Source organism: Luteibacter sp. NPDC104163 (assembly GCF_055584245.1).
Window position 1 is genome coordinate 247,514 of the sequence record NZ_JBVJMK010000003.1, and the last position, 56,423, is coordinate 303,936.

The 56,423-nt window shown below is 64.7% G+C and carries 57 protein-coding genes (2 of these 57 running past the window's edge); 28 read left to right on the forward strand and 29 right to left on the reverse strand.

Annotated features, from left to right (window positions below; genetic code table 11):
- From ACZ6YI_RS05975 to ACZ6YI_RS06070, 20 genes are all read left to right on the forward strand, one after another.
- Window positions 1-1,219, forward strand: the 3' portion of a protein-coding gene (locus ACZ6YI_RS05975; protein WP_465777844.1) for a VirB4 family type IV secretion/conjugal transfer ATPase. 1,247 nt of this gene lie to the left of the window's left edge; 1,219 of the gene's 2,466 nt are visible here — the last part of the coding sequence; its start codon lies beyond the left edge, outside the window; it ends in the stop codon at window positions 1,217-1,219.
- A 32-nt stretch (window positions 1,220-1,251) separates the two neighbouring features.
- Entirely contained in the window at window positions 1,252-2,034 is a 783-nt protein-coding gene (locus ACZ6YI_RS05980; protein WP_465777845.1) for a hypothetical protein, read from the forward strand.
- 79 nt (window positions 2,035-2,113) lie between these two features.
- The gene (locus ACZ6YI_RS05985) at window positions 2,114-3,205 is read left to right on the forward strand and encodes a TrbL/VirB6 family protein (RefSeq protein ID WP_465777846.1); all 1,092 of its coding nucleotides are present in this window, start codon (window positions 2,114-2,116) and stop codon (window positions 3,203-3,205) included.
- A 26-nt stretch (window positions 3,206-3,231) separates the two neighbouring features.
- Window positions 3,232-3,693: a DUF4189 domain-containing protein gene (locus ACZ6YI_RS05990; protein WP_465777917.1), complete on the forward strand. Its 462-nt coding sequence runs from the start codon at window positions 3,232-3,234 to the stop codon at window positions 3,691-3,693.
- A 7-nt stretch (window positions 3,694-3,700) separates the two neighbouring features.
- On the forward strand, window positions 3,701-4,183 hold the full coding sequence (locus ACZ6YI_RS05995) for a DUF4189 domain-containing protein (RefSeq protein ID WP_465777847.1): 483 nt from the start codon (window positions 3,701-3,703) through the stop codon (window positions 4,181-4,183).
- A 111-nt stretch (window positions 4,184-4,294) separates the two neighbouring features.
- A complete protein-coding gene (locus ACZ6YI_RS06000) occupies window positions 4,295-4,768 on the forward strand; it encodes a DUF4189 domain-containing protein (protein WP_465777918.1) in 474 nt (157 codons plus the stop codon).
- Entirely contained in the window at window positions 4,769-5,254 is a 486-nt protein-coding gene (locus ACZ6YI_RS06005; RefSeq protein WP_465777848.1) for a DUF4189 domain-containing protein, read from the forward strand.
- Between the two features lie 66 nt (window positions 5,255-5,320).
- Window positions 5,321-5,797 (forward strand): DUF4189 domain-containing protein, encoded by a 477-nt coding sequence (locus tag ACZ6YI_RS06010; protein ID WP_465777849.1) that lies wholly within the window; start codon window positions 5,321-5,323, stop codon window positions 5,795-5,797.
- A 46-nt stretch (window positions 5,798-5,843) separates the two neighbouring features.
- The gene (locus ACZ6YI_RS06015) at window positions 5,844-6,290 is read left to right on the forward strand and encodes a hypothetical protein (RefSeq protein WP_465777850.1); all 447 of its coding nucleotides are present in this window, start codon (window positions 5,844-5,846) and stop codon (window positions 6,288-6,290) included.
- A 111-nt stretch (window positions 6,291-6,401) separates the two neighbouring features.
- Window positions 6,402-6,971, forward strand: a complete 570-nt coding sequence (locus tag ACZ6YI_RS06020; protein WP_465777851.1) for a hypothetical protein — start codon at window positions 6,402-6,404, stop codon at window positions 6,969-6,971.
- 27 nt (window positions 6,972-6,998) lie between these two features.
- Window positions 6,999-8,189, forward strand: a complete 1,191-nt coding sequence (locus tag ACZ6YI_RS06025; protein WP_465777852.1) for an XVIPCD domain-containing protein — start codon at window positions 6,999-7,001, stop codon at window positions 8,187-8,189.
- A gap of 63 nt (window positions 8,190-8,252) precedes the next feature.
- Window positions 8,253-8,897: a hypothetical protein gene (locus ACZ6YI_RS06030; protein ID WP_465777853.1), complete on the forward strand. Its 645-nt coding sequence runs from the start codon at window positions 8,253-8,255 to the stop codon at window positions 8,895-8,897.
- An 80-nt stretch (window positions 8,898-8,977) separates the two neighbouring features.
- Window positions 8,978-10,246, forward strand: a complete 1,269-nt coding sequence (locus tag ACZ6YI_RS06035) for an XVIPCD domain-containing protein (RefSeq protein WP_465777854.1) — start codon at window positions 8,978-8,980, stop codon at window positions 10,244-10,246.
- A 19-nt stretch (window positions 10,247-10,265) separates the two neighbouring features.
- Complete coding sequence (locus tag ACZ6YI_RS06040; protein ID WP_465777855.1) at window positions 10,266-10,844, forward strand: hypothetical protein; 579 nt, start codon at window positions 10,266-10,268, stop codon at window positions 10,842-10,844.
- 26 nt (window positions 10,845-10,870) lie between these two features.
- The gene (locus tag ACZ6YI_RS06045) at window positions 10,871-12,148 is read left to right on the forward strand and encodes an XVIPCD domain-containing protein (RefSeq protein ID WP_465777856.1); all 1,278 of its coding nucleotides are present in this window, start codon (window positions 10,871-10,873) and stop codon (window positions 12,146-12,148) included.
- Window positions 12,149-12,242: 94 nt separating this feature from the next.
- Window positions 12,243-12,842, forward strand: coding sequence for a hypothetical protein (locus ACZ6YI_RS06050; RefSeq protein WP_465777857.1), 600 nt, complete (start codon window positions 12,243-12,245; stop codon window positions 12,840-12,842).
- A complete protein-coding gene (locus ACZ6YI_RS06055; RefSeq protein WP_465777858.1) occupies window positions 12,839-14,311 on the forward strand; it encodes an XVIPCD domain-containing protein in 1,473 nt (490 codons plus the stop codon). Before ACZ6YI_RS06050 ends, ACZ6YI_RS06055 begins: the two co-directional genes overlap by 4 nt.
- Before the next feature lie 18 nt (window positions 14,312-14,329).
- The gene (locus ACZ6YI_RS06060) at window positions 14,330-16,009 is read left to right on the forward strand and encodes a type IV secretory system conjugative DNA transfer family protein (RefSeq protein WP_465777859.1); all 1,680 of its coding nucleotides are present in this window, start codon (window positions 14,330-14,332) and stop codon (window positions 16,007-16,009) included.
- 4 nt (window positions 16,010-16,013) lie between these two features.
- A complete protein-coding gene (locus ACZ6YI_RS06065; RefSeq protein WP_465777860.1) occupies window positions 16,014-16,625 on the forward strand; it encodes a hypothetical protein in 612 nt (203 codons plus the stop codon).
- On the forward strand, window positions 16,622-18,076 hold the full coding sequence (locus ACZ6YI_RS06070) for an XVIPCD domain-containing protein (protein ID WP_465777861.1): 1,455 nt from the start codon (window positions 16,622-16,624) through the stop codon (window positions 18,074-18,076). Before ACZ6YI_RS06065 ends, ACZ6YI_RS06070 begins: the two co-directional genes overlap by 4 nt.
- Window positions 18,077-18,121: 45 nt before the next feature.
- On the opposite strand, the gene ACZ6YI_RS06075 is transcribed toward ACZ6YI_RS06070, so the two are convergent.
- The gene (locus ACZ6YI_RS06075; RefSeq protein WP_465777862.1) at window positions 18,122-18,676 is read right to left on the reverse strand and encodes a hypothetical protein; all 555 of its coding nucleotides are present in this window, start codon (window positions 18,674-18,676) and stop codon (window positions 18,122-18,124) included.
- Window positions 18,677-18,893: 217 nt separating this feature from the next.
- Between ACZ6YI_RS06075 and ACZ6YI_RS06080 the strand changes: the two genes are divergently transcribed.
- Complete coding sequence (locus tag ACZ6YI_RS06080; RefSeq protein ID WP_465777863.1) at window positions 18,894-19,793, forward strand: peptidoglycan-binding protein; 900 nt, start codon at window positions 18,894-18,896, stop codon at window positions 19,791-19,793.
- Window positions 19,794-19,885: 92 nt separating this feature from the next.
- Here the strand turns inward: ACZ6YI_RS06080 and ACZ6YI_RS06085 are convergent, their stop codons facing one another.
- Both ACZ6YI_RS06085 and ACZ6YI_RS06090 read right to left on the reverse strand, forming a co-directional pair.
- Window positions 19,886-20,239, reverse strand: coding sequence for a nucleotidyltransferase family protein (locus ACZ6YI_RS06085; protein WP_465777864.1), 354 nt, complete (start codon window positions 20,237-20,239; stop codon window positions 19,886-19,888).
- Entirely contained in the window at window positions 20,236-20,646 is a 411-nt protein-coding gene (locus ACZ6YI_RS06090; RefSeq protein WP_465777865.1) for a nucleotidyltransferase substrate binding protein, read from the reverse strand. The genes ACZ6YI_RS06085 and ACZ6YI_RS06090 overlap by 4 nt, the downstream gene beginning before the upstream one ends.
- 156 nt (window positions 20,647-20,802) lie before the next feature.
- Here ACZ6YI_RS06090 and mutS point away from each other — a divergent pair, with 156 nt between their 5' ends.
- Window positions 20,803-23,388 carry a DNA mismatch repair protein MutS gene (gene mutS / locus ACZ6YI_RS06095; RefSeq protein ID WP_465777866.1) on the forward strand — a complete coding sequence of 862 codons (2,586 nt, stop codon included), beginning with the start codon at window positions 20,803-20,805 and terminating at the stop codon, window positions 23,386-23,388.
- A 270-nt stretch (window positions 23,389-23,658) separates the two neighbouring features.
- On the opposite strand, the gene ACZ6YI_RS06100 is transcribed toward mutS, so the two are convergent.
- From ACZ6YI_RS06100 to htpX, 5 genes are all read right to left on the reverse strand, one after another.
- Window positions 23,659-24,501 carry a hypothetical protein gene (locus ACZ6YI_RS06100; RefSeq protein ID WP_465777867.1) on the reverse strand — a complete coding sequence of 281 codons (843 nt, stop codon included), beginning with the start codon at window positions 24,499-24,501 and terminating at the stop codon, window positions 23,659-23,661.
- Between the two features lie 186 nt (window positions 24,502-24,687).
- Entirely contained in the window at window positions 24,688-25,086 is a 399-nt protein-coding gene (locus tag ACZ6YI_RS06105; RefSeq protein ID WP_465777868.1) for an RNA-binding S4 domain-containing protein, read from the reverse strand.
- 38 nt (window positions 25,087-25,124) lie between these two features.
- Complete coding sequence (locus ACZ6YI_RS06110; RefSeq protein WP_465777869.1) at window positions 25,125-26,027, reverse strand: AEC family transporter; 903 nt, start codon at window positions 26,025-26,027, stop codon at window positions 25,125-25,127.
- A 106-nt stretch (window positions 26,028-26,133) separates the two neighbouring features.
- A complete protein-coding gene (gene htpG / locus ACZ6YI_RS06115; RefSeq protein WP_465777870.1) occupies window positions 26,134-28,002 on the reverse strand; it encodes a molecular chaperone HtpG in 1,869 nt (622 codons plus the stop codon).
- A gap of 172 nt (window positions 28,003-28,174) precedes the next feature.
- The gene (gene htpX, locus ACZ6YI_RS06120; protein WP_465777871.1) at window positions 28,175-29,065 is read right to left on the reverse strand and encodes a protease HtpX; all 891 of its coding nucleotides are present in this window, start codon (window positions 29,063-29,065) and stop codon (window positions 28,175-28,177) included.
- A gap of 195 nt (window positions 29,066-29,260) precedes the next feature.
- On the opposite strand from htpX, the gene gluQRS reads away from it, so the two are divergent.
- Both gluQRS and phbB read left to right on the forward strand, forming a co-directional pair.
- Window positions 29,261-30,130, forward strand: coding sequence for a tRNA glutamyl-Q(34) synthetase GluQRS (gene gluQRS, locus ACZ6YI_RS06125; RefSeq protein ID WP_465777872.1), 870 nt, complete (start codon window positions 29,261-29,263; stop codon window positions 30,128-30,130).
- 51 nt (window positions 30,131-30,181) lie between these two features.
- Complete coding sequence (gene phbB, locus ACZ6YI_RS06130) at window positions 30,182-30,934, forward strand: acetoacetyl-CoA reductase (RefSeq protein ID WP_440326649.1); 753 nt, start codon at window positions 30,182-30,184, stop codon at window positions 30,932-30,934.
- Between the two features lie 86 nt (window positions 30,935-31,020).
- Here phbB and ACZ6YI_RS06135 read toward each other — a convergent pair whose 3' ends face one another.
- From ACZ6YI_RS06135 to ACZ6YI_RS06235, 21 genes are all read right to left on the reverse strand, one after another.
- Complete coding sequence (locus tag ACZ6YI_RS06135) at window positions 31,021-32,127, reverse strand: catalase family protein (protein ID WP_465777873.1); 1,107 nt, start codon at window positions 32,125-32,127, stop codon at window positions 31,021-31,023.
- 80 nt (window positions 32,128-32,207) lie between these two features.
- Window positions 32,208-33,872, reverse strand: coding sequence for a ShlB/FhaC/HecB family hemolysin secretion/activation protein (locus tag ACZ6YI_RS06140; protein ID WP_465777874.1), 1,665 nt, complete (start codon window positions 33,870-33,872; stop codon window positions 32,208-32,210).
- Window positions 33,873-33,977: 105 nt separating this feature from the next.
- On the reverse strand, window positions 33,978-35,444 hold the full coding sequence (locus tag ACZ6YI_RS06145) for a collagen-like triple helix repeat-containing protein (RefSeq protein WP_465777875.1): 1,467 nt from the start codon (window positions 35,442-35,444) through the stop codon (window positions 33,978-33,980).
- A gap of 230 nt (window positions 35,445-35,674) precedes the next feature.
- The gene (locus ACZ6YI_RS06150; RefSeq protein WP_465777876.1) at window positions 35,675-35,971 is read right to left on the reverse strand and encodes a hypothetical protein; all 297 of its coding nucleotides are present in this window, start codon (window positions 35,969-35,971) and stop codon (window positions 35,675-35,677) included.
- Between the two features lie 936 nt (window positions 35,972-36,907).
- Complete coding sequence (locus ACZ6YI_RS06155; RefSeq protein ID WP_440326657.1) at window positions 36,908-37,213, reverse strand: STAS domain-containing protein; 306 nt, start codon at window positions 37,211-37,213, stop codon at window positions 36,908-36,910.
- Window positions 37,214-37,225: 12 nt separating this feature from the next.
- Window positions 37,226-38,410 carry a methyl-accepting chemotaxis protein gene (locus ACZ6YI_RS06160; protein ID WP_465777877.1) on the reverse strand — a complete coding sequence of 395 codons (1,185 nt, stop codon included), beginning with the start codon at window positions 38,408-38,410 and terminating at the stop codon, window positions 37,226-37,228.
- 19 nt (window positions 38,411-38,429) lie between these two features.
- Window positions 38,430-39,560: a protein-glutamate methylesterase/protein-glutamine glutaminase gene (locus ACZ6YI_RS06165; protein WP_465777878.1), complete on the reverse strand. Its 1,131-nt coding sequence runs from the start codon at window positions 39,558-39,560 to the stop codon at window positions 38,430-38,432.
- Window positions 39,561-39,647: 87 nt separating this feature from the next.
- Window positions 39,648-40,310, reverse strand: coding sequence for a chemoreceptor glutamine deamidase CheD (cheD, locus tag ACZ6YI_RS06170; RefSeq protein WP_440326662.1), 663 nt, complete (start codon window positions 40,308-40,310; stop codon window positions 39,648-39,650).
- On the reverse strand, window positions 40,307-41,185 hold the full coding sequence (locus ACZ6YI_RS06175; protein ID WP_465777879.1) for a CheR family methyltransferase: 879 nt from the start codon (window positions 41,183-41,185) through the stop codon (window positions 40,307-40,309). The genes cheD and ACZ6YI_RS06175 overlap by 4 nt, the downstream gene beginning before the upstream one ends.
- Before the next feature lie 3 nt (window positions 41,186-41,188).
- Entirely contained in the window at window positions 41,189-42,901 is a 1,713-nt protein-coding gene (locus ACZ6YI_RS06180; RefSeq protein ID WP_465777880.1) for a methyl-accepting chemotaxis protein, read from the reverse strand.
- A 46-nt stretch (window positions 42,902-42,947) separates the two neighbouring features.
- Window positions 42,948-43,460, reverse strand: coding sequence for a chemotaxis protein CheW (locus tag ACZ6YI_RS06185; protein ID WP_465777881.1), 513 nt, complete (start codon window positions 43,458-43,460; stop codon window positions 42,948-42,950).
- A 176-nt stretch (window positions 43,461-43,636) separates the two neighbouring features.
- Window positions 43,637-45,613 carry a chemotaxis protein CheA gene (locus ACZ6YI_RS06190; RefSeq protein WP_465777882.1) on the reverse strand — a complete coding sequence of 659 codons (1,977 nt, stop codon included), beginning with the start codon at window positions 45,611-45,613 and terminating at the stop codon, window positions 43,637-43,639.
- 41 nt (window positions 45,614-45,654) lie between these two features.
- Window positions 45,655-46,017, reverse strand: coding sequence for a response regulator (locus ACZ6YI_RS06195; protein ID WP_247334704.1), 363 nt, complete (start codon window positions 46,015-46,017; stop codon window positions 45,655-45,657).
- 15 nt (window positions 46,018-46,032) lie between these two features.
- Window positions 46,033-46,350: an STAS domain-containing protein gene (locus ACZ6YI_RS06200; RefSeq protein WP_440328024.1), complete on the reverse strand. Its 318-nt coding sequence runs from the start codon at window positions 46,348-46,350 to the stop codon at window positions 46,033-46,035.
- Between the two features lie 90 nt (window positions 46,351-46,440).
- On the reverse strand, window positions 46,441-46,986 hold the full coding sequence (locus ACZ6YI_RS06205) for a hypothetical protein (protein ID WP_465777883.1): 546 nt from the start codon (window positions 46,984-46,986) through the stop codon (window positions 46,441-46,443).
- A 261-nt stretch (window positions 46,987-47,247) separates the two neighbouring features.
- The gene (gene queA / locus ACZ6YI_RS06210) at window positions 47,248-48,309 is read right to left on the reverse strand and encodes a tRNA preQ1(34) S-adenosylmethionine ribosyltransferase-isomerase QueA (RefSeq protein WP_465777884.1); all 1,062 of its coding nucleotides are present in this window, start codon (window positions 48,307-48,309) and stop codon (window positions 47,248-47,250) included.
- Window positions 48,310-48,421: 112 nt separating this feature from the next.
- Window positions 48,422-49,024: a response regulator transcription factor gene (locus ACZ6YI_RS06215; RefSeq protein WP_440328026.1), complete on the reverse strand. Its 603-nt coding sequence runs from the start codon at window positions 49,022-49,024 to the stop codon at window positions 48,422-48,424.
- Window positions 49,021-50,154, reverse strand: a complete 1,134-nt coding sequence (locus tag ACZ6YI_RS06220; protein WP_465777885.1) for a sensor histidine kinase — start codon at window positions 50,152-50,154, stop codon at window positions 49,021-49,023. Before ACZ6YI_RS06220 ends, ACZ6YI_RS06215 begins: the two co-directional genes overlap by 4 nt.
- Window positions 50,151-51,317 (reverse strand): sensor histidine kinase, encoded by a 1,167-nt coding sequence (locus ACZ6YI_RS06225; protein ID WP_465777886.1) that lies wholly within the window; start codon window positions 51,315-51,317, stop codon window positions 50,151-50,153. Before ACZ6YI_RS06225 ends, ACZ6YI_RS06220 begins: the two co-directional genes overlap by 4 nt.
- Before the next feature lie 36 nt (window positions 51,318-51,353).
- Window positions 51,354-52,139: an ABC transporter permease gene (locus ACZ6YI_RS06230; protein ID WP_465777887.1), complete on the reverse strand. Its 786-nt coding sequence runs from the start codon at window positions 52,137-52,139 to the stop codon at window positions 51,354-51,356.
- Window positions 52,136-53,056 carry an ABC transporter ATP-binding protein gene (locus tag ACZ6YI_RS06235; protein ID WP_465777888.1) on the reverse strand — a complete coding sequence of 307 codons (921 nt, stop codon included), beginning with the start codon at window positions 53,054-53,056 and terminating at the stop codon, window positions 52,136-52,138. Before ACZ6YI_RS06235 ends, ACZ6YI_RS06230 begins: the two co-directional genes overlap by 4 nt.
- 246 nt (window positions 53,057-53,302) lie before the next feature.
- On the opposite strand from ACZ6YI_RS06235, the gene ACZ6YI_RS06240 reads away from it, so the two are divergent.
- The 4 genes from ACZ6YI_RS06240 to ACZ6YI_RS06255 all read left to right on the forward strand — a co-directional run.
- Complete coding sequence (locus tag ACZ6YI_RS06240) at window positions 53,303-54,799, forward strand: aminotransferase class III-fold pyridoxal phosphate-dependent enzyme (protein ID WP_465777889.1); 1,497 nt, start codon at window positions 53,303-53,305, stop codon at window positions 54,797-54,799.
- 184 nt (window positions 54,800-54,983) lie between these two features.
- On the forward strand, window positions 54,984-55,292 hold the full coding sequence (locus tag ACZ6YI_RS06245) for a PsiF family protein (RefSeq protein ID WP_465777890.1): 309 nt from the start codon (window positions 54,984-54,986) through the stop codon (window positions 55,290-55,292).
- Between the two features lie 143 nt (window positions 55,293-55,435).
- Window positions 55,436-56,074 carry a uracil phosphoribosyltransferase gene (gene upp, locus ACZ6YI_RS06250; RefSeq protein ID WP_440328033.1) on the forward strand — a complete coding sequence of 213 codons (639 nt, stop codon included), beginning with the start codon at window positions 55,436-55,438 and terminating at the stop codon, window positions 56,072-56,074.
- Between the two features lie 22 nt (window positions 56,075-56,096).
- On the forward strand, window positions 56,097-56,423 hold the 5' portion of the coding sequence (locus ACZ6YI_RS06255; protein WP_465777891.1) for a hypothetical protein. The gene runs 90 nt beyond the window's last position; only the first 327 of its 417 coding nucleotides appear in the window; it begins with the start codon at window positions 56,097-56,099; its stop codon lies beyond the right edge, outside the window.

A 56,423-nucleotide genomic window follows, 5' to 3' on the forward strand; every position in this document is an offset into this window, starting at 1 on the left:
GCAGCCGTACTACTTCAACTTCCACGCGACCCACCCGGCCGAGAACTCGCTGGGCGAGAAGGCGATCGCGAATACCATGGTCATCGGTAAATCCGGTACCGGCAAGACGGCGCTGATCAACTTCCTGCTGAGCCAGGTGCAGAAGCTGGACCCGGCCCCGACCATCTTCTTCTTCGATAAGGACCGGGGCGCCGAGATTTTTGTCCGCGCCTGCGGTGGCAACTACCTCGCACTGGAGAACGGCAAGCCGACCGGCTTCAACCCGTTCCACTGCGAGCGTAACGAAGAGAATGTCCAGTTCCTGGCCAACCTGATCAAGGTGCTCGCTGGCAAGAGCGTCTACAGCTCGCGCGACGAGGAAGACATTTTCCGGGCGGTCGAGAACATCCTCGATACCCCGATGCACCTGCGCAACATGACCAATTTCCAGAAGAGCCTGCCGAACCTCGGCGATGACGGACTCTTCGTCCGCATGCGCAAGTGGACCGCCGGCAACGCGCTGGGTTGGGTCTTCGACAACCCGCATGACACGGTCGACCTGACACGCGCCAACATCATTGGGTTCGACTACACGGACATCATCGATAACCCGGAAGTCCGCGTGCCGGTCATCAATTACCTGCTGCATCGCCTGGAAGCACTGATCGATGGCCGCCGCCTGATCTACGTCATGGACGAGTTCTGGAAGATCCTGGACGGCAAGGGTGGCCTGAAAGAGTTCGCGAAGAACAAGCAGAAGACGATCCGTAAGCAGAACGGCATGGGCATCTTCGCCACGCAGTCGCCGGAAGACGCGCTGGCCAGCGATATCGCCTCGGCCCTGATCGAGCAGACGGCAACGATGATCTTGCTGCCGAACCCGAACGCCAGCCGCGACGACTACGTCAACGGCCTGAAGCTCACCGAGGCCGAATACCAGGTGGTCGTGAGCCTGGACGAGCGCTCGCGTTGCTTCCTGGTGAAGCAGGGCCACGCCTCGGCCGTGTGCCAGCTCAACCTCCGTGGCATGGACGACGCCCTCGCGGTGATCTCGGCCTCGACGGACAACATCGAAATCATGCACGAAGTACTGCAGGTACGCGCCGAAGCCGAAGGCATCTCCACGGATGCCCTACGCCCCGAGCAGTGGCTGGAGTTGTTCTATGAGAGCCGGAAAGGGAGCGGGAAAGGAAACCCGTCGCCCCGCCCTACCCCTAATTCGTCCCGACGTGCTGCCTAAGCCCTATGAATGCCTCACCTCGGAGTGACCTGATGAAGAACGACACCAAGACGAATCCCAAGCGCTGGGTCGGCCATGCGTGCCGAGCGCTGTTCGCGACAGCCCTGACGGCCGGCGCAGGCTTCTATACATCGTCGACCCAGGCGCAGTGGATCGTCACCGATCCCACCATCATCAGCAACGACCTCGAAGAGTTCGTCAAGGATGCCGCGCGCTGGACGGAAACGGCCTCTCATTACGCGAGTCAGGTGGAGTTCTGGCAGAACAACCTGATCAAACTGAAAAGCCTTCAGTACGAGCTGCTACGTACCCAGCAACAGTTCCAGCAGGTGGATGACAACTTCGGCGTCGAAGAACGTTGCCCGGGCGCGGCGCTCATTAGTGGCGACATCACCACCACGATGACATCCGCCATGAGCCAGCTCACCGGCGATATCAAGGCTCAGCAGAATGCGGTTTGCGTCCTGACCCAGCGCACCAGGAACCAGCGCTACAACAACACAGTGAAGTATCTGCAACAAATGACCGCCCAGACGGGAACGCTGGAGCAATTGACCGCGATTCGTCTTGCGGTCGTCGGTGACTCCCCCGGCAAGCTCCAGGGCCTGCAGGACGATACGGCCCGCTTCGGCGTAAATGTGGCGCAGGCGCGTGATTCGTGGAAGACCACGGACGAGCAGCTCGGCGCCCAGATCGACGCGCTCAATGAGAAGCAAACCACCTTGGCGAAGCAGGCGCTCGATGGCAAGCCGACAGTCCTTGGTACCGTCGTGAATGCGGCGATCCTCGAGGCAGCCCTGAAAGTAGGCAACTAACCCTTCCACGGACGACCAGAAGATCCATCAGCCACTCAATGCGCACTGAAGTGCCGCATGGCCAGGGAACACGAGAGACATGCCGAATATTGCTGATTACGTATTCTTCAAGCTGATCTACAACTATCTTGAAGACAAGATAGATAAGTTCGGCATGGAGGTCATGGGCCGAATGATGACGTGGGCGGCCACCTTTGCCCTGATCCTCGTCACCATCTACATCATGATCCAGGGATTCCGGATCATGACCGGCCGTTCGCGTGAGTCGCTGATGGAGCTGGTGATCAATCTGGGCCGCATAGTGCTGGTGGTATCCGCAGCCACGGCGATGGCTGTCGGCAGCACGGACCTCACAAAGTTCTTTACCAAAGATCTCGACCAGCACGTCCATTACCTGTTCACAGGCGATGACAACGAGAGCACGGCGGACTCCATTGATAAGAATTTGGCTTATACGCAGCTAGCACTTAACTCGATCGATGCCGTGAAGGTCCCAGACAAGGACCCCGAGAGCCAGAGCGAAAAGGCTAGATCATTCTTCATCGCGGGCTTTGGCGCATCCTCGCCGCCCATGGCCGCTGGGGCGATGCTTCTTCTCTACAAGTTTGCCATGTCGTTGTTTATCGGCCTTGGGCCGCTGTTCATCCTTTGCCTGATATTTGAACAAACGAAAGACTTGTTCAAACGATGGCTCATGTACGGCATAGGCACGATATTTTCCATGGCACTGTTAAGCGCAGTCTCCAGCATGGTGTTGGAGTTGACTTTGCGGGTGAGCATTGCAACGTGGGGTTCAAAGATCGTTGACGGGTTTCTTCCAGGCTCGAACGAGGGTCTGTCCAGCATGGCTATGCAGACAGGCGGTATCGGTATGCTTATGACGGTACTTATCGTCTCGGTTCCTCCGATGGCTGCAATGTTCTTCCAAGGTACTCTCGGCAACTTCCTCGCATACAGCGCCTTTGGCGCGGGAAGCGGTGGCTCGTCGCCGGGCCCCCAGGGCCAGCCACCAGGCAGCACTGCTTGGGTCAATGGTGGGGCGACACCTACCGCTGGCGCAGGATCTACCGGAGCGCAGCACAGCTCCGGCGCATTCAACAATCGCGTATCTGGCTCGTCAGCCGCTCCGGCACCAGAGACCGTGAAGAGCGGGCCATCTACATCTAGGTAGTAGAAATGATCAAGTATCTTCTGACCATGACCTTTTGCTTCTCCATCTTCATCGCCTGTAGTGCGCATGCGGAAGGCGGATGCCCCCCAGGACAATATCCGCAGCAAGGGCAAGGCTGGCAGGCTTGCGTGCCCATCCCTAGCAACAATCCACTACCGGCCGCGGGTCCTGCCAAGGTCATTCGCAACAGCTGGCAGGCGGTTGCGACAGATACCCCAAAAGGAATCCTTGGTACCGCCCTTGGGCTTCCAGAGCGATCGTCCGCGGAGGTTAAAGCCATAGAGGACTGCCAGTCGAAGGGGGGAACAGACTGCAAGCTAGAGGTCTCATATGGGAACGGATGTATCGCTATGGTCGTAGGAGATAAGACGTTGCAAGTCCAAGGAGCTCCTACGAAGGCGAAGGCCGAGAAGATGACCATGGACAAGTGCGATGCCGCAGGGAATTCATCATGCAAGGTCTACTACTCAGAATGCAGTCCTAAGTGATTCCTAAGTGAAACGATCTCCGTTCTTCCGCGCGGCGGCACTCCTGATCTTGGCGCAATGTGCGAACGCAGAACGAGGCTGTCCGCCAGGGCAAATACCCCACGGCGGTACGAATCTATCGACTTGCGGTCCAATTCCCGGTCAGGGCCAAGAGGCCCCGTTGAACCCAGCGTGGCTACCGCAGTGGCAGGCGATCGCTGGCGACGCAGAGGCGGCGGTACTTGGAACTTCTCGTGGAGAAAAGGACGCCTCGGCCGCCCAGAAGGCAGCAATAAATGACTGCCACGCGAAGGGCGGACGCAAGTGCGATCTCTACTACACGCAGGGCAACGGTTGTCTAGCCATGGTTACGGGCGCAAAACAAATTTGGGCCGATGGGGGAAAGACGAAGACACAGGCAGATGATGCTGCGATGAGTGAGTGCAGTAGCAACGACACCTCGTGTCAGATCTACTACGAATCCTGCAACCTTCCCGTGCGCGTTCAGTAGCATCCTCAGAACCTCCCCGCCTCTGCCTGATATTTGATCAAACAAAGGATCTGACACTAGGACGTCATCCAGTTCTTCGAGCAGACCGCAATGAAGAAATACATACTCGTGATGTTTTGCCTTTTGTTCTCCGTTTTCTCCATCAACGCATTCGCCGAAGGAGGATGTCCTAACGGTGAGTATCCCCAAGAAGGGCCGGGTTGGCGAACATGCATTCCGTTTCCCCCTGGGAAAGCCACTGCAAACCAGCCAGCGGGCCCTGCTTATCAAAACCAATGGGGCGCTCTAGCCGTCGACGCTAATACGGGGTCACTTGGCACGGAGCTTAAAGGCACCTCGAAATCGGACGCAGCCACGAAAGCTATCACTGATTGCAAAAACAAAGGTGGCGAAAGCTGCACCGTAATGATTCAAGTGCGGAACGCTTGCATGGCGATGGTAGTGGCGCCGGACGATCTCTTCACAGAGGGCGGATCGACAAAGACCGAAGCCGAAGACAAGGTCATGAAGCACTGCAATGGGCAGACTGGGAAGTGCGGTATTTACTTCTCAGGATGTAGTGTGCCGGTGGTAAGTGGGCCCTGAATGAAACGCTCTCCGTTCTTCTGCGTGGCAGCATTGTTGATGTTCGTGGCGCAAGCTGCGAACGCCGAACAAGGCTGCCCTCCTGGGCAGATTCCGCACAGCGGTACGAACATGTCATCTTGCGCGCCGATTCCTGGGCAGCAATCGCAGCAACCGCCTCAACCAGCATGGATCCCGCAGTGGCAGGCATTGGCGGGTGACAGCAACACAGGTGCACTGGGTGTGTCGCGAGGAAAGGCTGATCAAAGCTCTGCCGAAAAGGCCGCCATGAGCGACTGCTTTGCCAAAGGAGGAAAGAGCTGCTCTGTATACGTCTCTAATGGAAATGGGTGCATGGCCATGGTTGTCGGCGCCTCGACGATTTGGACTTCGTCCGGTGATTCAAAAGCTGACAGCGAGGCGAAGGCGAACTCGAAGTGCCTCGGAGGTGACAGTCAGTGCATCGTGTATTACTCGTCCTGCAACTTTCCGGTACGCGTGCAGTAACAGAGCATGACGAGCACGACATCCGCGTCTTTACTGAAGAGTCTCTTCCTTACGGCCAACCCCACCATGAACCGCACCGTCTTCACAACCTGCCTCGCCCTTGCCCTCGCCTCGACCGTGACCTTCAGTGTCCAGGCGATGCAGCAGTGCGCACCCGGCCAGACCCCTCAGGGTGACACCTGCGTTTCATCGGTGCGTCCGCAGGCTTACGCGGGAAATCAGGCGTGGGTCTCCCAGTGGCAGGCCATTGCGGGCGACCGCCGCGTCCGCGCGCTCGGGACGTCGAAGGGGCTGATGACGCCAGAAGATGCGCAGAGCGCCGCCCTGAACGACTGCCGTTTCAAGGGTGGAAGGCACTGCACGGTCTATGTCACTCACGGAAATGGATGCGTGTCAATGGCGCAGGGAGACCAGACGTTCTGGATCGCGACGGGAAACGACCTCGCGGCCGCAGAGACGGAAGCGACATCTACATGTTCCAGGGGTGATCAGGGCTGCAGCGTGATTTACTCGAACTGTAGTCTCCCCGCCCGCGTGCAGTGATCGACTTTTTTATAACGAATCGCATTGACGGACAAGGAGTTACCGGATGAAGAAGTATCTGTTTGGCGTACTACTCGGCGGTATCAGCACCGGCGCAATTGCGCAGGCTTACTACGAGCCCATCCCGTACTACGGCAACAACCCCTTCATCTTCTGCACGGTGGGCGTCCCACAGGATTGCTGGTTTCCGATTAGCAAGGAGCTCGGCACGTTCGGTGTATCGAACTACTACTGTTTCAACGCCTATTCCGCGCTTCTGTTTGCTCGCGTGTGCCCGCGCGCCTTCGGTCCCGCTGCCGCCGCGAGCGGAAAGACGGCCGCAGCCGCCGGTGTCGCCGCTGGCGTCGCGGCCGGCTCGATGGCCGGTGGGTCGTCGTCGAGCTCAAGCTCCAACTCCAGCTCGTCGTCGGACACGACAGACTCCGCCGATGCGAGCCCGCGCCCTCAGGTCCAGCCGGTTCAGGTGGACCCGGCTACACAGAGCCTCGATTGATACGACAACCAGTGTCGGATCTCGCCGCTGGTATGTAGATCAAACATAGATAGCGCAATCCTCCGATGATGATGGGCGTCACCAACCGCCGCCCCTGAGACTTGAACACGCATGAAGACTCTGCACACCACGCTCGCCATTGCCGCGCTAGTTGCCCTCACCGGCGCGGTCCAAGCCACCACCACCCTGCCCGCCCACCACAAGGAGTACGCCACCAGCACCATCGATGGCGGCCGCCAGTGCAAGGTCGGCGTCGTTACTGATGCCGATGGCATGAATGCCAAGGGTCTGGTTTACGTCAACGACGGCACGAAGCTCGTCTGGGCCACCACGCTCAAACTGCCGGAGTTCACGGAACAAGCGCGCGCGACGCATTGCGTGCAGTCGGGCAAGTCGGTCTACGTACTCGTGCAGGGCGACACCAACACCTCGCCGTCCCTCGGCCAGACCCTGCTCAACGTGGCGCAGCTCGATGCTGCAACGGGAAAGGCTCAGGGCATGGATTACGTCGATCTGGCCGACGTGAACGGCTCACTTAGCATGTCGGCGGATACCGACGCAAAGAATTTCCGGGTCACCAGCCCGGGAACCATCGAAGTCGCGGGCAAGTATGTCCTTACTGACGCACCGGACGCGTCACACGACTTCAAGGTCACGGTGAAGATACCACTGGCCAAATAACCCACCCGAAACACCAGGAGTTACACCATGGGTAGTAAAGAGCAGTTTATTGCCGACCTGTACCCGGCGGCAGTCAAGGTAAGCAAGCAAACCGGCCTCTCGGTCGAGCTCACGCTCGCGCAGGCGGCGGGAGAAACCGGCTGGGGTGAGAAAGTGCTTCCCGGCACGAACAACCTGTTCAACATCAAGGCCGATGCCAGCTGGCACGGGCCAACCAAGACCTTCAACGTCTGGGAAATCGAGCACGGCAAGAAGGTCTGGAAAGACCAGGCGTTCCGCGTGTACGGCTCGTATGAGGAAGCCCTGACCGACCGCGCCAAGTTCCTCAAGGAAAACCCGCGCTACACCAAGGCCGGTCTGTTCGATGAAGGCACGCTGGGCAATCTGGAGAAGGAAGCCGATGCCCTGAAGAAGGCCGGCTACGCCACGGATCCGAAATACGCGACGAACATGCGCGAGATCTACGCTGGCCGCACCATGCGCCACGGCATCGAGCTCGCCACCGGCCAGAAGCAGGACGCGGGCCATACAGCCCCGCATGCGAGCACCACGAGCTCGCTGAAGCAGGGCTCGCACGGCGATCGCGTCGAATCCATGCAGGCCGATCTGATCGCGCTGGGATACGCGAAGCAGCTCCACAGCACCAAGGCTGACGGCAAGTTCGGCGAGCATACCGAGGAAGCGGTGAAGGCGTTCCAGCGTGACCATCACCTCAAGGAAGATGGCATCGCTGGCAAGAACACGCTGAATGCCATGCACGAAGCCGTGCGTACCCAGTCGCAGCAGCACGCCGCCGACGCCCTGCACAAGGCAGCGACGCTCGCCGACCCGCAGCACCCCGCCCACCCGGTGTTCCGCGATGCCATGGCCGGCGTCGAGAAGCTGGATGCCGCCCATGGCCGCACTTCCGGCCCTGAAAGCGTGCAGCTCGCCGGCGCCGTTGCTGCCGGTGCGGCCTGCACGGGGATGAAGCGCATCGACAACGTGATGCTCGATGAGAGCGCTACGCGGATCTATGCCGTCCAGGGCGAGCTCAATTCGCCGTTCAAGCAGGTGGCCAGCGTGGAGGTGATGCACGGCTTGCAGACACCACTCGCCCAAAGCACGCAGCAGGTCGACCAACACCTGCAGCAGGCGCAAACGCAGCAAGCCCAGCATGTGCAGAGCCAGCAGCAGGCTCAGCCGGCGCCGCAAATGCCGTCGCAGCCGTCGATGTAAAACCACGGGCCGCCTCCGCAAGGGGGCGGCCTCTCCACCCACCCCGCGGAGCCCCACGCCACCATGACGCCGAAGACACGCTACCGCCTGGCCTTCCTCGCCCTGCTTACCGTGCCGGCCTGGGCCTGCGCACAGATCGCCAACCCCTACGCCAAACCCACCGCCGCACCGTCCGCTCCCCAGGACAAAGGAACCAAGATGGATGACCTCAAGTCGTTTGCGACGGGCGGCGCCAAGATTCTCGAGTCCACCAAAGGTGACCTCACGGGTGATGGCCGTCAGGGCGCGGTACTGATCATCGACCCGCCGGGTGGCGCGGATGCGAAGCTGGGCGAAGGCCCTGCGCGCGACGTGCTGCTGGTAGTGCCCGACGCATCCGGTCACCTGCAGAAGGCGGCGTCAAACGCACGCATCGTGCCGTGTGCCACCTGCGGCGGTGTCTCCGGCGATCCCTACGGTTACACGAAGATCGGCAAGGGCCAGTTCACCATCGTCAACGGTGGCGGCAGCCGTGAGCGCTGGTCCGATGAGTTCACCTTCACTTGGTCGGCGGCAAAGAAGGACTGGTTCGCCAGCCATGTGGTACGCAAGGCTTCCGATTCCGAATCCGGCGATGAGAAGCACGTGGATCTCTACGCGAAGGACTTGGGCGAGGTTTCGTTCAAGGACTTCGACCCGGGCAAGATCCCGGAGGCCACTCTCCCCTGAGAATTGTTCCACCACCGCCAGGGCTGGCGGTGCTACGGGTCCACGGCCGGACCGCCCCGTAAGTCAAACAGGAGCTACACATGGCGATTGATCGTGAAACCCAGGTCCTGACCGACGCGTATGCGGCCGGTATCAGGGACCCCAAGGAACTGGCCAACTTCATGGCCCAGGTCACCCATGAATCGAATGGGTTGAACCGGCTTGAAGAAAGCTTTCGCTACACCCGCAACATCCAGCAGATTCCCGTGCAATCGGCCTGGCGCGAGGGTCCGGAGGCGCTCGACGCCGCGCGCAAGGAAGCCCTGCAGGGCAAGCCGGAGAAGCTCGCCGAACTGATGTACGGCGGCCGTAACGGCAACGACGAACCCGGCGACGGCTGGAAGTATCACGGCCGCGGCTACATCCAGCTCACCGGCAAGGACAACTACGCCGCTGCGGGCAAGGCGCTCGACCTCGACCTGGTCAAGCACCCGGAGCTGGCCGCCGACCCGCAGAACGCCTCGAAGATCGCGACGTGGTACTGGGAAAGCCGTGTACCCGAAGCGGCGCGCGATGACGTGAAGGCCGCCACGAAAGCCGTCAACGGCAAGTACAACGGCCTGGAAGACCGCGAACAGCGTTTTGCCGACTGGCAGAAGCGCCTCACCCCCGAGGTGATGGACCGCCTCGCCAGTGGCCAGGTCGGCCAGACTGCCCCGACCCACAACGCGCCCACCACCGACCGCGCGCTCAAGGAAGGCATGAACGACGAGGACGTCCGCAAACTGCAGGCCGACCTCGCCCGCCTCGGCTATAAGGACGCCCACGGCCGCGAACTGCACACCGATGGCAAGTTCGGTCCGGGCACACAGGCGGCACTCGAAGCCTTTCAGCGCGAGCACAAGCTACAGGCTGATGGCGTCGCCGGGCCGAAGACGCGCGAAGCCATCGCAGCGCAAAAGCACCTCGATAACCAGAAGATCGACAAGGCAAACCTGACGAACCCGGCCAACCCGGACAGCGCCCTGTACGCACAGGCCACCAAGGGTGTGCACGCGATCGACGCGAAGATGAATCGCACGCCCGACCAGGCGAGCGAAAATCTCTCCGGTGCCATCGCAGCGAAAGCCAAGCAGGATGGCCTCACGCGCATCGACCACGTCCTCCTCAGCGAGGACGGCAGCAAAGCCTATGCCGTGCAGGGTGACCTGAATTCACCGATGAAAAAGATGGCGGAGGTGCAGACCGCGCAGGCGGTTAACACGCCGCTGGAGCAAAGCGCTTCGACCATGGCCAATACCGCGCGTACCCAGGCCGAGTCGAGCCAGCAGCAACAGCAACAACAACAGACGCCGCAGCCTGGCCGGTAACGAAAGGAAACCCGCAAGCATGAAACGACCAAAGATCGGCACCCGTGGTGCCACCGTCCTGCTCCTTGTCACGCTGCTAACCGCCACGATGGCCCACGCAGCCACTCCCGCCCAGGCCGCTTCCGCCGGTACGCGCCTGGCCCGGATGGCACCGGGTTCCACCACCTCCTGCGAGATCGGCAAAGGGGGCAACATCAACTGCCTCGTGGACTCCGTCCCGACGTCGGTCTCCGAATGCGCAGGCGACTACGCCTGGGGCCAGGTTCAGGACAAGGATGGCGTGACGCTCCAGTCCGCCTTCGACAAGGCAAAGGCCAAACCGACGGCGCATCTCGAGAAGCAGCAGTTTGTCTGTGTCGCCGCGACATCCGGCAAAACCCAGGATGCCGATCGATACTACGTCATTGCTTTTCCGACCAAGAACGTGGCGGATTGCAAGGGTAATGAGCTCTGCCAGGAGCGCGCCCAGACGTGGGTCGGCACCAAGCCTGCCGGTGCATGCGAGTGGGTTGGCAAAGAAGGCGACTTCACCGGCGCGTGCGCGGCGGGCTGGGTCGATAGCGACGCCGTCGAGGTCTTCTCGATGGGCTTGAAGTAGTCACGTAAACGCATAGGAGGCATACGATGAGCCGAGATATTTACGATCAGGCGCACTACCACTTTGCCGAGCGTGGCGAACGCTACGAGTACGGCCGTCCCGACGGCACGACCACCCTCAGGAACGGCAACGTCACCGACCGAAGCCGCAACGAGCAGGACCTGGACGGGGATGGGCTCCGGGGCGTGGATTGCTCCTCCCTCGTGTGGCGCGGGCTGAAGAACGCCGGCTACGACGTGGGCACAGAGCCGTTCAACACGCACGCGCTGTATTCCGGCAACACCATTACCGACTATTCGAAGAAGCACTTCGACGTCATCTCCGCGGCCGACGCCGCGAAGCACCCTGGCGACCTGCAGCCGGGCGATATCCTGATGCTCAAGGCAAAGCACGGCGGCAACCAGCATGTCGCCATCTTCCAGGGCTACGACAAGGACGGGAATATCGAGTTCTACGGTTCCCAGACCAGCACGGGGCCCGCCAAGGTCACGATGACCGAGAACAACTACTTCCGGACGAACATGGAGATCGTGGGTGCACTTCGGGCGAAGCCGGAGTTCCGCACGCACGAACCCGTCACCATCCCGGGCCACCCGAACGAGCCTGCCAGGACCAAGCCGGACCTGTCGCACGTGCCAGCTGCCACGCATGCCGCATCGGCACCCCATGGCGAGGTCCTGCGCAAGGGCGACCATGACAGCACGGATGTCCGGAAAGTGCAGGACGCGCTGAAGCAGCTCGGATACCACGACGAGCGCGGCCGCGCGTTGATCCCGGACGGCAATTTCGGCGACCACACTAAGGCAGCCGTCGAGCGTTTCCAGAAGGATCACGGCCTGGACGTCGACGGCGTCGTAGGCAAGCACACCCTCGATGCCATCCACGCCGCGGAGCGACAAGGGCCACGCCTCGATAACGCAGCCCACGCGGATAACGGCCTTTTCCGCCAGGCCCAGGCAGCGGTGCACAAGATGGATGCCGAGCAAGGCCGTACGCCCGATCACGTCAGCGATCGCCTCGCGGCGGCCGGCACCGTGGCGGCACGCAAGGAAGGCATGACCGGCGTGGACTCGGCGGTGCTCAACCAGGATGGCAGCAAGGCCTACTTCGTGCAGGGCGATATGAACTCGCCGTTCAAGCGGCTGGCCGAGGTCAACACCCAACAGGCGATCAACACCAGCATGGAACAGAGCTCGGCGCAGTTGAAGCAAACCCATGAGCAACAGGCCGCCGTGCAACCTGTCCAGCCGCAGCACCAACAGGCCCCAACCCAGCCGGCTTCGCCGCCAGCGCCGGGCCTTTAACCGCGCAACTCACCGCGCATCCGCACATTAACCAGGAGCTACACATGGCAAACGATCTTGCTAAGCACGCCCGGCATGCCGGAAGGAGAAAGACTTGAACCCGAACCGATGGCGGCGAATCGCCGCTACCGCATCCCTGTTCCTTGCCCTGCCCTTTTCCGCTACCGGTGCCACCATGAACAAGCCTGACGTCAAGCTCAACCCGAACCCGCGCATGCGCTACGAAATCACCATCGAGGTGAACGACGCACCGGGCCCGTTCGACAGTGTCGATGCGAACATCAATTACCGCGTCGCCAACGACGCCTGCGTACCCCTCACGCCGGTCGTCGGCGCGACCGTGGCGCCAACGCGCCGCGAGCCGGTCAAGCTCACCCACGCGGGTGGGAACACCTATAAGGGCGAATTCTTCGCCGACCTCCTCCAGGACGAGGACTACTACGGCAAGGGCGTCTGCCACTGGTCGGTCGTCTCGGCCGATGTCGAAGCCCACAAGGGGAAGATGGATTTCGCTTCCTCGGTGTTCAACGAGGACATCTTTAACCACAAGGAAGTCACCCGGTTCTACGCCAACCGCGCCTATGCGGAAGACCAGACCGCCCTGGTCAACAGCGGTAATCCGGATCGCAGCCAGTTCAAGGATCCGTCCAAGACCTTCTCCATCACCCTGCGCGCGGCGGAGAAGACCTTATGACGATCCGCTCAACGGACTATGCGCTGCTCGCGCAGGAGAGCTACCACGACAGCCAGGTCGATGCCGACGTCAAACTCGATGGCATCGCCTACAAGGTCTTCGCCACCACCGATGACCCGCTCACGGGGTTCCAGGCCACCGCGTACCAGCGCCAGGACACCGGCGAAGTCGTCATCGCCTATCGCGGCACGGAATTCGACCGCGAGCCCGTACGGGACGGTGGCGTCGACGCCGGGATGGTGCTGCTAGGGGTAAATGCCCAGTCGCCAGCCTCCGAGGTATTCACCCGCGAAGTGATCGAGAAGGCGACGCACGAAGCCGAGCTCAATGACCGCGAGCCCCGGATCACCGTGACTGGCCACTCCCTCGGCGGCACCCTCGCCGAAATCAACGCGGCCAAGTACGGTCTGCACGGCGAAACCTTCAACGCATACGGTGCAGCCAGCCTTAAGGGCATTCCGGAAGGCGGCAATACCGTGATCGACCACGTGCGTGCCGGCGACCTCGTCAGCGCCGCCAGCCCGCACTACGGGCAGGTGCGCGTGTACGCGGCCCAGCAGGATATCGACACCCTGCAACACGCCGGTTACCGAGATGACAGCGGAATCCTTAGCCTGCGCAACCCGATCAAGGCCACGGACTTCGACGCCCACGCCATCGACAACTTCGTGCCAAACAGCAAGTTGCTCGGCCAGTCGATCATCGCCCCGGAAAACGAGGCTCGCTACGAATCGCACAAGGGCATGGTTGATCGCTACCGCGACGATGTAGCCGATATTCGCAAAGGCATTTCAGCGCCATGGGAGATCCCCAAGGCTATAGGCGAGTTGAAGGACACGCTCGAGCGTGAGGCCTTCGAGCTTGCCGGCAAGGGTGTCCTCGCGGTGGAACACGGCATCGAGACGGTCGTGCACGAGGCGAAAGAAGGCTTCGAACACCTCAAGGAGGGTGTTGAGCACGTCAAGGACGAGATCAGGGAAGGTATACACGCCGTGGAAGAGAAAGCTTCCAGCGCGTGGCACACGCTGACCCATCCGAAGGAATGGTTCGAGCACGACAAACCTAAGGTCACCCTGGACCACCCTGACCACCCCGATAATGGCCTCTTCAAGCAGGCCCAGGGGGCGGTGCATGCCATCGATGCCGCGCAAGGCCGCACGCCTGACAAAGTAAGCGACCAGATCGCTGGAACGCTGGTGGTCGCGGTGCGTCGCGAGGGCATGCAGCGAGTGGACAGTGCCGTGCTCAGCGACGACGCCAGCCGCCTCTACGGCGTGCAAGGCTCGCTGGACTCACCGCTTAAGCAGTTCGCCGAAGTGAACACCGCCCAGGCGGCGCAGACCTCGTTGCAGCAGAGCAGCCAGGCGTGGCAACAACAAGCAGAAATCGCGCGACAGAACCAGGCCACGAGCCAGGCCCAGCGCATGGACCAGCCGATGCCTCCGCAGGCACCGGCGCACGGCATGTAAACCATACGGAAGAGAGACATGAGTAAAACCAAGGGGTATTGGGCAACCGGCTTGTTCGTGGCGGCCCTGGCGGTGGGCGAGGTGTTTTCAGGCTACCTGACGCAGCTATTCATGGGGATCAAGGGCGTCGCCCTGGAATTCACCACGTACATCTCGTACGTGCGGGTGCTGCATGTACCGCAGTACGCCCCTTACGCATGGAAGATCGTCACGGCGGGGGCCATAGGTTTCTTCGTGCCCATGCTGGTCTGGGCCGTCGTGACGTACCTCATGTACCGGAAGAAGAAGCAGTCTACCCACGGCGACGCCCGCTTCGCCCGTGCGGCTGACCTGCGCAAGCAAAAGATGCTCGACCCCGCTCCGAATGGTGTCCTCGTCGGCCGCTTCAAGGGCGATCTGGTCCGCCTGCCCGGCCAGCAGTTCGTGATCCTGGCCGCGCCCACCCGTTCCGGCAAGGGTGTGGGCGTGGTCATCCCGAACCTGCTGGATTACCAGGAATCGGTGGTCGTGCTCGACATCAAGCAGGAGAACTTCGACCTGACCAGCGGCTGGCGCGCCAGCCAGGGCCAGGAGATCTACCTGTTCAATCCGTTTGCGGAAGATCGCCGCACGCACCGCTGGAATCCGTTGAGCTACGTCTCGAAGGACCCGGCGTTCCGTGTCTCGGATCTCATGAGCATCGCCTCGATGCTCTACCCCGACGGCTCGGACGACCAGAAGTTCTGGGTGAGCCAGGCCCGCAATGCCTTCATGGCGTTCTCGCTGTACCTCTGCGAGAAGTGGGAGCACGACGAGAAGAACAACCTGCCCGAGATGCTCCGCGACAAGCCGACGCTGGGCATGATCTACCGCCTCTCGTCGGGCGACGGCACCGACCTTCGCGAGCTGTACGGCGCCCTGTCGCAAAAGGCCTTCCTCAGCGCCAACGCCAAGTCGGCCTTCGCCAACCTGCTCTCGCAGGCTGCGGAGACGTTCGCCTCGATCCTCGGCACCTTCAAGGAGCCGCTGAACGCGTGGCTCAACCCGGTGCTGGACGCCGCCACCAGCCACGACGACTTCCTGCTCACCGATGTGCGCAAGAAGCGCATGACTATTTATATCGGTATCCAGCCGAACAAGCTGGCTGAAAGCCGCCTCATCGTGAACCTGTTCTTCAGCCAGCTCATCAACCTCAATACGAAGGAGCTGCCGCAGAACAATCCGGAACTGAAGCACCAGTGCCTGCTACTGATGGACGAGTTCACGTCGATTGGCAAGGTCGAAATCATCGCTTCGGCCGTGTCGTACATGGCCGGCTACAACATCCGCCTGCTCCCCATCATCCAGAGCATGGCCCAGCTCGATGCCGTATACGGCAAGGATGTCTCGCGCACCGTCATTACCAACCACGCGCTACAGATCGTCTACGCCCCGCGCGAACAGCAGGACGCGAACGACTACTCCGAGATGCTCGGCTACACGACGGTCACCAAGACCAACGTCACCAAGAGCAAGGGCGGTGACAGCAAGAGCAAGACCGAAGAGAAGCGTGCGCTCATGCTCCCGCAGGAACTCAAGGCCATGGGCACCGACAAGGAAGTGTTCTTCTTCGAAGGCATCCCACACCCGGTGATGTGCGACAAGATCAAGTACTACCAGGATAAGTACTTCACGTCGCGGCTGTTGAAGAAGGCGGATGTGCCGGTGCTGGCGGTATGACGCGATGAGGGATGACACCAGATCCCGGGTATTTGGTTCCAAGGTGAGGGTTACGCTACTTACCGGCGTCGCCCTACTCCTGACGAGTTGTGCCAATCCGACCGGCGAGCCATCGGTTGAGCTAAACCCGCATCCAACGCAGCACTACACAATTGATGCTTCTATTGTCGGCGCCCCAGGCCCATTCGACGAAGTCGAGGCAGAAGCCGTTTATGAAGTCGAGGATAGGTCGTGCGTCCCGCTCACCCCGGTATCGGGCGCTCGCATTACACCGCGACACGAGATACCACTTTCCGTGACCAAGGCCGGAGAAACTTACCGAACGTCGTTCACGGCTGACGCGCTGTTGGATGGTGATTACTACGGCCATGGCGTGTGCCATTGGACCCTAAGCCTCGTCAGCGTCGCCGCGGTGGTACAGAACCGACGCTTTGTTACCGTCATCCCACCCGTGGGTCGCTACGCCAAGGGCAGTGTCACCACCTATTTCTCGCGCCGATCGTTCAATCATGCATCGAAGAGTTTGGTCGACACCGGACTTTACGACAAAGCGGGGTTCGACCACCCTGATGAAACGTTTCAGATCAATCTAGTCGCCAGGAAGGCTACCCCATGAGTGAATCCACCAACGTTTACGCCCATCTTTCTGCTCGGTCTTACCAGAGAATGCAGGACAGCAAATTCTTCCGCTATGAAGACAAGGAATTCGAAGTCGTCGACTCCGCTGACAGTCTCGTCACCGGGTTCTCAGCGACGACCTATCGACAAGTTAGCACCAACGAGCTAATCATTGCTTTCCGGGGAACCGATGACCCAGTGGATGGGTTGATTGACGCAACGATGGTAGGTTCCCGTATTGATCTACAGGCCATCGAGTCCGAGATCTACACCGCAAATACGCTGAAGCGCGCCATGGATCACAGAGGCGACACGGACGCTCAGCAGGTAGTCACTGTGACCGGCCACTCGCTCGGAGGTGGTCTCGCCCAACTCAACGCCGAAAAGTTCGGGCTCTGCGGCGAAACGTTTAACGCATACGGCATTGTCGGCCTCAGGGGACACGATGTTTCCGGCGGTGACCAGATGATCAACCATGTGCGTGCAACCGATGCCGTGAGCGCGGCAAGCCAACATTTTGGACAGGTGCGCGTTTATGCCACCTCATCTGATATCGATGCCTTGAAGGCGGCCGGTTATGGATCCTCCGCGCACCCTGGCCTGGGAAAGATGCTTGACAGTATCGATGTCGGCGCCCACTACATCGATAACTTCGATCAGCGAGTCGGGAATCCCAGCATCGTCAACGACGTCACGGCGAAGCGATATGAGGACAACAAGGCGCTCGTGGACGGATTTCGCGAAGACGTTCTCAACCGTCGAGCCGCCCTTACGTCAAACCTGACGGATCCGGCGCTGATCGGTGCGCGCGCCATGCGCGGCTCGGCCGAGGCAATGGTTGCGACAATGGCCGGCCAGGCTCTCTACACCGCCGGCGAGGCCATCCACGGCGCGCAGATGGCGCGAGACGCCGGCAATAGCCTGCTCGACGCCACGCGGGCCGCCATGCACCGTGTGTCCGAGCGCTTTTCGGATCCGGCCACGGCGAATGCGCTGGGCACCGCCACGTACGGCGCGCCGATTCCAACCCCACCGCGCAATGATTCGGACATCCGGCGAGCGGACCACCCAGGCCATGAACTTTTTACACAGGCTTACCGGGGCGCGTCGGCCGTCGACAAGGATCTGGGACGCAAGCCTGATGAGAACACGCAAAAGCTCGCAGGAGCACTCGCCGTTGCTGCGGCGAGGGATGGTCTGAAACAGATCAACCATGTGGTGCTGAATGACGATGGCAGCACGGCGTACGCGGTTCAGGGGGAGTTGAATTCGCCGCACAAGAAGTACGTCGAAGTGAGCACGCATCAAGCGATCAGCACGCCATTGGAGCAGAGTTCTCAGCGCTGGACCGCGGCGGCCGCCACTCATCAACAAGAGGCACAGACCCAGCAGGCAACGCAGGCCCAGAACCAGGCACAACAGGCTTCGATGCGGCCTCACGGGCCTTGATCAGCGCCCCGCTTCAGGCGCGTAACCTTTCCGGATCGCGCCTGACTAACCGCCACCCTTGCACTTCGTAACCTTAGGCACGTCGCCGCCCTTCGGCTTGCGATCAAGAACAACATACTGTTCCCCCTTCCCTCCCGCCGCACCGGTGGCGCGGTACCACGCCAGCTTCCCGCCCTCCGCTGTCATGTAGGCCGCGACTTCGCTGTAGGCGGGACAGGTTGGGTAACCGCCGCGCTCGTCATCGTCCGAGCAGAAGCGAACGGCAAGGGTGCCGTCGTACCATGCGCCCTGGAGGTGGCCCTGGCTACCGGTCGTCCGCGTACCGTCTGACCAGGTTCCTTCGAACGCGGACGACCCCTCGTGGATGGTGACCTCCACGTCGTGGCCGAGGTTGCAGTCAGTCCGATAGCCCCACTCGCCCACAAGGGCGGTTCGGTCGTTCGCGGTTTGGGCGATACCCGCGCCTGCAATGCCCTTGTCCAACGTTGATGGCCGGAAGACCTTCTCTTCGGCACTGGATGACGCCGCAGAAGCCCCGCTGCTGATCGCTAACAGGCCCGCGATCGCGAACAGTGCTTTTCCAATAGCCAAGCGTCGCATGCTGATGGTTTCCTTTCCCGTGGGCATGGACCGAATACTAGCGTGCCGCGTGGTCAAAACGCTGCGCCCGTAGGGAAATCCCCGACCCCCAGCGTCACCTTTCGCCTACACAACTCACAGGCATACCCGCCGGACGTTGTAGTCCGCCGCGCGTTACCGTGCACCCGGCTCACGGAGTGGGCCCACGGAACCGCAAGGCAAGGGACGACGCATCACCATGAACCGCGAATCACAACTGGCGACACTGGCCTACGCGGCCGGCATCATCCATCCACTGGAACTGGCGAACTTCATGGCGCAGGTGTGCCATGAATCGAACGGGCTGAGCGTGCTTGAGGAAAGCTTCCGCTACAGCCGCGGGATTGAGCACATCCCCGTACGCTCGGCGTGGCGCGAGGGCCGTGAGGCGCTCGAGGCCGCTCAGAAACTCGCCCTGCAGGGCAAGCCGGAATCGCTGGCCGAGCTCATGTACGGCGGCCGGCTTGGCAACGACGCGCCGGGCGATGGCTGGCGGTACCGCGGCCGCGGCTACATCCAGCTCACCGGGAAGGACAACTACCGCGCGGCGGCCGACGAGTTGCGCATCGATCTGCTCGGCATCCCGGGCCTTGCCGCGGAGCCCGAGACGGCCTCGCACATCGCGATCTGGTTCTGGCAGACGCGCGTGCCGATCTCGGCTCTGCAGGACGTCAGGGCCGCGACGCTCGCTATCAACGGCGGCTTCAATGGCCTGGACGATCGCCAGGCGCGTTTCGATGCATGGGAGGCCCGGCTATCGCCCTTCACCATGCAGGATCTTTCCGCCGGGCTCGGCCTGCTGCCGGCGGTCGAGCAGCCACCACGCCTGCTCAGGGAGGGCATGTGGGGCCTGGATGTACGCGCCCTGCAGACGAACCTGATGCGCCTGTGCTTCACCGATGGCAAAGGGCGCCCGCTGGAGATCAACGGCGTGTTCGGCCCCGGGACCGCCGAGGCTGTGCGGGCGTTCCAGCGCCTGCACAAGCTTGGCGCGGATGGCCTCGTCGGCCCGCGGACGCTCGCCGCCATCGCTGCCCAGCTCGCTCGCCTGCAACAGCCACGGCGTACGCCGCTGGGGAGCCGAAGCATCCGGCCCTGACGTAGCTCATCGCTCTTGCTGAGGCCATCGTAGGGGTGCGTGTGCGCACGATGCGGGCCTGCCGCGATCATCCATCGCGCGCAAGCGTGCTCCTACGCTGGACTTTCGTCGGATGACGGTCTGTTCGTGCCGGGATTCAGCAGGACTTTGTCGCGTTCGATTGCCTTGCGGAACGACTCGTCTGTCGACGCCCAGTCCACTACATCAACCTTCCATGGAAGGTCCGATTCGGAGAACGCCTCTGCTAGCGCAGCGGTGAGTTCGAGGGGCAGCGGCACATCACTGATCACCGCGATATCAAGGTCCGAGTAAGGCTTGGAACTGCGCCTGGCGCGCGAGCCGAAGGCAAAGACATCGAACTGCGGCACATGCCGTTGCAGAATGTCACGCACGATGCCCCATTGCTGGGCGTCGATGTCGATTTCGGGCGGTGCGACGTCCGTCATGCCGAGGGGCGAAGGCGCGCGAGAAGAAACGTAGCCTCGTCAAGAAAATCAGGAATACCCGCCACCACCTGCAGAGCAACGTTCTCAGCGTAGGTATGGCTAGTCCTGCCGCGCATGTCACGGTAGTTCCGCCACGCAGGCCAATCCTTCCGCAGGAGCCCTCGCTCGTTACCACTGCGGATCAACTCCTGGAAGCTCATGGCGTCGAATTCGGCAGGATTCGCGGAGGTCATTTCCAGGAAGCGCTTCAGCATCTTGTGGCTGATTTCGTACGTGAACTCGAAACGCTGGATCAAACCATCGCGAATCTGGTCGTCAGTGATGTCGCGCTCGTAACGTTCCAGACCCTCACGGAGCCGACTCACGGCACGCTCCAGGGGCGTCAGGTCAAGGCCTTCGCTATTCACTTTTGCTCTCTCGCCGCGTCCAGCCGCTAGTTTCGGACATCCGGCTGGGAAGCGATACCCGGAGTCCGAGGGCAGTGCTCGCACTGCCCGGGGCGGTATCATGTACGACCGGCGTGCCATGGGTGGCACGCCTTCGGCATGGAACCAAGCAAAATCATGGCTTTAGCAGAAGACATCGCCTCGGCGGCCGGGCATACGCCGTTCATGCGCCAGTACCTGGCGGCGAAGGCGGAACACCCGGATATCCTGCTGTTTTTCCGGATGGGTGACTTCTACGAGCTGTTCTACGACGACGCCCGCAAGGCGGCGCGCCTGCTCGATATCACGTTGACCCAGCGCGGCCAGTCGGCCGGTGCGCCGATCCCCATGGCAGGCGTGCCCTACCACGCGGTGGAGGGTTACCTGGCCCGCCTGGTGAAGCTCGGCGAATCCGTGGCCCTTTGCGAACAGATCGGCGATCCGGCCACCTCCAAGGGGCCGGTGAAGCGCGAGGTCGTGCGCATCGTCACCCCGGGCACCGTCACCGATGCCGCGCTGATGGAAGAGCGCCGCGACAACCTGCTGCTCTCGATCGCCGCGGGCCCGAAGGGTTACGGCATGGCCTGGGTGGATCTTTCCACCGGCCGCTTCCTGCTCACCGAAACCGCCACCGCCGAAGGCCTTGCCGGTGAACTCGCCCGCCTGCAGCCGGCCGAAACCCTGGTCAGCGAAGACGTGGCGTGGCCGAAGCTCGTCACCTCCCTGCCCGGCGTGCGCAAGCGCCAGCCCTGGCACTTCGATGGCGATGCGGCGACGCGCGAGCTGTGCCGCTTCTTCAAGACCCGCGACCTGCGCGGCTTCGGCGTGGATGGCTTGCCGCTCGCCGTCGCGGCCGCCGGTTGCCTGCTCGGCTATGTCGAGGAAACCCAGAAGAGCGCGCTGCCGCACCTCACCGGCATGGCCGTCGAGAACGCCAGCGAAACGATCGCCATGGATGCCGCTACCCGGCGCAACCTGGAGATCGACACGCACCAGAGCGGCAACGTCGAAAACACCCTGCTCGGCGTGCTCGACGAAAGCGTGACGCCGATGGGCGCCCGCCTGCTCCGCCGCTGGCTGAACCGCCCGCTGCGCGATCGCGCGCTGCTGCGCGGCCGCCACCAGGCGATCGGCGCGCTGATCGATACGCGCCGCCATGGCACGCTGCGCGAGAAGCTGCGCGGCGTCGGCGACTTGGAACGCATCCTCGCCCGCGTGGCCCTGCGCTCGGCACGCCCGCGCGATCTTTCCACGCTGCGCGATGGCCTCGCCGCCGCACCGCGCCTGCGCGAGGAGATCGAAGGCGTCGACAGCCCGCTGCTGCACGACCTGGTGCAGCGCATCGGTGACCACGCCGATACCGCCGCCCTGCTCGCCCGAGCCATCATCGAACAGCCGCCCGTGCTGCTGCGTGATGGCGGTGTCCTCGCCGATGGTTACGACGACGAACTCGACGAGCTGCGCCGCCTGTCGACCAACGCCGACCAGTTCCTGGTCGACATGGAAGAACGCGAAAAGGCCAGCAGCGGTATCCCGACGCTCAAGGTCGGCTACAACCGCGTGCACGGCTATTACATCGAGATCACCAAGGCGCAGGCGGAGAAGGCACCGACGCATTACACGCGCCGGCAGACCACGAAGAACGCCGAGCGCTACATCACCGAGGAACTGAAGCAGTTCGAGGACAAGGTGCTATCGGCGAAGGAGCGCTCGCTGATGCGCGAGCGTGCCCTGTACGAGCTGCTGCTCGACAAGCTGATCGAACAGCTCGGTACGCTCAAGGTCGCGGCCTCTGCCATGGCCGAACTCGACGTGCTGGCCAACCTGGCCGAGCGCGCGGAGGCCCTCGACTGGGCGGCGCCGGTCCTCACCGACGTGCCGGGCATCCGCATCGAGCGCGGCCGCCACCCGGTGGTCGAGAAGGTGCGCGACGAACCGTTCGAGCCGAACGACCTGAACCTCGACAAGTCGCGGCGCATGTTGATGATCACCGGCCCGAACATGGGCGGTAAGTCGACCTACATGCGCCAGAACGCGCTGATCGTGCTGCTCGCGCATGTCGGCAGCTACGTGCCGGCGTCGGCCGCCATCATCGGCCCGATCGATCGTATCTTCACCCGCATCGGTTCGGGCGACGACCTGTCGCGCGGCCAGTCCACCTTCATGGTGGAGATGAGCGAGACGGCGAACATCCTGCACAACGCCACCGAGTGCAGCCTGGTGCTCATGGACGAAGTGGGCCGTGGCACGAGTACCTACGACGGCCTCTCGCTCGCCCGCGCCGCCGCAGTGCATCTCGCTGCGACCAGCTGTGCGTACACGCTTTTCGCCACGCACTACTTCGAGCTGACCGAACTTGCTGGCGAATACCGCACCATCGCCAACGTGCACCTGGATGCCGTGGAATACGGCGACCAGCTGGTCTTCATGCACACGGTGAAGGAAGGCCCGGCCAACCGCAGCTTTGGCCTGCAGGTCGCTGCGCTGGCCGGCCTGCCGAAGACGGTGATCGCTGACGCGCGGCGCTACCTCGCGGCGCTGGAGCAAGGCCACGAAGTCACCGCCGCGGTCGCGGCCCCGGAGACGCCTGCGCCGCAGATGGGACTGTTCGCGCCGCCGCTGCCTTCGCCGGTGGAGGAAGCCCTGCGTGCCGTGGACCCGGATGATCTCAGCCCGCGTGAGGCGCTGGAGCAGCTGTACAAGCTGCGCAAGATGCTCCGCTAACCCACCTTGTGGGAGCGCGCTTGCGCGCGATGGGGTTTGCAGCGAGCACCCATCGCGCGCAAGCGCGCTCCCACAGGCCAAGAGCCGGGCGGTGCAGCGATAGGGGTGCCCTATCGTTCCGATCCAAACAATCGAATTCCCCCGCGGTTTGGGCGCTCTTATAGTCACCCCATCACGGCTCCTATCGACTCTCCATCCATCGGTGCCGTGATGCCTTCCGCCCCGCCCTGAGAATTCAGCAGCCCGGTGGCCGGGGCGGGAGGCGTTCTTCTAGTAGCTCTTGTTGCTCGTCACGCCGCCCAGGCCGTAATGGCGGGATTCGATCAGCGTGCGCATCAGCACGATGAACAGGTCCGCGCTGAACAGCGACAGGTAGTGCACGCCCCACAGGGTGTTGCCGCGTTCATCGAGCAACCGCAACGAGCCGGACGTCGTGCCTTCGTCCACGGAGGCGATGTCCGCGAGCGGAATCGTCATGCCTTCGAACTCCACGCCGAGCGGACTCAGGTAGAACGCGCTTGCCTTCGTATCCTGCGCGCCGCGTCCCTGGCGCCGCGCGTGGCGGTCTTCGTCCGTTACCGTGTGGAAGACGACGCCTTCACCGGCTTCGAGTGCACGCAAGGTCAGCGGGCCACGCTCACGCAACTGCCCTTCGATGATCGCGCCACGCAGGCGAAATGCGTCACCGAGATTGTCGAGGACATCGATCCAGGGCGATTGCGCATCGCGGCGGAATGCCAGCGCGTTGACGAACCCGCCCTGCTGCCCTGTCCGGTAGAGATAAAGGTCCGCCATGTGCGCGAACGGCACGAAGTCGTTGGTCTTCGTGCGCGTGTGCTGGATAACCACACCGCGCTCGTGCAAGGACAGTACGGTTGCCGGCTCCAGCGCCTTCCAGGCGACTGCAAGGCCAAGCCCGCCGATGCAAAGCAAAACGGCGATCACCGTGGCGACGGGATGTGCGGCGAGTGAGCCGCCGGCAGCGACGAGCAGCGGCGTGGCAACACCGGCGAGAAGCAGCAGCGCAGACGTCGCGAGCAGGACGGCGTGCGATCGCGTCCGCCCATGCCGACTGACAAGCCGGCCCGGTGCGATGCCTGACGCTGGAACCATGCGAATCCCTCCGCCGGTGTGGGGACGTCACCGGGATGCCGCGAGGCTACAAAATCTCACGCCGGATGAAAACAGGTTTCACGCCCACCGCCTGTGGGAGCGCGCTTGCGCGCGATGGGTGCTAGCGGCAAGACCTATCGCGCGCAAGCGCGCTCCCACAGGTCGTAAGCGGTGCGACATCGAGCGTCAGAGGGTTTTCTTCAGGTCCTGGATGAGACGGCGGTCGCGCTTGTCGGGACGGGCATCCGGCCGGAACAGCGCGCCACCGGTGAGCCGGCGGTCTTCGCGCATGCGGGCGCGCTCGGCGATGCTCTCCTCGGTCTCCTGGTAGAGCTTCTGCGCCTCGGGCGCGGGGCCACGCTTCTCGGCCAGCCCGGCCACGAGGCAGATGAGCCGCTCCTCGCCGCGGGTGACCCGCAGCTGGTCGCCTACATGCACCGTCTTGGCCGGCTTGCAGGCGGCGCCATTGAGTTCCACCTTGCCGCCGTCGATGGCCTGCTTGGCCAGGCTGCGGGTCTTGAAGAAGCGCGCGGCCCAGAGCCACACGTCGGCGCGGACGCCAGCGGTCATGGAAGTTTCGGTCATGCGAGAAGTGTGCGGCCGCCGCGCGGCAAACCCAAGCCTCAGGCTGGCAGGAACAGGTTGCCCAGCGGGATGGTCGCCAGCGAGAGCAGGATGCCCGCCCCCAGCACAGTGTTCGCCAGGCGCGGCTCCAGGCCATGCTGGTCGGCCAGGATCGCCGCCGAGATCATCGGCGCCATGGCCGCCTGCAGCACGCCTACGGTAAGGATCACACCACCGACACCGGCCGCCAGGCCCACGCCCAGCGCGATCAATGGGGCAAGCACCAGCTTCCAGCCCAGGCCCGCGGCAAGGGCGCCGACCTGGTCACGGTGCAGGTGCAGCTTGAACTGCAGGCCGACCGAGAACAGCGCCAGCGGCGTCAGGGTCTGCCCGATCTGCAGCAAGAGCTTGTCCACGGCAGCCGGCCAGCCGCCAAACACGCCGGCGATCACACCGATGATCAGGCAGACGAACGGCGGGAAGCCCAGCACGCGCTTCGCGATCAACGCACCGCTGGTGCTCTTCCCCGAATAGAGCGATGCCACGATGATCCCGCCCGCGGCCAGCAGCGGAAAACAACCGAGCTGGTCGGCGATCACCGCCACTGAAAGCCCTTCCTTGCCGTGCAGGGCCTCCATCAGCGGATAGCCCATGAACGACGTATTGCCGAGGCCACACACAAGCGTCAGGCAACCGATGCGTTGTGGCGTCCACTGGAAGATCCGTCCCAGCGTGGCAAACAACACCCACGCGCCGAAGAAGGTGATCCACATCCCCACTACCGGGAACCACAGGTGCGGATCCACGGTGACCTGCGGCACCAACCCGAGCACCAGCGCCGGCAGCGCGATGTTCAACACCCACCAGTTGATCCCCGGGACGATGCCGTCAGGCAGGTTCGCATAACGCCGGCAGAGGATGCCGAGGGCGAGGCAGACAAAGAGGATGAGCAGCGCGGACATGGCATAACCATACCGGATGCATCGGGCTCACTGTGGGAGCGCGCTTGCGCGCGATGGGCCTTGTCGCATGGCCCATCGCGCGCAAGCGCGCTCCCACGGGGGCTCGTTAGCCCAGGAGGACGCGGTTCATGCGCTGCACGAAACCGGCCGGGTCGGCGAGCTGGGCACCGGCGGTGATCTCGGCCTGTTCGAAGAGCAGGTTTGCGAGATCGCCTGCCTTGCTGTCGTCACCTTCGGCGGCCAGGCGCTTCACCAGCGGGTGTTCCGGGTTGAGCTCAAGCGCCGGCTTCGAGTCGGGCACGTCCTGGCCGGCTTCGCGCAACAGGCGAGCCAGGTGCGGGGCCAGGTCGAAGTCGGACAGCGCCAGGCACGACGGCGAATCGGTGAGGCGCGCCGAGACGCGGACGTCGCTGACCTTGTCGCCGAGCAGGGCCTTGGTGCGCTCGATCAGCGGTGCGGCGGCCGTGTTGGCGGCTTCCTGCTTTGCCTTGTCGGCTTCATCCAGCGGGAAATCGCCCTTCGCCACGTTGCGCAGGCGCTTGCCTTCGTACTCGGTGAAGTAGCCCAGCATCCACTCGTCGATGCGGTCGGACATCAGCAGCACCTCGATGCCCTTGGCCTTTAGCGCCTCGATCTGCGGGCTGCCGGCGGCGGCCGCGTAGCTATCGGCGGTGACGTACCAGATCGCATCCTGGCCCACGGCCATGCGGCCGATGTAGTCGTCCAGCGAGACCGTCTTCGCCGCGCCTTCGCCCTTGGTCGAGGCGAAACGCAGCAGCTTCGCGATGCGCTCGCGGTTGGCGGCGTCTTCGACGATGCCTTCCTTCAGCGTATTGCCGAAGCCGGCGAGGAAGGTGGCGAACTTCTCCGGCTCATCGCGCGAGACCTTCTCGAGCAGGTCCAGCACGCGCTTCACGCACGAGCTCTTGATCTTCTCGAGCTGGCGGTTCTGCTGCAGGATCTCGCGGCTGACGTTCAGCGGCAGGTCGTCCGCGTCCACCACGCCACGCACGAAGCGCAGGTAGTTCGGCAGCAGCTCCTCGGCGGCATCCATGATGAAGACGCGCTTGATGTACAGCTTGAGGCCCTTACGCTCCTCGCGGCCACCGCCCATCATCATGTCGAACGGCGGCTGTTCCGGCACGTAGAGCAGCGTGGTGAAGCTCTGGCTGCCCTCGACGCGGTTGTGCGCCCAGGCGAGCGGATCGTTGAAGTCGTGGCCCAGCGCCTTGTAGAAGTTCTGGTATTCCTCGTCGGTGATCTCGCTTTTCGGCCGCGCCCACAGCGCCGAGGCGGAGTTCACCGTCACCCACTCGTTCGGATCCGGCTTGCCGTCCTTTTCTTCCGGCATGCGGATAGGGAATGCGACGTGGTCGGAGTACTTCGTGACCAGCTGGCGCAGCTGCCAGCCCTTGAGGAATTCGTCCTCATCGGCCTTGAGGTGCAGCACCACGGTGGTGCCGCGTTCGCTGACGTTGGTTTCCTCCAGGGTGTATTCACCCTTGCCGTCGCTCTCCCAGCGCACGCCCGATTCGGTCGGCTCGCCGGCGCGGCGGGTGATCACGGTGACCTTGTCGGCCACGACGAAGGCGGAATAGAAGCCCACGCCGAACTGGCCGATGAGGCGCGAGTCGGCCTTCTGCTCGCCGGAGAGGGCTTCGAGGTAGCGGCGGGTGCCCGAGCTGGCGATGGTGCCGATATTGGCGACCACATCCTCGCGGCTCATGCCGATACCGTTGTCGCGCACGCTGATGGTGCGGGCCTCCGGATCCCAGGTGACCTGGATGCGTAGCTCGGCGTCTTCGGTGACCAGGCCGGGGTTGGCGAGGGCTTCGAAGCGGAGCTTGTCGCAGGCGTCGGAGGCGTTGGAAATGAGCTCGCGAAGGAAGATTTCCTTGTGCGAGTAGAGGGAATGGGTGACCAGGTGCAGGACCTGGGCGACCTCGGCTTCGAATTTGCGGGTTTCCTGGCTCACGGTGCCGTTCCTTCAGGGATGGACAGACCGTGAATTATGGGGACCGCGGGGCGAAAGAAAAGTCTTTGGGGCGGGCGACGCCCCGTGGGAGTGAGCTTGCGAACGATGCGCCGCCACGGGGGGGGGCATCGTTCGCAAGCTCACTCCCACAAAAAGCAGCGGGGCGCGGGGCTTAGCGGGCCGCCTGGAGGGCGGCGATGCGCTCTTCGATGGGCGGGTGGCTCATGAACAGGCGCTTCATGCCCGTCGCCAGGTGCCCCGCGATACCGAACGCCTGGATCGTCTGGGGCAGCGAGGTCTCGCCGTGGTTGGCCGACAGGCGCTGCAAGGCCGAGATCATCGAGGCACGGCCGGCCAGGTTCGCACCCGCCGCGTCCGCCCGGAACTCGCGCCAGCGCGAGAACCACATGACGATCATGGACGCGAACAGGCCAAACACGATCTGCAGCACCATCACCGTCACGAAATAGCCGATGCCGCCCTCGCCTTCCCGCTCGCGGCCGCCGCTCAGCCAGCTGTCGATCAGGCGGCCGACGATGCGCGCGGCGATGATCACCAGCGTGTTCAGCACGCCCTGGATGAGGGTCAGGGTGACCATGTCGCCATTGGCAACGTGGCCGATCTCGTGGCCCAGCACGGCGGAGACCTGCTCGCGATCCATCTGCTGCAGCAGGCCGGTGCTCACCGCAACCAGCGCGTTGTTGCGGCTCATGCCGGTGGCGAAGGCGTTCATCTCGGGCGCGTCATACACCGCGACCTCGGGCATGCCGATGCCGGCCTTTTCGGCGTGGCGGCGCACCGTCTCGAGCAGCCAGCGCTCCGTCTCGTTGCGCGGCTCGGTGATCACCTTGGCGCCGGTGCTCATCTTGGCCGTCCACTTGGAAATGGCCAGCGAAATGAACGCGCCGCCCATGCCGAAGATGGAGGCGAAGACGATCAGGCCACCCAGGCCCATGCCGCGCTGGGCCGCCCACTGGTCGACGCCCAGCAGGTGGCAGACGATGCTGAGCAGCGCGATGACGGCGATGTTGGTGGCAAGGAAAAGTGCGATACGTTTGAACATGGTTGCTCTCTCTGAAGCGGCTGGCTATGTGGCGCCGCCTGACCTCATTTTTTAGGGCGGAGACTGAATGATTCAATGCCCGAATGACCCGCGCCCCGCGCGATGCGGGCCGCACGCGCTAGCGATCGCCTACACTGTCGCGGCCTCGTCCCTGACGCCATGAGAAACGTCTCAACCCGTGCCCGGCCCAACCGCATGAGCTACCGCGGACGCTTCGCGCCCTCGCCCACCGGTACCCTCCACTTCGGTTCGCTGGTGGCGGCGGTCGGCAGCTGGCTGGCGGCCCGGCACGCGGGTGGGCACTGGCTCGTGCGAGTGGAAGACATCGATCCACCGCGCGAGGTTCCCGGGTCGGCCGAGGGGATCCTGGCCGCACTCGACGCATTCGGCCTGCGGGCGGACGAGCCGGTCCTGTTCCAGTCGACCCGCGGCAGTGCCTACGAAGCCGCATTCGAACACCTCCGTTACGCCGGCCAGGTCTTCCCGTGCTGGTGCAGCCGGGCCGAACTGGCTGCCCATGGCGGCCTGCACCGCGACGGCGCCTGCATAGGCCGGCCGGACCCTTCGCGACCGCCCGCCTGGCGCCTGCGCTCGCCGGATCGCACGATCCACTGGGTCGACGACCTGCAGGGCCCGCAGGCGGAAAGCCTGCGCGAGGTCGCCGGCGATTTCGTCATCCGCCGCGTCGAGGGCCTGTGGGCTTACCAGCTCGCCTGCGTGGTGGATGACGGCTTCCAAGGGGTGAACCACGTGGTTCGTGGGGTGGACCTGCTCGATTCGACCGCACGGCAGATCTACCTCCAGGAATTGCTCGGCCTGCCCCATCCCGGCTACCTGCACCTGCCCCTGGTGCTGGACGCCGACGGGAAGAAGCTCTCCAAGTCTGCGCAGGCCCTGCCGGTGGACCCGGCGGCCCCCCTGCCGGCGCTGCGCCGGGCGTTGGCCTGGCTGGGCGTAAACGCGCCGGAGGCGGCCACACCGGAGGCCACGCTTGCGGCTGCGCTGGCGGGTTTCGAGCCTGCGGCGCTTCGCCGCAGTAGTCTTACCGCCACGCGGGCGCTATAAAAACAGATTACCCGCGCGGCGGGTCACTTACTTACGGGATCCTGGTGAGTCATGAAACACGGCACGACGCAACGCACCGCACTGGTCACCGGCGGCACCGGCGGCATCGGCACGGCGATCGTCCGTTACCTCGCCCGGCAGGGCCACAAGGTAGCCACGAACTACCGTGACGAGGCCCGCGCGGCCGCCTGGCGCGAGGACATGATCCGCGACGGCATCGATGTGGTGATGGTCCCCGGCGACGTCTCCGACCCGGTCGGGGCCGCGAACATGATCCGCGACGTGGAAGCGCTTGCTGGGCCGGTCGAGATCCTGGTGAACAACGCCGGCATCACGCGCGACAGCACGTTCCACAAGATGGACTACCAGCAGTGGACCGAGGTGGTGAACACCAACCTCAACGCCTGCTTCAACGTCACCCGCCCGGTGATCGAAGGCATGCGCTCGCGACAGTGGGGCCGGATCGTGCAGATCAGCTCGATCAACGGCCAGAAGGGCCAGTACGGCCAGGCCAACTACGCGGCGGCGAAAGCTGGCGTGCATGGCTTCACCATTTCGCTCGCGCAGGAGAACGCGCGGTTCGGCATCACGGTGAATACCGTCTCGCCGGGCTACGTCGGTACCGACCTCGTCATGGCCGTGCCTGAAGATATCCGCGCCAAGATCATCGCGCAGATCCCGGTGGGCCGCCTTGGCCGTCCGGAGGAAATCGCCCACGCCGTGGCGTTCCTTACCTCCGAAGAATCCAGCTGGATCACCGGTTCCAACCTGGCCATCAATGGTGGCCATTACATGGGTTGGTAAGAGACCAGACCTTGTGGGAGCGCGCTTGCGCGCGATGGGGCTTGCCGCAACGCCCATCGCGCGCAAGCGCGCTCCCACAACGGCATCTACAGCTTCAGCTCGTCCAGGCTTTTCGGCTCCCTGATATCCACCTTGTTGTGGTGCGCGCGGAACTTGGCCATCACTTTGTAGGCGAGGCGGCGGGCGCGCATCACGGAGCCCAGCGGGCGGTGTTCGACCACGCCGTGCCAGGGGCTGAAGGCCAGGCCGTCGTCGATGGCGGCGCGGCGCGCCTCGTTCCACGCGGGTTGCGGCGGCACGACCAGGCGGGCGACTTCCAGGTATGGACTCTTCTCTTCGGGCCACGGTACCGAGGCATCCTCGATCGGCATGGTCTCCGGGTCGGTATAGAACTGCACGCGAACATCCCACTCACCGCCTTGAGCGACGAAGTGTTCGCGCATGGCGTCGCGCAATCCATCGGGCTTTCCATTGACGTTGAGGGAAGCGTCAGTCAACGCGGTGAGGTTGGGCGAGCGCGGCGCCACGCTCACCTTCACCACGTAGTCGCCAAAGCGCAGGGGCACCTGGCTGTAGTAGGTATCGCCGAGCGGATTTGTTTCGGGCTGGCCACCCAGTGCGATCAGGGTGCTGCTTCGCGTACCGAAGGCTTCCAGCACACGCTCGGTGCCGCGCAATACCGCGGAAAGCGCCTTCTTCGCCCCTTCCGCGCGATCGGTGGTCGCGGCGGTGAGCTTCAGCGAGCTCAGGAATTTTTTCGCGTTGGGCGCGGAGAACGCCGGGCCGTTCACCAGCACGAAGTCTTGGCTCGTCGCACCTTCGCTCCCCGGCAAGCGCTCACCTTCCACGCCAAGGATCTTGAGCGCCATGCCGCGCGGTGTGGAAACGCTGTCGTCGAGGATATCGCCGGGCACCGTCGACAGACGCAGCACTACGCCGTACCTGCCGGGCTTCGCGAACACACCCTGCGCCAGCTCGCGCGGCAGGTCGTCAGGCACGATCAGCTCACCGGTAAGCAGCGCGTGGCTCTTCGCGTGCACCGAACGCAACGCGTGGCCGGAGTGTTCCAGCGTGGTCTGGTTGATGTCGGTCAGCGTCGCGATCAGCTGCTCGGCCGTCTCCACCTCATCCGGCTCGATCTGCTCCAGCGACTCGTGGTAACGCAGGGGTGAGGGATACAGCGACAGGGGCATGGCACGGCGTCCGGACGGGTTCCCCGCATCGTGGCGCCGCCGCCGTGAAGATGTGGCAAACAGCCACCGTATCAGCCGTGTTACATGAGGTTGTAGCTGAACGTCAGGTTCCAGCGCGGGCTGCGGTGGTTGCTCTCCGGGGGTTTGTCGCCGGTCGGCCTGGCCAGCGCGAAGTCGATGGAATAGTGCTTGCCGTCGGAGGCGCGCACGCCGAGTGCCGCGGAATCGAGCCGGTCGATCAGCGGCCGCGCGCCATTCAGGTACACGCGCGCGGTCTGGTAAGCCACGTAAGGCGTCAGCCCCGTCAGCCACTTCGAAGCGACGGTGAAGCCGCGGTTGAGTTCACCGGAAGCCGCCCACCCGCTGTCGCCCGCCGCGTCGCCCGGATCGTACGCGTACGCGAAGCTCGGGCCACCGAAGTTGATCTGCTCCGTCGAGGGCAGCGTGTTGTCGCTGTACTGACCTTGCGCGCGGAACACGGTGCCGAAGCCATGTGGCCAGGGATCCGCCAGGGCAAGACTCATCGTATAGCGGGTGAACTTCACGTCCGGCGTGGCGACCGCCAGCCGCACGGGCAGGTTTGTGACTGCGCGTGAGTATGCGCCCAGTCCGTCGAAGCCATGGAAGATGCCGACGCTGAACTGGCGCGAGCGCTTGTTCGCGACCTTGACCCAGGCGAGCTCCGCATTCAGTACGCGGACGCTGGACTGCAGCGCGAGGGTCACGCCGGTTTCGGTGTTGCGGTATTCATCGCTCTGCCGCGACGCATACGTACCGAGCGTGAGGTTCAACCGTTCGCTGTTCGAGAGCTTGATGGGATAGAGCGCCGATAACGCCAGGCGATCCTGGGTCAGGCGGTGATCGAGGTACGCGGGCAACTGGTTATCCGTATCCGGCGTGCCCCAGTAGCGCGTGGCATCCACCTTGCCCTGCCAGCCATCCGAGCCGAACGGTTCGGTCCAGCCCACGTTGTACAGACGCTGGTTGCCACCATTCGGGAACAACGTGGCGACGCTAAGCTGTTCGCCCAGCGGGGTCAGCCCGTTTTCCGACAGCGCGAAGACACCCTGCGTACCAGGGTGATTGAAGTCCAGGCCATAGCTGAGGTCGTAGCGCTTGCGGGTCACATCGAGCACGAGCGTCGTTGCGCCGTCGGTGGTCGTCGGCGCGGGTACGCTGGCGCTCACTTTCGCGCCAGGCAGCTGGCCCAGTAGCTGGGTATAACGTTCAAACGTTGCCTGCGTCAGCGGGCGCTCACCAACGATGCGCGCCGCCATCGCGCGCACGCGCTTGTCCATGTTGCCGGTGTCGCCGCGCACATCCACCTTGGCGACGTAGCCTTCGACGATGGTGACGCGCACGATGCCGTTGGCGAAGTCCTGCCCCGGAATGAAGGCGAACGACAACGCGTAGCCGCGCGCGCGGTACATCGCGGTGACCTTGTCCGCCGCGGCGACGAGCTCACCCACGGTGATCGCCTTGCCGCGCATCGGGGCGAACAGCGCCGCCACCTCGGGAAACGGGATCGATTTGACGCCTACGACATCGAAGCGGGTAGGCGTGAGTTTCGTGGCAAGCAACGCCTGCAGCGCCTCGCTGGGCGCCTGCACGTTCACCTGCACCGGGGCCTGGCGCGGTGCTTCCGTGCGCGGCAGGGTCTGCAATGGGTTCGCAGGCGCTCGTACCTGCGCGGTGGTGGAGCTCACGACGGCCATGCCAAGCAGGCAGCCCAACCATCGGTTCATGGAATTCCTTTGTGTTGACCGGGCAAAGCGTGGCGCCGGCGTTGCGCCGCCGGCGCCGTCCTTACAAGGCGTGCGGAAGCGGCATTGCACCGCTTCCGCCCTGCCTTACCGCGTGGAGGTCTTGTGCTGGAGGAGGTTTCCAACCCCACCCAGGAGGCCGCCAAGCGGGTCCTGCTGAGACCCTGCCGAGCCATTGCCGTTGCTGCCCGTGGTGTTGTTGAGCGTCGTGGCATTCGCCAGGCCGTTCACTACCGAGTTGAGCGTGTTGGTAAGCGGCGCGAGCGGCTGGCTGGATGCAGCGGCCGTTACGCCGTTACCGACCTGGGCCACCGTATTCGCCACCGCGCCCGTCACCGGCGACAGCGGTGCGAGCGCACCCGTGCCGACGTTGCCAACGACGCCACCCACCGAGGTGACGGTGCCGCCCACGCCCGCGAGCGTCGTACCCACCGGGTTGGCATCGGGCGCCTTGCCCAGGCCGCTACCCAGCGTCGTACCCACGGCGCCGAGCGTGCCGCTGGTGGCCTGGAGCGTATTGCCTACCGTGGTGCTCAACGGAGCGAGCGCACCCGGTGCCGGGTTCGCCTGCACGCTTGAGGCCAGCGAACCGACGCCCGCACCGACGCCCGAGACCAGCGAGCCGCCGCCGTTGCCCACGGCAGCGACGAGGTTGGTTGAGTTTTCAGGATTCGTCGCCGTGCCGACCGAGGCGACGATGGGTGTGACTGCGCCACTCACCGCGGAGGTCAGGCTGTTGGCCGCCGTGGAATCCAGCACGGTGCCCAGTTGCGTGCCAAGGTTCTCCACACCGGACCCGGTCGTGGCAACGACCGTGCCCAGCGTGCTGGTGATCGGCGCGATCGGCGTACCGGCACCGACAGTGCCGACGCCCGTACCAAGATCATTCACCGCCGCGCCGGTCTGCGTGACGACATTGCCCACTACGTCCGTGGTGGTACCCAGCGGATCGCTGATGTTGCCGGTCTGGCCAAGGCCATTCGTGACACCGTTGCCGAGCGTCGTGACCGCACCACCGAGATCCTGCACGGCATTGCCTACCGACGTGGTGAGCCCGTTGGTGCCACCCAGGACGGTCGTGGCGGGTACCTGAGCACCGACACCCGTCACCGTGCCGCCAACGGACGCGATGATGCCGCCAAGGCCGGTCGCTACCGCGCCAACCGCGTTGCTCGCCGGCGTCGGCGTGCCACCGCCACCGCCCGCGCCGCCACCGTTGCCGTTGCCGCCACCATTGCCGCCGTCGCCACCACCGGTGCCGCCGCCCGTACCGCCGGTGCCACCACCGTTACCGCCGCCCGAACCGCCGCCGGTACCACCCGTGCCGCCACCGCCGGAACCGTCGCCACCGCCACCCGTGCCGCCCGAGCCATCGCCACCACCGGTGCCACCGCCGGTACCGCCAGCGCCGCCCGGGTTCACCGTGCCCCCCGAGCCACCGCCCGAGTGCGTGGAACCGTGGCCACTGCAAGCCGCCATCGATGCCGCGGCAGCGAAAATCGCGCCAGCCAACAGCGTGCGCGTGAAGACCTTACCGAAACCCTGCTCGTTCATGACGCCCTCCTCGTTCGCGAAGACAGCCCCCCTGTTTTCGAGGGCGCGAACTTATGAGACGCCCGACACATTTTCGGTTTTACGCAAATTAGGCCGGTAAGTAGGTCTACGCAAAGCAATTTCGGCCATATGTCGAAGGCGCGCGAAAGCAATCAAAGCGTTCCGTGGTGGTCGCGCGAAGGGATTGCGCATGGAATGACTGGCGGTCGGCCGATTGAGCGACTCCGAGTTCAGGCCGATGCGCGATCCCATGGCCATTGCGCATGCGCCTGCGCAACGCCATGCACACCAAGGCGCGTCATCGCTGCGATCGCCTCGAGTGACAGGGCCATATCCTGGGGATCGACGCTGTCGGCTTCATGGATCAGGTCCGCAAGTAACGTCGTCACGCCCCGCGCGTACTGCAGCCATTCGGTGGCTTCGTTCAGGAGGTCATGGGAGGAGCGCTCGCGCTCATCGTAGCTCTCGCAGAGCGCATGCAAGTGTTCGCATTCTGTGGGATCGGGTCGACGCATGGTCATGTTCATTCCGCTTCAATAGGGATAGCGCGCGAACGTAACAGAGCGAGACGCGGGCGTGATTGAGAATGCTGGACAACTCTGATCGTAGGCGCAAAAAAGCGGTTCTTCGCGGAAGTCCAGGGACGAGTCCTGCATTGCGCCTTCGAATCGGTTCATTCGCTGGTGCGAATGCATGTGCCCAGCGGCTGACGCCGCCTCGCTCATGTGCGTTGAGGAAGCTGCGGGTGGGCAGGCCCTTGGGGCCGCCAGGCGCGGACCTTCGGACCGGGCCGTAGCGCCGCTTTCGCGAAAATCGTTACGCCACGCGGCCCTCCGCTCATGTCGGCCCCAAGGGCCTGCCCACCCGCGCCCCGAACGGTGAGGTTCACGGTGGGAAAGCTCGCGACGTGTGCTCACTTGCCTGTGGGAGCGCGCTTGCGCGCGATAAGCCCGCGGAGCGGTGACGCGGCTAGCCATCTCACGCGCTAACCGTTGTTCGATCCGCCGAGGCGTGGCGGCGATGACACCAGTCGGCATCGCATCGCCAAGAGGGCTTCCCTGTGTACGGACTGCTGAGCGCGCGTGGTGTCTGCCGGGATACGGCATCGCTGCTTCGTTGGCTATCGCGCGCAAGCGCGCTCCCACAAGCGGCGGGGCCTCGGTGTGCCGGCTTGTGCGGCACCAAACGGAGTGTGTCGACTCGGGAGCGGGCAGGCCCTGGCGGCCGACATGAGCGGAGGGCCGCGTGACGTAATGCTTCTCGCGATAACGGCGCTACGGCCCGGTCCGCAGGTCCGCGCCTGGCGGCCGCCAGGGCCTGACCGCTCCCGACCCCGGGACGCCACCAGCCTAAGGCGGCGGAAGCCGCTCAATACATGCGTTCGCGCCAGCGAATGACCCGCATAAAAAAAACGCCTCCCGAAGGAGGCGTTCCATGAAGCTCAAGGCGGTCTGCTGTCGCTTTTAATGCACGGTGAAAAGCTTATCGAAACCCGCGATGCGCAGCGTGTTGCGCAGGTCGGCGCTGGCGTTGACGATGCGAATCTCCGCACGATCGCCGCCTGCGTGTTCACGCAGCAGCATCAGCATGCCGAGCGCCGAGCTATCCATGCCCGTGACCTGCTCCAGGTCCAGCACGTAGCTGCGCGACTGCGCCACGTCGCCGAGGCAGGCGTCATGGAATGCGCGGTGGATCGAGAAATCGAAACGCTCGCCCAGGTGCAGGGTCAGGCAACCGTGTTCGGTATCGTTGTGGACGGTGATAGACATGGTGCGTTCCCCTTAGAACAGATCGATATCGCCAGCAGCCATCGACTGCTGCAGGGCGGGGCCGCGGGCACGCAGGCGCGCACGCTCACGCTGCTCGGCCAGGCGGGCACGCACGCGCTGGGCGCGGGCGCTCAGCTCGCTCGCATCGGCCGGCGCACAGGCCAGTTCCTCGATATCGCGGGTGCAATCGGCGGTGATTTCCTGCAGCTCCACCAGGCGCGAACGGGTCTGGTGCAGCAGCTGGCTCAGGATGTCTTCGAACTGCAGCGAGCGGATCGTGGTCGACACGTCGTTGCCGAGGCCACGGTTGATCGTCGCGGCCTCGTCGGCGGCGGCGCTGGTGCGCGCGTTGCTCTCGGTGATCGTCGACATCATCGTGTCGATGTCGCCCTTCGCCTGCAGCGCCACGTTCATGTCCTGCGACGCCATGCGGCCGACCAGTTCACGCAGCTGCTCCATCGCGGTGCGCGAGCGCTCCACGTGGGTACCGATCTTCTCGTTGAACTGGTTGCTGTGCTGCGCGAGGTTGCGGATTTCACCCGCCACCACCGCGAAGCCACGGCCGGATTCGCCGGCGCGCGCCGCTTCGATCGCGGCGTTGAGCGCAAGCAGGTTGGTCTCTTCGGCGATCGTATTCACGTTCTTCAGCAGCGCGAACACGGCGTCCATTTCCTTCGCCATGCCATCGATGCGGTAGACGATGCGCAGGCTCTCGCGCGAGAGCTGCACGATCAGGCCCACGAAATGCTCGAGCAGGCCGGCGGTGCGGTCGGCGAAGTCCTGCACCGAGATGCCCTTGCCGCCGCTCTCGATGATCTCGCTCAGCAGCTTCTGCTGCTTGCCGGTCTTCTGCGACAGGCCGTTGAAGCCGCCGCCGAGTTCGGCCACGGCATCGCGGACCAGGTCGAGCGCCTGGTGCAGCTCGCGGCTGGCATGGCCCAGTTCGTCGACGATGGCGCTGCGGACGTCTTCCATCGCATCGCGCACCGACTGTTCGTCGGCCTGCATGCTGTTGGTGACGACCAGCTCGACCACCGGCTCTTCAAAGCGCGGGCGCAGGGCGATCGCGATCCAGGTGGCGGTGAGCAGTGCCACGACCAGCGGCGCGACCCAGGCAGCGCGGAACACCAGCACTGCCAGCAGCGCCACGGCGCTGACGGCGAAGCCGGTGATGCGTTCGTTCTTCGGAATGACCATGGTGACGTCTCTTCTTCCTTCAGGTGCCGACGCGTGCCGCGACGGCGGGAATGGGGGTATGGGCGAGCGCGAGCAGGCGTGCGGCGATCTGGTCCAGCGGCAGCATCTCGGCCGCCGCGCCAGCCTTCCAGGCGGCGCCGGGCATGCCCCAGACGACCGAGCTGGCCTCGTCCTGCACGAGCGTATGGGCACCGATCTCTTTCAGCTCGCCGAGGCCGCGGGCACCGTCGTCGCCCATGCCGGTGAGCAGGCAGCCCACGGTGGCGGCGCCGACGCTGGCGGCCATGGAACGGAACAGCACATCGACAGCCGGCTTATGCCGGTTCACCGGCGGGCCGTCGTGCAGGCGGCACACATGGCGTGCGCCGTCCCACATCACCAGCAGATGCTGGCTGCCGGGGGCGATATAGACGTGGCCCGCCTGGATCGGCTGGCCATCACGGGCTTCGCAGACCTTCATCGCCGAGCACGAATCCATGCGCGTCGCGAACGGGCCGCTGAAAGCGGCGGGAATATGCTGGGTGATGACGATCGGCGGCGCGGTCGGCGGCATCGCCTCGAGGACCACGCGGATGGCCTCGGTGCCACCGGTCGACGCGCCGATGGCGATGATCCGCTGGCCGCCACGGCTACCCGGGGTCTGCGCGCGCGGCAGCACCGCATCCGCGGAGAGGCGCGGGGCGACTTCCAGCTTGCCGAGCGAGAGGTCGACCTTCTCGATCTTCGTCACGGTGGAGCGCTCGCGCGGGTTGGCACCGGCGGCCAGGCGAACCTTGGCGCAGATTTCCGGCGCGTGCTCCATGAAGGTGTTGGCGAGATCCGCGGCCGGCTTGGTGAAGAAATCCACGGCGCCGAGTTCCAGCGCGCGCAGGGTCACGTCCGCGCCCTTCTCAGTCAGCGTCGAGACCATCACCACCGGCATCGGCCGCAGGCGCATCAGGTTCTCGAGGAACGTGAGGCCGTCCATGCGCGGCATTTCCACGTCCAGCGTCAGCACGTCCGGGTTCAGCGCCTTGATCTTCTCGCGCGCGATCAGCGGATCCGGCGCGGTGCCCACCACCTCGATGCCCGGATCGGACTCGAGCATGGCGGTCAGCACCTTACGGACCAGGGCCGAGTCGTCGACGATGAGAACGCGTACTTTCTGCATGGGCACAAGGAACTCGGGTGGCGGGACATCCCGGCCGGCGGGCCGGGCGGGCGTGGAACGGGCGGTGGTGCTGGCTGACGGCAGGCGTCAGAACAGCTCGACCTCTCCCTTTATCGGATCGTTTTCCAATCGCTTGAGGTACCGCTTCTCGCGATCGGCCAGCTGGGTATCGTGCGTGGAGCGCAGCTGGCGCACGCGGACCTTGCCGCTCACCGGGAAGAACTGCACGTGGCGCGGGTAGATATCGCCGACATCGGCGGCGCAGAGCTTCAGCTTTTCGGTCGCGATGTAACGCTGGACGAAGGCGATGTTGCGCTGGCCGATGTCGGTCATGGTCTGCAGCACGCGGCCACCGCCGAAGATCTTCACTTCGAGGTCTTCGCGCCGGCCGCCCGCCTTGAGGATCGCGTTGATCAGGTGTTCCATGGCGTCGTTGCCATAGCGCGCCGCGCGGCCCACGGTCGAACCCCAGCTGTCGCGATCGGCGCTGGCCGGCTCGGGCAGCATGAAATGGTTCATGCCCCCGATACGGCGGCGCGTATCGCGCACGCACGCGGCCACGCACGAGCCGAGGACCGTGGAGATCATCTCTTCCTGCATGCTGACGTAGTACTCGCCCGGCAGGATCTTCACCGTGACCACGTCCTGGGCGGGATCCCAGAAGCGGCGGACGTGCTCAAACCCGGGCAACACACTCTTTGGATCGAAGCCGGCGAAAGTCCGCGGCTGCGCGACGAACGTGTCGCTCATGTACGTTTCCGGTAAACCGTGCGGCCGATCAGGTCAAAATCGTCGGAGAGTCCATACATGGATTCCGAATGGCCAAGGAACAGGTAACCCCGGCTTTCCAGCATGCCGGCGTATCTAGCGAACAGGCGCTGTTTCGTCGGCTTATCGAAATAGATGACGACGTTACGGCAGAAAATGGCATCGAACTTGCCCTGCATGGGCCATTCGTGGAGCAGGTTGAGCGGCTGGATGGTCACCAGCTCGCGCAGGCGCGGGTGCACCTGCACGTAGCCATCGAACGAGCCTTCGCCACGCAGGAACCAGCGGCGGCGGCGCGCTTCATCCACGCCGCCGAGGCGATCCACCGGATACACGCCCTTCCGGGCGGCTTCCAGGGCCTGCGGCGACAGGTCGGTGGCCAGGATCTTTGCGTCGATAGTGGCACCGGTGCGCTCGAGCGCCTCGGCCAGGACCATCGCGATCGCATAGGGCTCCTCGCCCGTGGAGCAGCCGGCCGACCAGATTCGCAGGCGGCCGCCGTTTTTCTTCTTCTCCTCGAGCCAGCGCGGCAGCAACTCATTCACGAGCATGTCGTAATGGTGCATCTCGCGAAAGAACGAGGTGACGTTGGTGCTGATGCAGCTGGCCAGCTCGCCGAGTTCCGCGTCGGGGTCGCGGCGCAGAAGATCGCAATACGCCGCGAAACCCGGCAGGTTCAACGCGCGCAGGCGGCGCAACAGGCGCCCCTGCACGAGCTGGCGCTTGTGCTCGCCCAGTGAGATGCCGCAATGCTGCAGCACGAACTCACGCAGGAAGGCGAACTCGGTTTCGCCGAGGCTGGGCCCCGTCGCGCTCGCCTGCACGACGGCATCGCCGTTGTTGACGAGCGCGTTCATGGATCAGAACTCCTTCCACACACCGGCATCGCCAGCGGCTTCGGCCGGGCGCTGCGTGCGAGCGGGAGCCGGCTGGCTGCGCACCGACGCGAAGACGGTTTCCATTTCCTGCTGGGTCGGGTCCTTGCGGGCGGCCTTGCTGGTCGTGGCGGCGGCGCCGCTCACCTGGAAGAACGACACCTGGCGGCTGAGCTCCGTGGCCTGCTCGTGCATGGCACGGGCGGCGGCGGCGGATTCTTCCACCAGCGCGGCGTTCTGCTGGGTCATCTCGTCCATCTGCAGCACGGCGTGGTTCACCTGGTCGATACCGGCGGACTGCTCCGAGCTGGCGGCGGCGATCTCGGCGACGATGTCGGTCACCTTCTTCACGCTGTCCACGATCTCGGCGAGCGCCTTGCCCGACTGGTCGACCAGCTCCGAACCGGCCTTCACCTTGTTCGCGCTGTCGTTGATCAGGCCCTTGATTTCCTTCGCGGCACCGGCCGAACGCTGGGCCAGGTTGCGCACTTCGGTCGCGACCACGGCGAAGCCGCGGCCCTGCTCACCGGCACGCGCCGCTTCCACCGCGGCATTGAGCGCCAGCAGGTTGGTCTGGAACGCGATTTCGTCGATCAGGCTGACGATGTCGGAGATCTTCTTCGAGGAGCTGTTGATCTCGCGCATGGCGACGACGGTCTGCGCGACGACTTCGCCGCCCTTCTCCGCCTGCTCGCGTGCACCGCGGGCCAGCTGGTTCGCATGGCTCGCGTTTTCGGCGTTCTGCTTCACGGTGGAGGTCATTTCCTCCATCGACGAAGCGGTTTCTTCGAGGCTCGAGGCCTGTTCCTGCGTGCGCTGCGACAGGTCGTCGTTACCGCGCGAGATCTGCTGCGCGGCGGTGCTGACCGAGCCCGAGCCGTGGCGCACTTCGGAGACGATCGCGGCAAGGCGCTCGTCCATCGCCTTGAACGCGGCCTGGAGCTGGCCCAGTTCGTCGCTGCGGGTGACCTTGATGTCGTGACCGAGCTTGCCGTCGGCAATCTTGTTGGCGACATCGACGGTGTGCGACAGCGTGCGGATGATCGAACGCACGACCAGCACGGCGATCAGCAGGCTGACCAGCAGGCCGGCCGACAGCGCGACCACGACGAAGATCCGGATGGCGTGGTACTGCGAGGTCTGCTTGTTGAAGATGCCCTGCGCTTCGGCGCGCTTGGCTTCGATCAGCTTGGCAAGCTGCGACTGGCGATCCATGAGGATCGGGCGGACCGACAGCTCGATGATGTCCGAGGTACCTTCGTCGCCCTGCTTCAGGCCGTCGAGCACATCGTTCTTCGCCGAAGCGTAGTCGTCGTTGGTCGCCTGCCACTTGTCGTAGAGGGACTTGATTTCCGGCGACATCGGCATCTTCTTGAACTCGTCCTTCAGGACGCCCATCGATGCCTGGAGCTTGTCGTACTCAGCCAGCTTCTGCGCGACGACACTCTTGTCGGTCGCCTTGCTCGCGCCTTCGCTCAGCACGATGAACGCCATGAGCGACTGCGTGCTCACCTGGCTCAGCATGTTGGCCGGCACGAGCTCTTCTTCGTAGACCTCACGCATGCCTTCGTTCTGGATATACATGACGCCGAGGCCGATGGCCGCGCCACCGATCAACATGGCCGCCATCAGGCCGAGCACGCCGTAGAGACGGCCGCGGACCGTCAGGGCGGGGATCTTCAGCTTCAACTTCTTCATCACGATTCCAGTTCGAAGGTTTTCGAAGGCAAGTTCAACGCGGCCTTCAGGCCACGGCTTTCGTATCGGCGGAAGCCAGCGCGGCTTCCAGCATCTGGGCGTCCTGCGGCTGCAGCAGGCGGTCGACATCGAGCAGGAGCACCATGCGCTCACCGACCGAGGTCAGGCCCTTCAGGTATTCGGTATCGACCGTCGTGCCCATATCCGGCACCGGGCGGACGCCCGACGGCGAGACTTCGACCACGTCGGAGACGGCATCCACGACCACGCCGAACTGGCGGCCGGCCACCATGACGATGACGCAGACGGTGGTAGCCGTGTATTCCTCGCGGGCCAGGCCGAAGCGCAGGCGGAGGTCGAGCACGGGGACGATGGCGCCACGGAGGTTCAGCACGCCCAGGACATAGGACGGCGCCTGCGGGATGCGGGTGACCGGTGTCCAGCCACGGATTTCACGGACGGCGAGGATATCGACGCCGTATTCCTCGTTGCCGAGGTTGACGGTCAGGTACTGCGCGGCTTCATCGGCCACGGTGGCGGTGCTGGCTGGCTGGTTCATTGTGTTCCCACTGCGGATCGGTGCGGCGGTTCGGGACCCCTCAAGGGGGTATCGGCCGTGACCGGGGGACCTTTAGTGGGAATTTCGCGGGTTTCGCTGGGGCTTATCGCGCGCAAGCGCGCTCCCACAGGGCCGCGAAGCTCTTGTGGGAGCGCCCTTGGGCGCGATTCGCTGGATCAGGCCGCCTTACGGCGCCCCTGCATGCGAACGAGCCCGGTGATATCGGTGATCAGGGCCACCGAGCCGTCGGCCAGGATGGTCGCGCCGGAGATGCCGGCGACGCGGCGGTAGTTCGCCTCGAGCGACTTCACCACGGCCTGCTGCTGGCCAATGAGTTCATCGACGAACAGGCCGATGCGCGTGCCCTCGCCTTCCACCACGATGACGATGCCGTCCTCGATGGCACGACGCGGGCCTTCGCAGCCGAACACGTCGTACAGACGGATGATCGGCAGCCACTCGTCGCGGAAGCGGAACAGTTCGCCGCCGCCGACAACGCTGCGCAGCGCCTCGGGCTTCACCTGCACCGATTCCACGATGGAAACCAGCGGCACGATGTAGGTCTCCTCACCCACCGCGGCGGTGAGGCCGTCGATGATCGCAAGAGTCAGCGGAAGCGTGATGGTGAACGTCGTGCCCTGGCCGTACTTGCTGGAAATCGCGACGGTGCCGCCGAGATCCATGACGTTGCGGCGGACCACGTCCATGCCCACGCCACGGCCCGAGAGATCGGTGGTGGCGGCGGCGGTGGAGAAGCCGGCTTCGAAAATGAGTTCGGCGACCTGTTCGTCGGACATGCCATCGCCCGAGGCGATGATGCCGCGCTGCACGGCCTTGGCCACGATGGCATCGCGGTTCAGGCCGGCGCCATCGTCGCCCACTTCAACCACGATGGAGCCGCCGCGGTGGAAGGCCTCCATGCGCAGCGTGCCCGTATCGCCCTTGCCGGCCGCCAGGCGCTTCGCCGGCACTTCCAGGCCATGGTCGATCGCGTTGCGCACGAGGTGGACCAGCGGGTCGCCGATCTTCTCGAGCACGGTCTTGTCGAGTTCGGTGCCTTCGCCACGCAGGTCGAGCACCACTTTCTTGTCCAGCTTCTGGGCCAGGTCGCGGACCAGGCGCGGGAAGCGGTTGAACACCGTGCTGATCGGCAGCATGCGGATGCTCATCACGCTTTCCTGCAGCTCGCGCGTGTGGCGGCCGAGCTGGGCGAGGCCCTGGCGCAGCATTTCCAGCTGTGCGTCGGAGACGCCGTCGTGGAACTGGCTGAGCATCGACTGGGTGATGACCAGCTCGCCGACCAGGTTGATCAGCGTATCGATCTTTTCGATGCCAACGCGGACCGAGCTGGCCTCGCTGTTGGTAGCCACGTCGCGCACGGCGCGGGGTGCGGCGGGCGTGGCAGGAGCGGCGGGCGCGGCGGCCACGGGGGCCGGTGCCGCGACACGCGGGGTGATCGTGAGGTCGCAATCGCCATCCACCCAGTCGAACACGCCTTCCACCGCGGCGCGCTTTGCACCGGCGGCAAGGTTGAGCGTGTACGCAAGGTACGACGACGAGGGATCCATCTCCGCCAGCGGCGGCAGCTTCGACAGGTCGGCCGTGACCGTGAGCGGGCCCATGGCCTCGAGCTCGCGGAACATGCGCGCCGGGTCGTTGCCGGTCTTCAGCAGGTAATCGAACGGACGGAACGCGATATCCCAGCCTTCGATGGTTTCCGCCGGGGCGGCGGCCTTCGCGACCGCAGCCGGGGCAGCGGAACCGCCCGAGACCATGGCCGAGAGTTCACCGAGCAGCGCCTGGCTCTCGGCGGTGGCGCCGGGCTGGCCGGCCATCTGCAGCGAGAGCATGTCGCGGATGATGTCGCCCGAGCGCAGCAGCAGCTCGACCACGGCCTTTTCCATCGGGCGGCGGCCGCTACGGACCTCGTCCATCAGGTTCTCGGCCACGTGGGTGAACGCGGCGACATCGGCAAAACCGAACGTGGCCGCGCCGCCCTTGATCGAATGGGCAGCGCGGAACACGACGTTGATCAGTTCCGGGTCTTCCGCACCCTCGTCCAGCGCGAGGAGCGCCTGCTCCATGGCGTCGAGGCCGTCGAGGCTCTCTTCATGGAACGCCTTGTGGAATTGCGCCAGATCGACTTTGGACATGGGTAAACCCTGGAATAAACCGGAACGCTTGGAACTGTGGATTAACCGAGCACGCGGGCGACGGTGGCCAGCAGCTGGTCGGGATCGAACGGCTTGACCAGCCAGCCGGTGGCACCGGCGGCCTTGCCTTCCATCTTCTTGTTCGTGTCCGACTCGGTGGTCAGCATGAGGATCGGCACGCCGCTGTAGCCGGCCATCGTGCGCATCTCGCGCACCATCGAGATGCCATCCATCACAGGCATGTTCACGTCGGCCAGCACGAGGTCGAACTTGTGCACACCCGCCTGGTCCAGCGCCGCGCGGCCGTTATCGGCCTCTTCGACGTCATGGCCGGCGCCACGCAGGGTGAAGGCGACCATGCTGCGCATGGAAGCCGAGTCGTCTACCGCAAGAATCTTAGCCATCGGAGTGCTCTACCTTCAGTTCACGCCGGCCGGAGCCGGCAGTTCAATCAATGCATTAAGCCCGAGCACCGTGACGCCACGGCGAAGGGTATCGCTGGCACCCACCCAGGCCACCGGCACGCTGGCCGCGCGGGCATCCCGGCTGAACGCGGCAAGGACCTGCAGCGCGGCCGCATCGGCCTGCGCCACGGCCGTGCCATCGAGCTGCACGGGCTTGCCGGCGTTGAGCGCCGCGAGCAGGGTATCGCGCAGCGCCGGGGCGGCGCCGATACGCAGGTCCGCTTCCAGCGCAAGCGGCGCCGGGGTTGCGTCTTGGGAGGATTTCTTCGCCATGGTCTTACCGTGCCCGGGGGGTCGTTCGGATGGCTTATCGGCGCTGTGGAGGAAAGCTTTAGGGCGCGGTGTGGCCCCATGCATGGCGCCTCAGAACGTATGACGCCATGCAGTCTGCGACGAAACGAGTTCGCACACTGGACGTACCGCGTGGTGTTTCGTGCCGACGTACCGGCCTACCCGCCTTCCATCAAGGTGGTGTGGCAAGGCGTACAGGGTGGTAACGGAGAAAAAGCCGTCGCGGACGTACTGAAGGACCATGAGGGCGCTGTGCCCTACGGTGAGAGCAAGCTTGGTCTTTGAAGATTTTTCCGCCTCATAGATGGCGCCCGTCTCCTGAAGCTTGAGCCAAACGAGTTCGGCAACCGGCATCGGCTCCTTACGCATTGCAGCTGCCACGCGGGCGACCCAACCGCCATGGCGGGCCAGCACGTGTGCCTCACCCCAACCTACGTTCTTTCCGTGGTCGTGGAAACCACGAGCGAGGCGTATAGGGAGTTGCTCTGCGGGATAGGCGCCCGAGAGGCCGGTGGTGTCTAGAAATCCAAGGTCCGCACAGCCATTGACCTCCCATCGATCGTTGGCGTGGGGGCTCGGCGCGGTTTCCGCTCCGCCTGGCACGATGATTTGAGTCATCCCTGAAAATCCATTGACAATCCATTGGGTTACCCATAGCTTTATAACAAACCCACCGACGATTTACCCTCCCGCGCGGCAGTAGGGTGAGGTAGTACAAGGGGTCTGGAGCCTAAGACCGCAAGGTCCATCCAGTTCGAGCGAGGATCCGGATTCCGGATCGGTGAGCCATTTCGTATGGCAGCCGCGGGCGGCGCTCAAACTCTGAGGGGAGCCTATGGCTCCCCTCTCCTTTTTCAGCATCTCTGTTTTCGCGATGCCTTACGAAGATCGCGGCGGCAGGATCAGCATCGCATCGCCGTAGCTGAAGAAGCGGTAGCGCTGCAGGACGGCGTAGCGGTAGGCGTCGAGGATCGCTTCCTTGCCGGCGAGGGCCGAGACCAGCATCAGCAAGGTCGACTGCGGCAGGTGGAAGTTGGTGACCAGCGCATCGATGCTGGTGATCTTGTAGCCGGGGAAGATGAAGATCTGCGTTTCGCCGGCGAACGGGCGCAGCACGCCTTCGACGGTGGCGCTCTCCAGCGCGCGCACGACCGTGGTGCCCACGGCGATCACACGGCCGCCGTTCGCGCGGGTGTGGCGGATCTTCTCCACCAGCTCGGCACCGACGTTCAGCCACTCGCGGTGCATCACGTGGTCCTGGACGTTCTCCGCGCGCATCGGCTGGAAGGTGCCCGCGCCGACGTGCAGGGTGACATAGCCGAAATCCACGCCCTTGTTGCGCAGCTTTTCCAGCAGCGCTTCATCGAAATGCAGGCCCGCGGTCGGCGCGGCGACGGCACCGGGTTCGCGGGCGAACACCGTCTGGTAGCGCTCAAGGTCAGTCTCATCGGCGCTGCGCTCGATGTACGGCGGCAGCGGCATCTCGCCCAGGCGGCCGAGCAGCCGTTCCAGCGGCTCGTCGATCTCGAAGCGCAGGTTGAAGAACTCGCCATCGCGGCCCAGCACGGTGATCCGCGTGCCGTCGGCGAGCTCGATGATCCCGCCCTCCTTCGGCTTCTTGCTCACGCCCAGCTGGGCGCGCGCCTCACGGGCGCCGGTGACGCGCTCGATCAGGATCTCGACGGCGCCGCCGCTGTCCTTCCGGCCGTACAGGCGGGCCGGAAGGACCCGGGTGTCATTGAAGACCAGCAGGTCGCCCGGCTGGATCAGGTCAGGCAGGTCGTAGAACTTCCGGTTCGACTTTGAGCGGGCCGCCACGTCCACCACCAGCAGCCGGCTGCCTGAGCGGCGCTCGAGCGGCGCCTGGGCGATCAGGTCTGGCGGGAGGTCGAAGTCGAAATCGGATTTCTTCACGTAACTGGCCGGTGGAACAGGGGGCATGGGATTATGGCGCAATCGGGCATGAACATCGCGCGCAAGCGCGCTCCCACGGCCCGCGCCCTGTGGCCGGACCCTTGTGGGAGCGCGCTTGCGCGCGATTGGCCCGGCGGCCCTAGAGCCACCCCTTCTGCCGCGCCAGCCGGTACGCCTCAATCCGGTTGGCCGCGCCGAGCTTGCCAATGGCCTCGGAGAGGTAGTTGCGCACCGTCCCGTGCGAGAGGTTCAGCTGCGTGCCGATGTCGCTGGCGGACTGCCCCTCACCCGCCAGGCGCAGCACCTGGCGCTCACGGTCATTCAGCGGATCCGCCTCGGACCATGCCTCCAGCGCCAGCTGCGGGTCGATGGCGCGGCCGCCGCGGTGGACGAGGCGCAGCGATTCGGCCAGGTTCTCGGCCGGCGCGTCCTTCAACAGGTAGCCGCTCACGCCGGCATCCAGTGCGCGGCGCAGGAAACCCGGGCGGGCGAAGGTCGTGACGATCACCACCTTGATCGGCAGCTCGTGGCGGTGGACGCGCTGGGCGATCTCGAGGCCGGTCAGGCCGGGCATCTCGATGTCGGTGACCAGCACATCGGGCTTCAGCCGCTGCAGTTCGCGCCAGGCGGTTTCGCCGTCGGCGGCGGAACCAAGCACTTCGATATCGGATTCCAGGTTCAGCAGCGCGGAAAGCGCACCACGGACCATCGCCTGGTCTTCGGCCAGCAGCACGCGGATCATGCGATGCGCTCCTTTAGCATGGCCTGGGAAAGCTCGATGGCCAGCGCCGTGCCCTGCTTAGCTGGCGAATCGATGGCGAGGCGGCCACCGATCTGGCGCACGCGCTCGCGCATGCCCGATACGCCGTTGCCGTGCGCGGCGAGCCCGCCGCAACCGTTATCCGTGATTCGCATCGAGAACGTCTGTCCTTGCTGGGTGATGATGACCTGCGCCTCGGTGGCGCGGGAATGGCGGTGGATGTTGGTGATCGCTTCGCGCAGCACGAGCGAGAGCGCGGCCTCGGCCTGCGCCGGAAGCTGGAGTTCGGCGGGCTTCTCGACGGCCAGTGCGATACCGGATGCCTCGAGCATCAGCCGCGCGGACACCAGTTCGCAACCAAGGTCGCCTGCGCGCATGCCGGTCACCGCGTTGCGCACCTCGGCCAGCGTGTGCCGCGCCACGCGCTCCACCTCTTCCATCTCGCGCTGCGCGCGCGGTGGATCGGCGATGGCGAGGCGTCGCGCGAGTTCGGATTTCAGGGTGATCAAGGACAGCGTGTGGCCGAGCAGGTCGTGCAGGTCGCGGCCGATGCGCTCGCGTTCGGCCAGTGTGGCGAGGCGGGTGACCTCTTCCTGGGTGAGGCGCAGTTGCACGTCGCGGCGGATCGTCCGCGCGTACAGGTAATTGCCGTAGCCGGTGACCAGGCCCACGAAGGGCATGACCCATGCCTGGACGGCCGGAATATCGAACCAGTGCACCCACAGCAGGGTGAGGAGGCTACTGACGGTGGTCGCGATCAACCAGGGCCGGGGCGTGGTAGCGAAGGCCAGCATCGAGATCGAGATGACCACGTATCCGATCGCAACCGGGTTGACCGTCCACAGCGCGAAGCCCATACCGATAACGGTCGCCCCGTTGCGAACCATATGGCGCAGCGGCCCGAAGAACACCTGCAGGTAGCAAGCCACGTACACGAACATCGAGAGGACCGAAGGGAGGACCCATTCCCATTGGAAGCCCTTCACAGACCACGGCGCGGTGATCAGCGCTACCAGCCAGAACATCTGCAGGATGCACGTCCAGCGCAGGTAAACCGGTGAATTCAGGCTCCCCATCAGGGAGTCGGGCCGCGGATGCCTCCACCAGTTCACGAAGCGAGTCTCCGCGACTCGGCCGGCATCTCCCTGCGCTCGTCCGCCGTGAGCGGGACACGGATCATCACCCGCGTACCCTTCCCCTTTGCCGATTCAAACGACATGCTGCCGCCGAGTGCGCGCACACGTTCGCGCATGCCGCACACGCCGTTGCCCTCGGAGCCTGCGGTGCCGCGCCCGTTGTCCGCGATGCACAGGGTCAGCTCATTGCCGATGACCTGGACCTTCGCGTCGGCGGTGGTCGCCTGCGCGTGGCGGTGGATGTTGACCACGGCTTCGCGCAGCACCAAAGCCAGCTCGCTTTCCATGCGCGCAGGGAGTACGGGTACTTCGGTGATGTAATCGAAGGTCACCGAGGACGAACCGAGCAGGACACGCGCGGAAGCCAGTTCGGCGGCCAGGCCAGTCGCGCGGATGCCGGTGACGGCGGCGCGGACCTCGGCCAGCGCATGCCGTGCGACACGCTCGGCTTCTTCCATTTCGCGGCGCGCGGCATCGGTGTCGCGGTCGAGCAGCCGTCGCGAGAGTTCCAGCTTCAGCGTGATCAGCGACAGCGTGTGGCCGAGCAGGTCGTGCAGGTCGCGGCCAATGCGTTCGCGCTCGGCGGTGGCGGCGAGGCGGCGCACTTCATCGTGCGAAAGCTTGAGCTCCCATTCCTTTTGCCCGTTGATCCGCCAGAGCAGGTTCGCGATGGCCACGAACAGGTAGACCATGCCGAGGATGAGCGTCGGTTGCCAGCCCCAGTCGCGCGCGACGTTTGCGGCGATGATGTAGCCACCGAGCACGGCCAGGACACGCAGCACGCAGACCCGTGGCGAGCCCGAGAACGCCATGAACGAACCGGCGAAGATGACATACGACGTGCCACCCGCCGAATTCACGCCGACCGTGGCGTAGCCCAGCAAAGCCATGGCCAGCCCGTACCACGGGGTGTGCCGACAGGGCCGGATGTAGGCCAGGCCGTACAGCGCGAGGAACGTGATGAACGACAGGATCGTCACCCACCACCAGTCATCACCGACCGTCCCGTTGAAACCCACGTCGGCGAACGCCCAGATCACCCACACCAGGTTAAACAGCGAGGCGATCCGTGCCTTGCCCCGGCCTTCGAGGCGACGCCAGAGCGAATCAGGGGTCGGGGTGAACCACGACGTGGACATGGGCGTTCCCGGGACGGTGCTGGAAAGCATGCTACTTCAACCGTGGCGTGCCAGACGACGGGCGGCAAGCGTGAGGAAGACCACCGTGAAGCCTGCCAGGACCAGGCCGTGGACCAGCTCGCCACCCTGCCCCATGCCGATCGCCGAGAGCGCCAGCTGGTCGAGGTGGTACGCCGGCCACAGCGGCGCAATGGCCTGCAGGAACTTCGGCATGACCGAGAGCGGGAACCAGAGGCCTGAAAGGAAGGCCATCGGCAGGTAAACCAGGTTGACCAGGCCCGGGGCGGACTGCCCCTTCGCCAGCGTGCCGATCAGCAGGCCCAGCGAACAGAACACCAGCACGCCGAGTACCTCGGTGATGAAGAACGTGGCGATGTTGCCCGCGCCAAGCGACACGTGGGCACCGAAGATCGCAAGGCACAGCATGATCGTGGTGATCACCGCGGCCATCATCAGCGCCATGCACATCTTGCCGAACAGGTAAGCGCCGGGCGGCATCGGCAGCGCGCGTTTCAGCGTGAGCAGGCCCTGCTCGCGATCGATGGCCAGCGACACGCCGAAACCGAACAGGCCGGGTGCCATCACGCCGAACGTGCCGTACGACGCGAGCAGGTAACGCGCCGCATCGGGTGAATTGTGCTGGGCGAGGAAGATGCCGAACATCAGGTAGAACACGGACGGGAACAGCATGGTCGGCAGGAGGAAGCCCGGCAGGCGCAGGTAGCGCAGCACCTCGGCGCGTGCTTCCTGGACGTACGCGTTCACGACCTGGGCGAACGACATGGCCGGCGTGGCGGAGCCTTCGAGCGTGTTCGTGTTCATGCGGCCTCCTGCGCGGCATCGGCCGCTTCGCTATCGCGGGTGATTTCGGTGAAGGCCTCGGCCAGGCCAGCGCGCTGCACTTCGAGTTCGGAGAGCGTGGCGTCCTGCGCGAGCAGGCGGCGCACGACCGTTTCGGCCTGCGTGGTCGCGACGACCAGGCGGCCCTGCTGCGACAGCGCACTCTCCACTTCCGGCCATGCGGCGACGGTTTCCGCCGGGACGCTCGTGATGCAGCGGATGCGGCGCACCGCCACGTGGGCACGCAACGCGTCCACCGTGCCTTCCGTGACGACGCGGCCCTTCGCGATGACGCAGACCCGATCCGCCAGCGCTTCGGCTTCTTCCAGGTAATGCGTGGTCAACACCACCGAGGCGCCACCGGCAACGAGGCTGCGGATAGCGGCCCAGAGCGCCTGGCGGGAGGTGATATCCATGCCGACGGTCGGCTCGTCCAGGAACAGCAGTTCCGGGTGGCCGGCCAGGGCCATCGCGAACTGCACGCGGCGCTGCTGGCCGCCCGAGAGCGCCACGTAGCGGCGCTCCAGCAGGTCGGTGATGCCGGCGAGCGTTGCGCATTCCGCCACGGTGCGCGGGGTCGGGTAGTAGCTGGCGGTGACCCGCAGCAACTCCCGCACCTTGAGCGTCGGCGGCAGGTTGGCCGACTGCAGCATGACGCCGATGCGGCGGCGGGCGTCGATCTCATGCGGGTCACGGCCGAACAGGCTGACGTTGCCGCTATCCGCCTGCTGCAGGCCCAGCAGAAGGCTGATGCTGGTGGTCTTGCCGGCCCCGTTCGGGCCAAGCAGCGCCAGCAGTTCGCCGCGATGGATGTTGAGGTGGATGCCGTCCAGCGCGGTGACCGCGCCGTACCGCTTGTGGACGCCGTCGAGGCGGGCGATGCAGGTGTCTTCGTTCATGGTGTCCTCCCTTGCGACGCAACATAAACGGACGCAACCCCTTGGTGGCAGTCGCTTGCGTCATTGTGCGGATGTGACAAGCGTCACCCGGGGGTTACGGGGCAAAAAAGCGCATGCTATGCTGGGTCAATAATCCCTTTAAAGATAGATAGTTAGAGACACATTAAGGGATCTGCAGCGGCACTGTAGGAGCGCGCTCGGGCGCGATCCAAAGCCGCCTCACCACGTAACACTGAGGAATGGTTAATGGACGTCATCGCTACCCTGCGCGAGATGCGCGACTTCGGCGGCAAGGCCCGCACCACCGGCCTGCCCGATGCCACCATCCAGCGCTTCGCCGCCCATGACGCCAGCCTGCGCCGCGCCATCGAAGAGGCCGCCGCCTATCACCAGGGCCTGCGCGCCAGCATGGGCGAGTTCCTGCGCATGGATGAGGATGCCCAGATCCACCACCTGCAGTGCGGGCTGGTGAACTTCTACCCGGATGATGGCGTGAACCCGTACGTGCCCGCCGCCGCGCGCGGCCCGTGGGTGGTGACGCTGAAGGGTGCCGTGCTCCACGACGATGGCGGGTACGGCATGCTCGGCTTCGGCCACAACCCGGAGCACATCCTCGAGGCGATGTCGCGCCCGCAGGTCATGGCCAACGTGATGACCGCCAATGTCTCGCAGCTCCGCCTGTGCGAAGCACTGCGCAAGGAACTCGGCCAGACCCGCGGCGGCAGCCCTTACTCGCACTTCCTCTGCCTGAACTCGGGCTCCGAGTCGGTGACCCTGGCCGGCCGCATCGCCGACGTGAACGCCCGCATCATGACCGACCCGGGTGCACGCCATGCTGGCCGCACCATCAAGCGCCTCGCCGTGAAGGGTGCGTTCCACGGCCGCACCGAGCGCCCGGCGATCTATTCGGATTCCTCGCGCCGCAACTACCAGCAGCACCTGGCCAGCTTCCGTAACGAGGACACGCTGATCACGGTCGAGCCGTACAACGTCGCGTCGCTGAAGCAGGCGTTCGCGGATGCGGACCGCAACGGCTGGTTCATCGAAGCCATGTTCCTCGAGCCGGTCATGGGTGAAGGCGACCCGGGCCGTGCGGTGACGCCGGAGTTCTACGCGGCTGCACGCGAACTCACCCGCGAGCACGGCACCCTGCTCCTGGTCGATTCGATCCAGGCGGGCCTGCGTGCGCATGGCGTGCTGTCGGTCATCGATTACCCGGGCTTCGAGAAGCTCGACCCGCCGGACCTCGAGACCTTCTCGAAGGCGCTCAACGCCGGCCAGTACCCGCTTTCCGTGCTCGCCGTTTCCGAGAAGGTCGCCGGCCTGTACCGCAAGGGCATCTACGGCAACACCATGACCGCCAACCCGCGCGCGCTGGATGTCGCCGTGGCGACCATGGCCGAGCTCACCGACGAAGTGCGCCAGAACATCCGCGAGCGCGGCAAGGAATTCCTGCAGAAGCTGGAAGGGCTGAAGTCCGAGCTGGGCGGCCTGATCACCAAGGTGCAGGGCACCGGCCTGCTGTTCTCGTGCGAACTCGCCAACGAGTTCAAGTGCTACGGCGAAGGTTCCACCGAGGAATACATGCGCGAGCGCGGCATCGGCGTGATCCACGGCGGCGCAAACTCGCTGCGCTTCACCCCGCACTTCCGCGTCACCAGCGCCGAGGTCGACCTCATCATCGATGAAGTCCGCCACGCCCTGCTCGAAGGCCCGCGCCGCGCGGCCGAACAGGCGGCCTGATCGGCCACCGCCGTGGGGGGGGGGGGGGGGGGGGGGGGGGGGGGGGGGGGTTGGGGGGGGCCCCCCCCCCCCCCCCGCCCCCACCCCCGCTCCCACAACCAAGGCGCACCCTGCCCCCTTTCCGTTTGAGAAAAGGCGTAAGCTCGCGGACGCCGGGCTGACCGGCGTCACGTAGGGGTTCGCCATGCGCGTGCAGTTTCGTGTCCTTGCCGTTTCCGCCCTCTTCGTTTTCGCTGGCTCCGCCTTCGCCGCGCAGCCGCAAGCCCAGAAAGACCTGACCCCGCAGCAGACGCGGATGAAGACCTGCAACGCGCAGGCCACCGGCAAGACCGGTGATGACCGGAAGACCTTCATGAGCAGCTGCCTGAAGGGCGAACAGCCGGCCAAGATGACCCAGCAGGACAAGATGAAGGCCTGCAACGCCGACCCGAAAGCCAAGACGCTGAAGGGCGATGAGCGGAAGGCGTTTATGAGTTCGTGCTTGAAGGGTTGAGGGTTTCGCGGGCACTTATCGCGCGCAAGCGCGCTCCCACAACAGCAGCGCCCCTGTGGGAGCGCGCTTGCGCGCGATGGGGCGTGCGACGCGGCCCAGCCGTGCGAAAATGGCCACATCGAAACCACCGCCCGGCCCTGCTCATGAAAATCGTTGAAGTCCGCCACCCCCTCATCCAGCACAAGCTCGGCCTGATGCGTGCCGCCGGCATCAGCACCAAGGAGTTCCGCGAGCTGGCTTCCGAGGTCGCCGCGCTGCTCACCTACGAGGCGACGGCGGACATGGAAACCGAGTGCAAGACCATCCAGGGCTGGGCCGGCCCGGTCGAGGTCACCCATATCAAGGGCAAGAAGGTCACGATCGTGCCGATCCTGCGCGCGGGCCTCGGCATGCTCACGGGCGTGCTCGAGATGATCCCGGCCGCCAAGGTCAGCGTTGTCGGCCTGCAGCGCGATGAAGAAACCCTGCAGCCGGTGGCTTACTACGAGAAGCTCAGCGGCCGCATGGATGAGCGCACGGCGATCATCGTCGACCCGATGCTGGCGACCGCCGGCACCCTGGTCGCAACGGTCGACATGCTGAAGGCCGCGGGCGCAAAGCGCATCAAGGGCCTGTTCCTCGTGGCCGCGCCGGAAGGCCTGGCGCGCATCGAGGCCGCCCATCCGGATATCGAGATCTACACCGCCTCGATCGACGACCACCTCAACGAACTGGGCTACATCCTGCCGGGCCTGGGCGATGCCGGTGACAAGATTTTTGGTACGAAGCAGAAAGCCGACTGAATAACGACCTCAGGGGGAGGCCATGGACGAAATGAAGCAGTACGCGGTAGGCCCTGCATCACTCGCTGACACCGCCGAGGCGAAGGGCCGACGGCGTGCAAGGAGGCCGTTGGCGGTGTGGCTGGTCCTCGCCTACGCGATCCTTTGGGTTGGCGGCATCGTTTTCGCGCTATCCCAGATGAACTACCTGGCGATGCTCGACAGCGGTCAGCGCTCGCTGCTTTCAGAAGTGGTGGGTTTCGCCTTCCCACTCACGGTGCTCATCGGCGCCCTGTACCTCCTGGCCATGCGCAAGGCGGCGATCTGGATCTTCGGTGCTCACGCGCTTTGGGGCATTCTCCATTTCGTG

Coding starts and splice junctions, on each gene's coding strand:
- ACZ6YI_RS05980 (WP_465777845.1), top strand. CDS start 1,252: ATGAAGAACGACACCAAGACGAATCCCAAGCGCTGGGTCGGCCATGCG.
- ACZ6YI_RS05985 (WP_465777846.1), top strand. CDS start 2,114: ATGCCGAATATTGCTGATTACGTATTCTTCAAGCTGATCTACAACTAT.
- ACZ6YI_RS05990 (WP_465777917.1), top strand. CDS start 3,232: ATGACCTTTTGCTTCTCCATCTTCATCGCCTGTAGTGCGCATGCGGAA.
- ACZ6YI_RS06000 (WP_465777918.1), top strand. CDS start 4,295: ATGTTTTGCCTTTTGTTCTCCGTTTTCTCCATCAACGCATTCGCCGAA.
- ACZ6YI_RS06005 (WP_465777848.1), top strand. CDS start 4,769: ATGAAACGCTCTCCGTTCTTCTGCGTGGCAGCATTGTTGATGTTCGTG.
- ACZ6YI_RS06010 (WP_465777849.1), top strand. CDS start 5,321: ATGAACCGCACCGTCTTCACAACCTGCCTCGCCCTTGCCCTCGCCTCG.
- ACZ6YI_RS06015 (WP_465777850.1), top strand. CDS start 5,844: ATGAAGAAGTATCTGTTTGGCGTACTACTCGGCGGTATCAGCACCGGC.
- ACZ6YI_RS06020 (WP_465777851.1), top strand. CDS start 6,402: ATGAAGACTCTGCACACCACGCTCGCCATTGCCGCGCTAGTTGCCCTC.
- ACZ6YI_RS06025 (WP_465777852.1), top strand. CDS start 6,999: ATGGGTAGTAAAGAGCAGTTTATTGCCGACCTGTACCCGGCGGCAGTC.
- ACZ6YI_RS06030 (WP_465777853.1), top strand. CDS start 8,253: ATGACGCCGAAGACACGCTACCGCCTGGCCTTCCTCGCCCTGCTTACC.
- ACZ6YI_RS06035 (WP_465777854.1), top strand. CDS start 8,978: ATGGCGATTGATCGTGAAACCCAGGTCCTGACCGACGCGTATGCGGCC.
- ACZ6YI_RS06040 (WP_465777855.1), top strand. CDS start 10,266: ATGAAACGACCAAAGATCGGCACCCGTGGTGCCACCGTCCTGCTCCTT.
- ACZ6YI_RS06045 (WP_465777856.1), top strand. CDS start 10,871: ATGAGCCGAGATATTTACGATCAGGCGCACTACCACTTTGCCGAGCGT.
- ACZ6YI_RS06055 (WP_465777858.1), top strand. CDS start 12,839: ATGACGATCCGCTCAACGGACTATGCGCTGCTCGCGCAGGAGAGCTAC.
- ACZ6YI_RS06060 (WP_465777859.1), top strand. CDS start 14,330: ATGAGTAAAACCAAGGGGTATTGGGCAACCGGCTTGTTCGTGGCGGCC.
- ACZ6YI_RS06065 (WP_465777860.1), top strand. CDS start 16,014: ATGAGGGATGACACCAGATCCCGGGTATTTGGTTCCAAGGTGAGGGTT.
- ACZ6YI_RS06070 (WP_465777861.1), top strand. CDS start 16,622: ATGAGTGAATCCACCAACGTTTACGCCCATCTTTCTGCTCGGTCTTAC.
- ACZ6YI_RS06075 (WP_465777862.1), bottom strand. CDS start 18,676: ATGCGACGCTTGGCTATTGGAAAAGCACTGTTCGCGATCGCGGGCCTG.
- ACZ6YI_RS06080 (WP_465777863.1), top strand. CDS start 18,894: ATGAACCGCGAATCACAACTGGCGACACTGGCCTACGCGGCCGGCATC.
- ACZ6YI_RS06085 (WP_465777864.1), bottom strand. CDS start 20,239: ATGACGGACGTCGCACCGCCCGAAATCGACATCGACGCCCAGCAATGG.
- mutS (WP_465777866.1), top strand. CDS start 20,803: ATGGCTTTAGCAGAAGACATCGCCTCGGCGGCCGGGCATACGCCGTTC.
- ACZ6YI_RS06100 (WP_465777867.1), bottom strand. CDS start 24,501: ATGGTTCCAGCGTCAGGCATCGCACCGGGCCGGCTTGTCAGTCGGCAT.
- ACZ6YI_RS06105 (WP_465777868.1), bottom strand. CDS start 25,086: ATGACCGAAACTTCCATGACCGCTGGCGTCCGCGCCGACGTGTGGCTC.
- ACZ6YI_RS06110 (WP_465777869.1), bottom strand. CDS start 26,027: ATGTCCGCGCTGCTCATCCTCTTTGTCTGCCTCGCCCTCGGCATCCTC.
- htpX (WP_465777871.1), bottom strand. CDS start 29,065: ATGTTCAAACGTATCGCACTTTTCCTTGCCACCAACATCGCCGTCATC.
- gluQRS (WP_465777872.1), top strand. CDS start 29,261: ATGAGCTACCGCGGACGCTTCGCGCCCTCGCCCACCGGTACCCTCCAC.
- phbB (WP_440326649.1), top strand. CDS start 30,182: ATGAAACACGGCACGACGCAACGCACCGCACTGGTCACCGGCGGCACC.
- ACZ6YI_RS06135 (WP_465777873.1), bottom strand. CDS start 32,127: ATGCCCCTGTCGCTGTATCCCTCACCCCTGCGTTACCACGAGTCGCTG.
- ACZ6YI_RS06140 (WP_465777874.1), bottom strand. CDS start 33,872: ATGAACCGATGGTTGGGCTGCCTGCTTGGCATGGCCGTCGTGAGCTCC.
- ACZ6YI_RS06145 (WP_465777875.1), bottom strand. CDS start 35,444: ATGAACGAGCAGGGTTTCGGTAAGGTCTTCACGCGCACGCTGTTGGCT.
- ACZ6YI_RS06150 (WP_465777876.1), bottom strand. CDS start 35,971: ATGAACATGACCATGCGTCGACCCGATCCCACAGAATGCGAACACTTG.
- ACZ6YI_RS06155 (WP_440326657.1), bottom strand. CDS start 37,213: ATGTCTATCACCGTCCACAACGATACCGAACACGGTTGCCTGACCCTG.
- ACZ6YI_RS06160 (WP_465777877.1), bottom strand. CDS start 38,410: ATGGTCATTCCGAAGAACGAACGCATCACCGGCTTCGCCGTCAGCGCC.
- ACZ6YI_RS06165 (WP_465777878.1), bottom strand. CDS start 39,560: ATGCAGAAAGTACGCGTTCTCATCGTCGACGACTCGGCCCTGGTCCGT.
- cheD (WP_440326662.1), bottom strand. CDS start 40,310: ATGAGCGACACGTTCGTCGCGCAGCCGCGGACTTTCGCCGGCTTCGAT.
- ACZ6YI_RS06175 (WP_465777879.1), bottom strand. CDS start 41,185: ATGAACGCGCTCGTCAACAACGGCGATGCCGTCGTGCAGGCGAGCGCG.
- ACZ6YI_RS06180 (WP_465777880.1), bottom strand. CDS start 42,901: ATGAAGAAGTTGAAGCTGAAGATCCCCGCCCTGACGGTCCGCGGCCGT.
- ACZ6YI_RS06185 (WP_465777881.1), bottom strand. CDS start 43,460: ATGAACCAGCCAGCCAGCACCGCCACCGTGGCCGATGAAGCCGCGCAG.
- ACZ6YI_RS06190 (WP_465777882.1), bottom strand. CDS start 45,613: ATGTCCAAAGTCGATCTGGCGCAATTCCACAAGGCGTTCCATGAAGAG.
- ACZ6YI_RS06195 (WP_247334704.1), bottom strand. CDS start 46,017: ATGGCTAAGATTCTTGCGGTAGACGACTCGGCTTCCATGCGCAGCATG.
- ACZ6YI_RS06200 (WP_440328024.1), bottom strand. CDS start 46,350: ATGGCGAAGAAATCCTCCCAAGACGCAACCCCGGCGCCGCTTGCGCTG.
- ACZ6YI_RS06205 (WP_465777883.1), bottom strand. CDS start 46,986: ATGACTCAAATCATCGTGCCAGGCGGAGCGGAAACCGCGCCGAGCCCC.
- queA (WP_465777884.1), bottom strand. CDS start 48,309: ATGCCCCCTGTTCCACCGGCCAGTTACGTGAAGAAATCCGATTTCGAC.
- ACZ6YI_RS06215 (WP_440328026.1), bottom strand. CDS start 49,024: ATGATCCGCGTGCTGCTGGCCGAAGACCAGGCGATGGTCCGTGGTGCG.
- ACZ6YI_RS06225 (WP_465777886.1), bottom strand. CDS start 51,317: ATGTCCACGTCGTGGTTCACCCCGACCCCTGATTCGCTCTGGCGTCGC.
- ACZ6YI_RS06230 (WP_465777887.1), bottom strand. CDS start 52,139: ATGAACACGAACACGCTCGAAGGCTCCGCCACGCCGGCCATGTCGTTC.
- ACZ6YI_RS06235 (WP_465777888.1), bottom strand. CDS start 53,056: ATGAACGAAGACACCTGCATCGCCCGCCTCGACGGCGTCCACAAGCGG.
- ACZ6YI_RS06240 (WP_465777889.1), top strand. CDS start 53,303: ATGGACGTCATCGCTACCCTGCGCGAGATGCGCGACTTCGGCGGCAAG.
- ACZ6YI_RS06245 (WP_465777890.1), top strand. CDS start 54,984: ATGCGCGTGCAGTTTCGTGTCCTTGCCGTTTCCGCCCTCTTCGTTTTC.
- upp (WP_440328033.1), top strand. CDS start 55,436: ATGAAAATCGTTGAAGTCCGCCACCCCCTCATCCAGCACAAGCTCGGC.